This is a genomic window from Streptomyces sp. NPDC050264, assembly GCF_040655895.1.
GTDB lineage: Bacteria > Actinomycetota > Actinomycetes > Streptomycetales > Streptomycetaceae > Streptomyces.
Genome location: NZ_JBFAKV010000002.1, coordinates 36,268 through 93,406, shown reverse-complemented (window position 1 = coordinate 93,406; position 57,139 = coordinate 36,268). Strand labels below are relative to the sequence as shown.

General features: G+C 70.7%; 46 protein-coding genes and 3 pseudogenes (1 of these 49 cut by a window edge). 12 read left to right on the top strand and 37 right to left on the bottom strand.

Translation table 11 applies throughout. The features are described 5' to 3' along the window. The 5 genes and pseudogenes from AB0J02_RS03280 to AB0J02_RS03260 form a co-directional block, all read right to left on the bottom strand. On the bottom strand, positions 1 to 376 hold the 5' end (the start) of the coding sequence (locus AB0J02_RS03280) for an ABC transporter permease (RefSeq protein ID WP_363191835.1). The gene continues 578 nt to the left of window position 1, outside the view; 376 of the gene's 954 nt are visible here — the first part of the coding sequence; the start codon lies at positions 374 to 376; the stop codon falls past the left edge of the window. Between the two features lie 68 nt (positions 377 to 444). After that, positions 445 to 2,013 (bottom strand): ABC transporter substrate-binding protein, encoded by a 1,569-nt coding sequence (locus AB0J02_RS03275; RefSeq protein WP_363191834.1) that lies wholly within the window; start codon positions 2,011 to 2,013, stop codon positions 445 to 447. A 341-nt stretch (positions 2,014 to 2,354) separates the two neighbouring features. Further along, positions 2,355 to 2,759 carry a cold shock domain-containing protein gene (locus tag AB0J02_RS03270; protein WP_363191833.1) on the bottom strand — a complete coding sequence of 135 codons (405 nt, stop codon included), beginning with the start codon at positions 2,757 to 2,759 and terminating at the stop codon, positions 2,355 to 2,357. A 74-nt stretch (positions 2,760 to 2,833) separates the two neighbouring features. Beyond that, a complete protein-coding gene (locus AB0J02_RS03265) occupies positions 2,834 to 3,496 on the bottom strand; it encodes a DUF4232 domain-containing protein (protein ID WP_363191832.1) in 663 nt (220 codons plus the stop codon). Between the two features lie 9 nt (positions 3,497 to 3,505). Then, positions 3,506 to 3,736 (bottom strand): annotated as a pseudogene (locus tag AB0J02_RS03260) (helix-turn-helix transcriptional regulator); the annotation flags it as partial. Between AB0J02_RS03260 and AB0J02_RS03255 the strand changes: the two are divergent. Together AB0J02_RS03255 and AB0J02_RS03250 are read left to right on the top strand one after the other, a co-directional pair. Continuing rightward, positions 3,656 to 4,396: a class I SAM-dependent methyltransferase gene (locus AB0J02_RS03255; RefSeq protein WP_363191831.1), complete on the top strand. Its 741-nt coding sequence runs from the start codon at positions 3,656 to 3,658 to the stop codon at positions 4,394 to 4,396. The pseudogene AB0J02_RS03260 and the gene AB0J02_RS03255 sit on opposite strands and share 81 nt — an antisense overlap. Before the next feature lie 128 nt (positions 4,397 to 4,524). Further along, positions 4,525 to 5,205 (top strand): hypothetical protein, encoded by a 681-nt coding sequence (locus AB0J02_RS03250; protein WP_363191830.1) that lies wholly within the window; start codon positions 4,525 to 4,527, stop codon positions 5,203 to 5,205. A 27-nt stretch (positions 5,206 to 5,232) separates the two neighbouring features. Here AB0J02_RS03250 and AB0J02_RS03245 read toward each other — a convergent pair whose 3' ends face one another. The 6 genes from AB0J02_RS03245 to AB0J02_RS03220 form a co-directional block, all read right to left on the bottom strand. Next, positions 5,233 to 7,587: a glycoside hydrolase N-terminal domain-containing protein gene (locus tag AB0J02_RS03245; protein ID WP_363191829.1), complete on the bottom strand. Its 2,355-nt coding sequence runs from the start codon at positions 7,585 to 7,587 to the stop codon at positions 5,233 to 5,235. A gap of 90 nt (positions 7,588 to 7,677) precedes the next feature. Continuing rightward, a complete protein-coding gene (locus AB0J02_RS03240; RefSeq protein ID WP_363191828.1) occupies positions 7,678 to 9,009 on the bottom strand; it encodes a glycoside hydrolase family 27 protein in 1,332 nt (443 codons plus the stop codon). A 27-nt stretch (positions 9,010 to 9,036) separates the two neighbouring features. Next, positions 9,037 to 9,876, bottom strand: a complete 840-nt coding sequence (locus AB0J02_RS03235) for a carbohydrate ABC transporter permease (protein ID WP_363191827.1) — start codon at positions 9,874 to 9,876, stop codon at positions 9,037 to 9,039. Between the two features lie 38 nt (positions 9,877 to 9,914). Then, positions 9,915 to 10,892: a sugar ABC transporter permease gene (locus AB0J02_RS03230; protein ID WP_363191825.1), complete on the bottom strand. Its 978-nt coding sequence runs from the start codon at positions 10,890 to 10,892 to the stop codon at positions 9,915 to 9,917. A gap of 5 nt (positions 10,893 to 10,897) precedes the next feature. Beyond that, positions 10,898 to 12,166, bottom strand: coding sequence for a sugar ABC transporter substrate-binding protein (locus AB0J02_RS03225; RefSeq protein WP_363191824.1), 1,269 nt, complete (start codon positions 12,164 to 12,166; stop codon positions 10,898 to 10,900). A 58-nt stretch (positions 12,167 to 12,224) separates the two neighbouring features. After that, positions 12,225 to 13,379, bottom strand: coding sequence for an ROK family transcriptional regulator (locus AB0J02_RS03220; protein WP_363191823.1), 1,155 nt, complete (start codon positions 13,377 to 13,379; stop codon positions 12,225 to 12,227). A 73-nt stretch (positions 13,380 to 13,452) separates the two neighbouring features. On the opposite strand from AB0J02_RS03220, the gene AB0J02_RS03215 reads away from it, so the two are divergent. Continuing rightward, positions 13,453 to 15,534 (top strand): alpha-galactosidase, encoded by a 2,082-nt coding sequence (locus tag AB0J02_RS03215; protein ID WP_363191822.1) that lies wholly within the window; start codon positions 13,453 to 13,455, stop codon positions 15,532 to 15,534. Between the two features lie 24 nt (positions 15,535 to 15,558). On the opposite strand, the gene AB0J02_RS03210 is transcribed toward AB0J02_RS03215, so the two are convergent. Together AB0J02_RS03210 and AB0J02_RS03205 are read right to left on the bottom strand one after the other, a co-directional pair. Beyond that, positions 15,559 to 16,287, bottom strand: coding sequence for an aspartate/glutamate racemase family protein (locus tag AB0J02_RS03210; protein ID WP_363191821.1), 729 nt, complete (start codon positions 16,285 to 16,287; stop codon positions 15,559 to 15,561). Positions 16,288 to 16,368: 81 nt separating this feature from the next. Continuing rightward, entirely contained in the window at positions 16,369 to 17,859 is a 1,491-nt protein-coding gene (locus tag AB0J02_RS03205) for an NCS1 family nucleobase:cation symporter-1 (protein WP_363191820.1), read from the bottom strand. A 414-nt stretch (positions 17,860 to 18,273) separates the two neighbouring features. On the opposite strand from AB0J02_RS03205, the gene AB0J02_RS03200 reads away from it, so the two are divergent. Continuing rightward, on the top strand, positions 18,274 to 18,744 hold the full coding sequence (locus tag AB0J02_RS03200) for an ester cyclase (RefSeq protein ID WP_363191819.1): 471 nt from the start codon (positions 18,274 to 18,276) through the stop codon (positions 18,742 to 18,744). A gap of 43 nt (positions 18,745 to 18,787) precedes the next feature. Here AB0J02_RS03200 and AB0J02_RS03195 read toward each other — a convergent pair whose 3' ends face one another. The 11 genes from AB0J02_RS03195 to ggt all read right to left on the bottom strand — a co-directional run bounded on the left by AB0J02_RS03195 (position 18,788) and on the right by ggt (position 32,780). Then, positions 18,788 to 20,302 carry an NCS1 family nucleobase:cation symporter-1 gene (locus AB0J02_RS03195; RefSeq protein ID WP_363191818.1) on the bottom strand — a complete coding sequence of 505 codons (1,515 nt, stop codon included), beginning with the start codon at positions 20,300 to 20,302 and terminating at the stop codon, positions 18,788 to 18,790. A gap of 118 nt (positions 20,303 to 20,420) precedes the next feature. After that, complete coding sequence (locus AB0J02_RS03190) at positions 20,421 to 21,443, bottom strand: TIGR03842 family LLM class F420-dependent oxidoreductase (RefSeq protein ID WP_363191817.1); 1,023 nt, start codon at positions 21,441 to 21,443, stop codon at positions 20,421 to 20,423. Positions 21,444 to 21,471: 28 nt separating this feature from the next. Further along, positions 21,472 to 22,878 carry a dihydropyrimidinase gene (gene hydA, locus AB0J02_RS03185; RefSeq protein ID WP_363191816.1) on the bottom strand — a complete coding sequence of 469 codons (1,407 nt, stop codon included), beginning with the start codon at positions 22,876 to 22,878 and terminating at the stop codon, positions 21,472 to 21,474. Between the two features lie 25 nt (positions 22,879 to 22,903). Further along, positions 22,904 to 23,746, bottom strand: a complete 843-nt coding sequence (locus AB0J02_RS03180) for a nitrilase-related carbon-nitrogen hydrolase (protein WP_363191815.1) — start codon at positions 23,744 to 23,746, stop codon at positions 22,904 to 22,906. 111 nt (positions 23,747 to 23,857) lie between these two features. Next, positions 23,858 to 25,414 carry a PucR family transcriptional regulator ligand-binding domain-containing protein gene (locus AB0J02_RS03175; RefSeq protein WP_363191814.1) on the bottom strand — a complete coding sequence of 519 codons (1,557 nt, stop codon included), beginning with the start codon at positions 25,412 to 25,414 and terminating at the stop codon, positions 23,858 to 23,860. A gap of 146 nt (positions 25,415 to 25,560) precedes the next feature. Next, the gene (locus AB0J02_RS03170) at positions 25,561 to 26,853 is read right to left on the bottom strand and encodes an aspartate aminotransferase family protein (RefSeq protein WP_363191813.1); all 1,293 of its coding nucleotides are present in this window, start codon (positions 26,851 to 26,853) and stop codon (positions 25,561 to 25,563) included. A gap of 46 nt (positions 26,854 to 26,899) precedes the next feature. Next, positions 26,900 to 27,742, bottom strand: a complete 843-nt coding sequence (locus AB0J02_RS03165) for a nitrilase-related carbon-nitrogen hydrolase (protein ID WP_363191812.1) — start codon at positions 27,740 to 27,742, stop codon at positions 26,900 to 26,902. A gap of 146 nt (positions 27,743 to 27,888) precedes the next feature. After that, a complete protein-coding gene (locus AB0J02_RS03160; protein WP_363192188.1) occupies positions 27,889 to 29,154 on the bottom strand; it encodes a hypothetical protein in 1,266 nt (421 codons plus the stop codon). Between the two features lie 136 nt (positions 29,155 to 29,290). Further along, complete coding sequence (locus tag AB0J02_RS03155) at positions 29,291 to 29,542, bottom strand: helix-turn-helix transcriptional regulator (RefSeq protein WP_363191811.1); 252 nt, start codon at positions 29,540 to 29,542, stop codon at positions 29,291 to 29,293. A gap of 81 nt (positions 29,543 to 29,623) precedes the next feature. Then, complete coding sequence (locus tag AB0J02_RS03150) at positions 29,624 to 30,568, bottom strand: FKBP-type peptidyl-prolyl cis-trans isomerase (protein ID WP_363191810.1); 945 nt, start codon at positions 30,566 to 30,568, stop codon at positions 29,624 to 29,626. Between the two features lie 379 nt (positions 30,569 to 30,947). Beyond that, a complete protein-coding gene (gene ggt, locus AB0J02_RS03145; protein WP_363191809.1) occupies positions 30,948 to 32,780 on the bottom strand; it encodes a gamma-glutamyltransferase in 1,833 nt (610 codons plus the stop codon). A gap of 103 nt (positions 32,781 to 32,883) precedes the next feature. Between ggt and AB0J02_RS03140 the strand changes: the two genes are divergently transcribed. Continuing rightward, positions 32,884 to 33,642 (top strand): hypothetical protein, encoded by a 759-nt coding sequence (locus AB0J02_RS03140; protein ID WP_363191808.1) that lies wholly within the window; start codon positions 32,884 to 32,886, stop codon positions 33,640 to 33,642. 178 nt (positions 33,643 to 33,820) lie between these two features. On the opposite strand, the gene AB0J02_RS03135 is transcribed toward AB0J02_RS03140, so the two are convergent. From AB0J02_RS03135 to AB0J02_RS03115, 5 genes are all read right to left on the bottom strand, one after another. Then, on the bottom strand, positions 33,821 to 34,702 hold the full coding sequence (locus tag AB0J02_RS03135) for an amino acid ABC transporter permease (RefSeq protein WP_363191807.1): 882 nt from the start codon (positions 34,700 to 34,702) through the stop codon (positions 33,821 to 33,823). After that, complete coding sequence (locus AB0J02_RS03130; protein ID WP_363191806.1) at positions 34,699 to 35,343, bottom strand: amino acid ABC transporter permease; 645 nt, start codon at positions 35,341 to 35,343, stop codon at positions 34,699 to 34,701. The genes AB0J02_RS03135 and AB0J02_RS03130 overlap by 4 nt, the downstream gene beginning before the upstream one ends. An 11-nt stretch (positions 35,344 to 35,354) precedes the next feature. Beyond that, on the bottom strand, positions 35,355 to 36,266 hold the full coding sequence (locus AB0J02_RS03125; protein WP_363191805.1) for a glutamate ABC transporter substrate-binding protein: 912 nt from the start codon (positions 36,264 to 36,266) through the stop codon (positions 35,355 to 35,357). A gap of 17 nt (positions 36,267 to 36,283) precedes the next feature. After that, a complete protein-coding gene (locus AB0J02_RS03120; protein WP_363191804.1) occupies positions 36,284 to 37,027 on the bottom strand; it encodes an amino acid ABC transporter ATP-binding protein in 744 nt (247 codons plus the stop codon). A 129-nt stretch (positions 37,028 to 37,156) separates the two neighbouring features. Next, entirely contained in the window at positions 37,157 to 37,594 is a 438-nt protein-coding gene (locus AB0J02_RS03115; protein WP_363191803.1) for a DUF6278 family protein, read from the bottom strand. A gap of 167 nt (positions 37,595 to 37,761) precedes the next feature. On the opposite strand from AB0J02_RS03115, the gene AB0J02_RS03110 reads away from it, so the two are divergent. Beyond that, a complete protein-coding gene (locus tag AB0J02_RS03110; RefSeq protein WP_363191802.1) occupies positions 37,762 to 39,537 on the top strand; it encodes an SGNH/GDSL hydrolase family protein in 1,776 nt (591 codons plus the stop codon). Between the two features lie 106 nt (positions 39,538 to 39,643). On the opposite strand, the gene AB0J02_RS03105 is transcribed toward AB0J02_RS03110, so the two are convergent. Then, positions 39,644 to 40,423, bottom strand: coding sequence for an exodeoxyribonuclease III (locus tag AB0J02_RS03105; RefSeq protein ID WP_363191801.1), 780 nt, complete (start codon positions 40,421 to 40,423; stop codon positions 39,644 to 39,646). A 103-nt stretch (positions 40,424 to 40,526) separates the two neighbouring features. Here AB0J02_RS03105 and AB0J02_RS03100 point away from each other — a divergent pair, with 103 nt between their 5' ends. Further along, positions 40,527 to 41,102 carry an isochorismatase family protein gene (locus AB0J02_RS03100; protein WP_363191800.1) on the top strand — a complete coding sequence of 192 codons (576 nt, stop codon included), beginning with the start codon at positions 40,527 to 40,529 and terminating at the stop codon, positions 41,100 to 41,102. A gap of 13 nt (positions 41,103 to 41,115) precedes the next feature. On the opposite strand, the gene AB0J02_RS03095 is transcribed toward AB0J02_RS03100, so the two are convergent. Both AB0J02_RS03095 and pcaC read right to left on the bottom strand, forming a co-directional pair. Further along, positions 41,116 to 41,760 (bottom strand): MBL fold metallo-hydrolase, encoded by a 645-nt coding sequence (locus tag AB0J02_RS03095; RefSeq protein WP_363191799.1) that lies wholly within the window; start codon positions 41,758 to 41,760, stop codon positions 41,116 to 41,118. A 72-nt stretch (positions 41,761 to 41,832) separates the two neighbouring features. Next, positions 41,833 to 43,125 carry a 4-carboxymuconolactone decarboxylase gene (pcaC, locus tag AB0J02_RS03090; protein ID WP_363191798.1) on the bottom strand — a complete coding sequence of 431 codons (1,293 nt, stop codon included), beginning with the start codon at positions 43,123 to 43,125 and terminating at the stop codon, positions 41,833 to 41,835. 677 nt (positions 43,126 to 43,802) lie between these two features. Here pcaC and AB0J02_RS03085 point away from each other — a divergent pair. Then, entirely contained in the window at positions 43,803 to 45,281 is a 1,479-nt protein-coding gene (locus tag AB0J02_RS03085; RefSeq protein ID WP_363191797.1) for an APC family permease, read from the top strand. Between the two features lie 211 nt (positions 45,282 to 45,492). Here the strand turns inward: AB0J02_RS03085 and AB0J02_RS03080 are convergent, their stop codons facing one another. After that, entirely contained in the window at positions 45,493 to 46,353 is an 861-nt protein-coding gene (locus tag AB0J02_RS03080; protein WP_363191796.1) for a hypothetical protein, read from the bottom strand. 241 nt (positions 46,354 to 46,594) lie between these two features. Between AB0J02_RS03080 and AB0J02_RS03075 the strand changes: the two genes are divergently transcribed. Together AB0J02_RS03075 and AB0J02_RS03070 are read left to right on the top strand one after the other, a co-directional pair. Then, entirely contained in the window at positions 46,595 to 47,830 is a 1,236-nt protein-coding gene (locus tag AB0J02_RS03075) for an acyl-CoA dehydrogenase family protein (RefSeq protein ID WP_363191795.1), read from the top strand. Between the two features lie 39 nt (positions 47,831 to 47,869). Then, positions 47,870 to 49,099: a CoA transferase gene (locus AB0J02_RS03070; protein WP_363191794.1), complete on the top strand. Its 1,230-nt coding sequence runs from the start codon at positions 47,870 to 47,872 to the stop codon at positions 49,097 to 49,099. 64 nt (positions 49,100 to 49,163) lie between these two features. On the opposite strand, the gene AB0J02_RS03065 is transcribed toward AB0J02_RS03070, so the two are convergent. Continuing rightward, a complete protein-coding gene (locus AB0J02_RS03065; protein ID WP_363191793.1) occupies positions 49,164 to 50,486 on the bottom strand; it encodes an aldehyde dehydrogenase family protein in 1,323 nt (440 codons plus the stop codon). Between the two features lie 676 nt (positions 50,487 to 51,162). Between AB0J02_RS03065 and AB0J02_RS03060 the strand changes: the two genes are divergently transcribed. Further along, the gene (locus AB0J02_RS03060) at positions 51,163 to 52,791 is read left to right on the top strand and encodes a sulfite oxidase (protein WP_363191792.1); all 1,629 of its coding nucleotides are present in this window, start codon (positions 51,163 to 51,165) and stop codon (positions 52,789 to 52,791) included. Positions 52,792 to 52,814: 23 nt separating this feature from the next. On the opposite strand, the pseudogene AB0J02_RS03055 reads toward AB0J02_RS03060, so the two are convergent. Continuing rightward, positions 52,815 to 53,033: pseudogene (locus tag AB0J02_RS03055) on the bottom strand (fasciclin domain-containing protein); the annotation flags it as partial. A gap of 200 nt (positions 53,034 to 53,233) precedes the next feature. Here AB0J02_RS03055 and AB0J02_RS03050 point away from each other — a divergent pair. After that, complete coding sequence (locus tag AB0J02_RS03050) at positions 53,234 to 53,884, top strand: fasciclin domain-containing protein (protein WP_363191791.1); 651 nt, start codon at positions 53,234 to 53,236, stop codon at positions 53,882 to 53,884. A 78-nt stretch (positions 53,885 to 53,962) separates the two neighbouring features. On the opposite strand, the gene AB0J02_RS03045 is transcribed toward AB0J02_RS03050, so the two are convergent. After that, the gene (locus AB0J02_RS03045; protein WP_363191790.1) at positions 53,963 to 55,264 is read right to left on the bottom strand and encodes a sulfite oxidase; all 1,302 of its coding nucleotides are present in this window, start codon (positions 55,262 to 55,264) and stop codon (positions 53,963 to 53,965) included. A 69-nt stretch (positions 55,265 to 55,333) separates the two neighbouring features. Further along, positions 55,334 to 57,139, bottom strand: a pseudogene (locus AB0J02_RS03040) (hypothetical protein); the annotation flags it as partial.

The following is a 57,139-nucleotide window of genomic DNA, read 5'->3' as shown; positions in this document are numbered from 1 at the left end:
TGCCGCGCCGTACGGCCGCGACGATGCCGGCGCCGATACCGAGGACGATCGCCAACAGCAGGGAGAGCGCGGCGAGTTCGAGGGTGACGGGCAGTGCCTGGCCGATGGCGTCGGCGACCGGGAGACCGGTCCGCGAGGACGTGCCGAGGTCGCCCTGGAGGGCGTGGCCGATGAACCGCGCGTACTGGATCACGATGTTGTCGTCGAGGCCGTACTCTGCGCGGATCGCGGCGAGCGCCTCCGGGCTGCGCTCCTCGCCGGCGAGGGCGAGCGCCGGGTCGCCGGGCAGGGCGCGGATGCCCGCGAAGACGACGATCGAGACGAGGAAGAGGGTGATGACGGACTGCCGCAGCCGGGTCAGTACGTACGTGGCCATGGGGTGCCCGGCGAGCAACCCGGCTTTTTTCCTTGCCGGTTGAACGGTGGGAGCGCTCTGGGCGGTCGTCACTTGGCGTACCCCGCATTCTTCACGCGCACGAGGCCGTCGCCGTAGACGCGCACGCCCGCGACGTCCTTCCCGGCGACGACGTAGTTCTTCTGGCGGTAGAGGTAGATCAGCGCGTGCGCGTCGTTCGCGCGGCGGGTCAACTCGTCGTAGATCTTGGTGCGTTCGGCGGGATCGGCCTCGGTGCGGCCGCGCTCGATGAGGGCGTCGATCTTCTTGTCCGAGAGGCCGTAGGCGTTCATCGCGCCCCGGGTCTGCAGGAAGCTGGCGATGTTGCCGTCCGGGTCGAGGCGTCCGGACCAGCCGCTGTTGAAGGCCGTGTAGTGCCCGTCGTCGGTCTCTTCGAGCATGGTGGCGTACTCGGTGGGGCGCAGCGTGACGGCGAATCCGGCGTCCTTGGCCATGGCCTGGATGACCTGGCCGATGCGGCTCCACTCGGGGGTGGTGGAGATCTTCAGCTCGACGGGCACCGGGCTCTTGACGCCCGCCTGCTTCAGCAGCTTCCTGGCGCCGGCGACATCGCGCTCGGGGCACTCGGACGCCTTGATGCCGGGGGCGAGGGCGGACTCCGGCGAGATGGGGCCGCAGGCCGGCTCGTACATGCCCTGGAAGACGACCTTGTTGATGAGGTCGCGGTCGATGGAGAGCTCGAAGGCCTCGCGGACGCGGACGTCGCGCGCCATCGGGGTGTCGACGCGGCCGGGCTTCGCACCGAGGCCCTTGACGTTGCCGACGTTGATGCCGATGCCCTGGTAGCCGAGCGAGGGCGAGTTGAACAGCTGGAGCTTGTTGTCGGTGAGGGCGCTCCTCACGTCGACCGGGGCCATCTGGTCGCCCACCTGGACGTCGCCGGAGCGCAGGTTGGCGAGGCGGACGCTGCCGTCGGGGATCGGCTTGTAGATCACCTTGTCGAGGTGGACGGAGTCCGCGTCGTAGTAGTGGGCGTCCTTGGTGACGACGATGCGGTCACCGCCGACGCGCTCGGCGAACTTGAACGGCCCGACGCAGGAAGGGTGGTTGGTGAAGTTCTTGCCGTACTTCTTCAGCGCGGTCGGGGACATCACCATGCCGGAGCGGTCGGCGAGCACCGCGGTCAGCGGGACGTACGCCTGCTTGAGGGTGAGCCGCACGGTGTACGGGCCGGTGGCCTCGGCGCTCTTCAGCGGGGCGAGTTCGGTGGCGCGGGCCGATCCCGCGAGGTCGCGGTGGCGCAGCAGGGACGTGACGACCGCGGCCGCGTCGAGCTTCGTGCCGTCGCTGAACTTCGCGTCCTTGCGGACGCCGAAGGAGACGGTGCGGCCGTCGGCGGAGACCTTCGGCAGCGCGGTCGCGAGCTGCGGGACGACCTTGCCCCGCTCGTCGACGTCGTAGAGCTTCTCGCACATGCCGGCGAAGACGGTGCGGCCCACGAGGGTCTGGGCGAGGGTCGGGTCGAGCTTGTCGGGGTCCGCGTTGAGGGCGACCGTGAGGGTGCCGCCGTCGCGTACGGGCCGGTCGTCGGTCATCCGCTCCCCGCCGACCTCGGTGGCCGAGGACTGCAGGGAGCCGCAGCCCGCCGTTGTGGACATCACCAGGGCAACTGCCGCGAGGGCAACCGCTGTTCGGCGCACGAGGGCATACCTCCGCCAGGAAGTGGTTCCGCAGGTGCCTGTGTGGAGCGGCAGGAAACCTGTGGGCGATCAAGGAATACCGCAGAACGTATTTCGCATACAGTCCGCAGGACAAGGGGGTTGTCCGGATGTCGGACCGGAAACGATGAAGATTGAATAACTGGACGCGACATAGAGGGATGTGCGGGGCAGATCGACCCGGCGTCCGCTCGGAGAACGTCCGGCGAACGGCCGGGGCCCGGACCGAGTGCGTCGACTCGGCCCGGGCCCCGGGGGTGTTCAGGTGCTGGTCAGGCGGTTCAGCTGTCCACCCAGCCGTGCTTACGGGCGCTCTGCACCAGCTCGCGGCGGACCGCGAGGATCTGCTCCCCGGTCAGGGAGGGCGCGGCCCGCAGCAGCAGTTCGGTGACCTCGTTGGTGAACTCGTCGACGCGCAGCACGTCGCACAGCACGTCGTCGCCCTCGGCCGCGATCCGGCCGGGCGTCGTCGGCGCGGCGGTGCCCTCGGCGAGCTGCACGGCCGACGCCTTGGGGCCGCGGTCGCCCTCCTCGATGTCGAACTCGACCTTCAGTCCCGTGCGCAGGTACGACTCGGGGATGAGGAGGTCGTTCACATGCAGGAAGACGTCCTCACCGCCGTCGTCCGGCGCGATGAACCCGTATCCGCGCGTCCCGTCGAAGCGCACCACACGACCAGCGACCACACCGTCCCCCAACCACCTCGGCGGACCAGGCGTCCGCGCCCTCAGCAACTTGAGCGGATCCTAGCCGCCATGATTCAGCTCTTGCGCCAGGCCGTGGTGCCGAGTCTGCCGGTGCTGCCGAGGTCGAGCGGCTGATCGAGGGCCAGGGTCGGCGTGCCGCGGCCGAGGCCGGGGTCGATGGTGACGCGCTCGACGGTGACCGGCGGATGCGTGGTGTCGTCGTAGGTGTTGCGCCACACCAGCAGAGTGACCGCGGCCTCGCCGGGGCGCAGGGAGACGCGGCGGGCGCCGTCGTCGCGGATACCGGTGGTGATGTCGTCCGCGCCCTCCAGAACGCGCACCCGCTCGACGGGACTCCGGTCCTCCTCGATGAGCCTCAACCTCGGGTAGCCGTACAGCTCGAACGTGGCTCTGCCGCAGTTGGTGAGGGTGAGGTCGACGACCCGCAGGCCCATGGCGGCGTCGCCGCGCCCCTCCTGGATGCGCATGCCCGAGTCGGGGCAGGGCCCGGTGGGCTCGGCCGGGCGGCTGCTCGTAGGGACGTCGACGCTCCCGTACGGCGCCGGGGTGCCGGTCTCCAGCGAGTCCGCGTGGACGCGCCAGTGGTCCGGGTCCGCCGCGCCCTTCGCCGCCGGCCCCCCGGTGCCCGAGGTCTGCGTGCCGCACGCCGCGACGAGCAGTGCCGTCACCACGAGCCCCGCGGCGCGCCGGAGCGACGCCCTCCCCCTGATCGTCATGGCGTGATCCTACGTACCTTCGCCCGCGGCGCTCGGCGTCCGTGCGGCGACGAGGCCCGACTCGTAGGCGAACACCACGAGTTGGGCCCGGTCGCGGGCGCCGAGTTTGGTCATGGCGCGGCTGATGCGGGTCTTGGCGGTGAAGGGGCTGATCACCATGTGCGCGGCGATCTCCTCGTTGGTCAGGCCGCGCGCGGCCAGCGCGGTGACCTCGCGCTCGCGCGGGGTGAGGCACTCCAGGCGGCGCCGGGGCACGCCGCCGGTGTCGACATCTCGGCGCCGCTGATCGCGCGGGCACGCGCGCGTACCGCCGACGAGGGGGTGCGGGGCGCGGCGTACGAGCTGGGGGACGCGCAGACGCATCCGTATCCGCCGGGCGGCTACGACCTCGCGCTCAGTCGCGGCGGGGTGATGTTCTTCGAGGACCAGGTGGCGGCGTTCGCGAACGTGGCGCGGGCGCTGCGCAGGGGCGGGCGGCTCGTCTTCGTCTGCCCGCGCCGTCCGGGCCCGGAGACGGAGGAGGGAGCGGCGCTCGCCCTGTTCGCCCGGCATCTGGCCGAGGGCACGCAGGACCTGGCGCCCGCCGCGCCGGACCTCGGCGCGCGGGCCGCGGGCGCCGCCATGGCCTCGCTGTCCGAGCCGTACCGGATCCACGCGGTGCTGCACCGCACGTTCACGCACATCGCCGTCAACCCGGTGAACGTGTACACCCGCTGGGGCGATTCTCCCGCCGACGCCGTCGACTTCCTCCTCTCCCGCGCCCCGGACCGGCGCGTATCCACCACGACGCGGGCCGTTCTGGAGGACTCGCTCCGCCCGTATGCCGGCGCGAGCGGAGTGCGGACGCGCACCGGAGTGTGGCTGGTCACCGCCGTGCGCCGGGACGGCACCGGAAGGTGATGAGGAGGTGTGCCACCCGTGCGTGATACCCGTGCGTGATGTCGGGGTGACAGAAGTGGCGGTATCGCCGCACAGCAACTCATGTGAAACTGGCGTCCCCCACCCCACTGACGTAAGGGACGTACGCCGTGCGTTCTCTCCCGCTCCCGGTCACCCTGGCCGCCCGGCTGCTGCCGGTCACCGTGCTCGCCTGCGTGGGCTGGGCCTGGTCGACGGGGCCGATGTCCGACTCCGCCGACAAGGCGCACGAGACGCCGGCACCACAGGCGTCGGCGTCGGACGGCCCCAGCGAGAGCGTGGCGGCGAAGACGTACGCCGAACCGCCCTCGCCCTGCGGCACGGTCGCGGGCAAAACGGTCACTTCGCTCGTGCCGGGCGCGAAGACGGCGGGCAAGGAGCTCGCGGCGACCGACGAGTCGGTGCGCCGCGGCTGCTCCTGGAGCGCGCTCAAGGGGTACGACTACCGCTGGCTCGACGTCTCCTTCGAGGTGAAGGAGTCCGACGCCCTCGCGAAGCAGGCGTACACGGCGGGGAGCGACGCGGACAGCACGGCTCAGGACATCGGCGACCAGGCGCGGCTGGCCACGAACCTCGCCACCAAGGACAAGCAGCAGACCCGCGAGGCAGTCGTCACGGTCCGCGTGGCGAACACGCTGGTGACCGTCACCTACAACGGCAGCGACTTCGAGTCCAAGGGCGCCCCGTCCGCCGACACCGTGAGCAAGGGCGCGCTGCAGGCGGCGCGCGACGCCGTCGCCGCGCTCGACGCGACGGCGGACAAGGGCAAGGGCTCCGCGGACGGGGCCTGACCCTGCGCCGGGCCCCGTCCTCCCGCGTCACCGGCCGCGCAGCGTCACCGCCTCCCCGGGCTTCAGCACGACGTCCCTGGCCCTGCCCCCGATGACGACCGTGGTCCTGCGTCCGCCGACGCTGCGGATCGTCGCCGTACGCACACGTCCCCGCTCCCAGGACATGTCGACCGTGAACCCGCCGCGCGCACCCGCTCCGGTGACGGAGCCGGAGGCGGCCCAGGCCTCGGGAAGCGCGGGCAGCAGCTCGATGCGGCCCGGACGGGAGTGGACCAGCATCTCCAGCATCGCCGTCGGGGTACCGAGGTTGGCGTCGATCTGGAAGATGGCCCGGGTGTCCGAGACCCGGTACATGTCGAAGAAGTTCATCGCGGTACCGGTGTCACCGCCCGACCAGGGAGCCAGATTGGTGAGCACCAACTGGTAGGCCTTGTCGGCGTCCTTGAGCCGGGCCCAGCACGCCGCCCGCCAGGCGCAGGCCCAGCCGTAGCTCTCCATGCCGCGCGAGGCGAGCAACTCCGTCGCGCCCGCGAGGAGTTCGGGTTCACCCGCGTCCGGGCGGATGCGGTCGCCGGGGAACAGGTTGACGAGCGGTGACAGATGGCGGTGGGTCGTCTCGCCGAGGTCGTCCTCGCTCATCCACTCCTCCAGGCGGCCGGACTTCGGGCTGACCTCCGGAAGGTAGAGGCGTGCGCGCAACTCCGCCACGACCGCGGCGTGTTCGGCGTCACGCCCCAGCGTGCGGCACGCCTCCTCGTAGTGGCCGAAGAGGGACCACAGGAGTTCCTGGGCGTACGTGATGCCGCGGGCGTCCTGCGGGCCCTGCTCGGGCGACCAGTCGTGGTCGTCGATCAGGACCTCGCGTCCGTCGACCGTCGTGGTGACCAGCCGCGCCTGCCAGAATTCGCAGGCGCCCTTGAGGAGCGGCATGATCCGGGACAGGTACTCGGTGTCCTGCGTGAACTCGTAGTGCTCGTAGAGGGATTCACAGAGCCAGGCGTTGCCGACCGGGTGCCACCACCAGCCGAGTCCGCCGTAGGGGTTGGTGGAGAAGGCGACCGTCCAGCCCGCGACCTCGCCGGTGGTGTTGCGGTAGCGGTTGCGGGGGTCGTTGAACTGTTTCCGTGTGACGTCGCTCCAGGCGGGGAGCTGGGCGAGGCAGTAGTCGGCGAGGGCGGGGAAGGTGTCGCCGAGGCCTGCCCGGTCGGCCAGCCAGTAGTTCATCTGGATGTTGATGTCGGTGTGGTAGTCGCCCATCCAGTCCGGGGTGTTGCCCTCCAGCCACAGCCCCTGGAGCCCCATGGGGAGGCCGTCACGCGATCCGCAGATCGTCAGGTACCGGCCGAACTGCAGGTAGCTGGCCTCCAGTTCGGGATCGGGTGCCGACCCTTCGGCCGCGCGCGCTCGCAGGCGCGACCACGTGTCGAGTTTGCGCTGTCCGCCGCCGGAGCGGCCGAGGTCGAGGGTCAGCCGGTCGTAGCGGGAGCGGTAGTCGGCGACGTGCGTGTCCCGCAGCCGCACGGCCGGGGTGCGGGCGGCGGCGAGGGCCTTGTCCTGGGCGAGCGCGAGCGGGTCGGCGTCCGGGGCGCGGTAGCCGGTGGCGTGGTCCGGCGCGTAGTCCGTGCCGCCGCTGATGACGAGGGTGACCTCGGTGCAGTCGGTGAAGGTGACGCGGGTGCCGGTGGCGGCGATCGTGCCGTCCCCGGCGGCGGTGACCGCGGCGGCGTACCGCAGCGTGTTGCCGAGGGCCGCGGAGAAGGAGGCGAGCCTGCGGTCCTTGTCCACGCCGGTCGTCTCGCCGTGGGTGCCGGAGAGGATGACGGCGCCGGTGAGGGAGCCGCCGCCGCTCTGGCGGAGGCGGACGACGATGGTGTCGTCGGGGCCGCTGGAGAACATCTCGCGGACGTAGCGGACCCTGTCCTTGGTGTACGCCGTGGTGACAAGACCGTTGCTCAGGTCGAGGGTGCGGCGGTAGTCGGTGACGGCGGAGCGTTCGTGTCCCGGCAGGCTGACCATGACCCGGGCCAGCAGGGTGAAGCTGCCGAAGTCGTCGCGCCCGTACGGGAACTGGCCGTCGCCGTCGAGGGTGGTGTTGGCGCCGCCGGTCCACAGGGTGGCGTCGGTGACGTGCAGGAGTTCCCGGGCCGGGTCGGCGCCGACGAGGGCGCCGAGCCGGCCGTTGCCGAGCGGCAGCCCCTGCTCGATGAGGAGGTCCTCGTCGGCGGGCTCCGGGTACCACAGGGTCGTCGCCTCGTCGGCGGGAACGAGGGGTGAGGTGACGGGGCGGTGGGGCGCGGCGTGGGCCGTGAAGGCGGGCAGCGCGTTCATCGCGAGGGCGGTGCCGAGTCCGAGGACCAGGCGCCGGGACGGTCCGTTGCTCATGTGCGACTCCTTATCTCCTGATAGGTACGCGGCGCGGGGCTAGGCGCCCTTCTGATCTCCGCGACGCCGCGGAGATCCGTCAGAAGGGCCCTAGGAGAGCTTGATGAAGCGGGAGCCGTGGGCGGGTACGTCTGTCGCGGTCCAGGAGCGGGTGGCCGAGCCGATGTCCTTGCGGGCGACGACGTCCCGCAGCCGCTGCTTGCCGTGCACGCCGGCGGTCCTGAGGTCGACGGTGATGTCCGTGGCGCTCGCGCCGAGGTTGTAGACCGCGAGGTACGTGGCGCCGCCGACGCGCTTCGTCCACACCTGCGCGGAGCCGGAGCGGAGCTGCTTCGGCAGGACCGCCGCCTGGTCGAGGGCGATGACCTCGGGGTTGGTGAGGATCGCCCTGGCCTTGTCGTCGAGGAACCAGATGTCGCCGCCGACGTAGAGCGGGGACGACGCCATCGACCAGAACGTCATGACGGTCTGCCGCTCGGTGTCGCTGATGCCGTCCTGGAGTCCGCTGCCGGTGTTGTTGTTGATCGGCATCGAGTCGAGGTCGGCGAGGTAGTGGGGGGCGGACAGCTTGGGCAGCCACTGCGGCAGGTCGGCGAAGCGGTCGTCGACGGAGCTGGTCCAGGTGCTGGTGGTCTCGCAGTAGCACTCGATGTCGGTGTCGACGCGGACGCCGTTCGCGTAGGGCCGCAGGCCGTCACCGGCCTCCAGGTCGACGGGCCAGGCGCTGGCGGAGAGCCACATGCTGCGGCCGCTGTGGTCGATCGCGGTGGACCAGGCCTTGATGTCGGCGACGTTGTCCTTCGTCACGCCGTCGATCTTGATGAAGTCGATGCCCCAGGAGGCGTACCGGGCGACGATGGAGTCGATGTAGTCCTGGGCGCAGGGGTTGCTGTAGTCGATCTTCCAGCTGCCGCCCCACTTGTTGGTCGGGGTCAGCGGCTGCACGGCGATGTCCTGGGCGTGGCAGTCGGTGCCGAGGATCGGGGCGTTCTTGTCGTAGACCTCCTTCTCCAGGCCCGCGGCGCCGTACAGGCCGAGCTTGAGGTCCTTGCCGTGGACGTAGTCGGAGAGCGCGGGCATGCCGCTGGGGAAGCGCTCCTTGTCGGCGTCGGGGATGCCGTTGGCGTCGGTGTGGAAGTTCCAGTCGTAGTCGAAGTTCCAGCCGGCGTCGATGTTGAGGTTCTTGTATCCGGCCGAGGAGAGCTTGCCGCTGAGGGAGTCGGCGGCGTTCTTGATGTTGCCCTCGTTCAGCCAGTGGGTGCCGTAGCCGCTGCGCGTGGACGACTCCACGCTCCAGCTGCTCCAGCCCATGAAGGGTCTGACGTACGGGGTTCTCGCCTCGGCGGTGCCCGACGGCAGGGCGAGGGCGAGGGGCAGCGCGCAGGCGGCGGTGAGGACCGCGCGCCGGGTCGTTCCGATCACTGGAAGTACCTCCGGGGGGAAGGGAGTTCAGGACTTGAGACCGGACATCGCGATGCCCTGGACGATGTGGCGCTGGGCGACCAGGAACATGACGACGAGGGGGAGGATCGCCACGGCCGTGCCCGCGAACAGCTCGGGCAGGTTGACGGTCTGGGAGGTGAGGAAGCTGGAGAGGGCGATCTGCACGGTCCAGCTGCCGGGGTCCTGGCCGATCATCAGCGGCCACAGGAAGGAGTTCCACGCGTCGATGAAGGAGAGCGCCCCGAGGGAGGCGATCATCGTGACGGAGTTGGGCAGGATGATGCGCCCGTAGACGCCGAGGTAACTGAGGCCGTCGATGCGGCCCGCCTCCTCGATCTCGGCGGGGAAGGACACGTAGAAACTGCGGAAGAGCACGACGGCGAACGCGTTGAAGAGGCCCGGGGCGATCAGCCCCCACATCGTGTTGACGCCGCCCATCGAGCCGACCACGACGAATGTCGGCAGGAACGTGACGGCCTGCGGGATCATCAGCGTGCCGACGATGAGCGAGAGCACGACGGCCCGTCCGGGCACGGCGATACGGCCGAGCGCGTATCCGGCCATCGAGGCGAGCAGTGTCGAGACGGGGGCCGAAATGACCGCGATCAGCAGGGAGTTGGCGATCGAGCGGCCGAAGGGGCGCTCCGGGTTGTCGAACAGGGAGGCGAAGTTGGACCAGTCCAGGGACGCGGGCAGCCAGTGCCAGTCGGTGGCCGTGACCTCCGGCGTCGTCATGAAGGCGTTGCGCAGGAGCACGTAGAACGGGATCAGGAAGACCACGGACAGCAGGCACAGCACCAGGTACGTGGCGACGGAGCCGAGGACGCTCCCTCGGTAACGGTTCATGGGTTCAGTCCGTTCATTCCTAGTCATTCCCAGACCGTTCAGTCCTTGTCGCGGGCGAACCCGAGGATCCGGCCCTGGAGGAGCGTGACCAGCACGATCAGGAGGGTGAGCAGGAAGGCTCCGGCGGAGCCGACGCCGTAGTCCTGGTCCTGGAGGGCGACGCCGTACAGGTGCATGAGGGGCGTGCGCACGGGTTCGCTGCCGAGGGAGGCGCCGGTGGAGAAGATCGCGTAGAACTCGTCGAATGCCTGGAGCGCGGCGATGAGCATCAGCAGCAGGATCGCCACGGAGGTGCTGCGCAGCATGGGGAAGGTGATGCTGCGGAAGGTGCGCCAGGCGCCGGCGCCGTCGAGGGACGCCGCTTCGTACAGGTGCGGCGGGATGGACTGCAGACCCGCGATGAACAGGATCATGTAGAGGCCGACCTGGAGCCACAGCCGCAGCGTGACGAGCACGATCCAGTACAGGGGCGGGCTCTGCGTCTGGATCCACGGTGTGGGGTCGGCGCCGAAGAGCGCGCCGAGGGTGTTGGCGAGGCCGGACGGCACCCCGCTGAACAGGGCCATCTTCCAGATCATCGCGGCGGCGACGTAGCTGACGGCCGCCGGCAGCAGGAACGCGGTGCGGAAGAAGGCCCGGCCGCGCCGTACCCGGTTGACGAGGACGGCGAGGCCGAGGGACCCGGCGAAGGTGAGCGGCACGATGAGTGCCGTGAACAGCACGATCATGGTGAGCGAGTCGCGGAACCGCTCGTCGCTCAGCAGCTCCCGGTAGTTGTCCAGGCCGACCCACTTCCCGAGGGAGATGGTGCGGCGCGCCTCGCTGAAGCTGAGCAGGAAGCTCCAGCCGATGGCGACGTAACGGAACAGGCCGAGGCCGAGGAGCATCGGCGCGGTGAGGACGACGAAGGCGATGCCCTTCGACTGCCGCTCGGTCAGCCGCCGGCGGCGCGGCGCCGGGGTGGGCGCCGGCCGGGCGGCACTCTTGCGCGCGGGCGCGGTGCCGGTGGCGGTCATGACCCTCAGCCCATCTGCTTGTCGAGGTCGGACTGGGCCTTGGCCTGGGACTTCTTCAGGGTCTGCTCGGCGCCCGAGCCCTTCGCGATGTCGGCGGCCGCGGCGATGAACTCGGCCTGCATGGCCTGGGTCCACTCGGCCGGGAAGGAGATGCCGCTCTTGTTCGCGATGGCGACGGCGTCCTTGGCGGCTCCCTTGCTCAACTCCGGTGTCCTGGCGGCGACTTCGGCCTGCGGCGGGACGTGGAAGCCGTACTTGACGGCCCAGTCGATCTGGATGTCGGCCTGCTTGACCCAGAGCCACTGGAGGTACTTCTTGGCCTCGGCGACGTGCTTGCTCTTCGAGTGGATCGCCTGGGTCCAGCCGCCGAGCCGGGCGACGGCCTTGCCGGAGGAGTCGTACGCGGGCCAGGACACGACCCCGAAGTCGTCGCCGAGCGCCTTCTCGACGGCGGGCAGCGCCCACAGGCCGCACCACTGCATCGCGGCGGCGCCCTGGTTGAACGCGCCGGGGTCGTACCAGTCGGTGGTGAAGCCGAGCAGCACCGACTTGTCGGAGTGCAGGTCGCGCAGGCCGCCGATGGACTTGGCGGCGTCGGCGTAGACGACCTTCTTGCCGTCGATGAGGTCGACGCCCTGGGACCAGGCGAGCAGGTAGGGGCTGTCGCCGATGCCGTCGTTGCCCAGGAAGAGGCCCTTGACGTTGCCCGAGGTCAACGCGCGTGCGGCGTCCGCGAGTTCGGCGAAGGTGGTGGGCGGGGTGACGCCGGCCTTCTTCAGCAGCGACTTGCGGTAGTACAGGACCATGATGTCGTCGATGGTCTTGATGCCGTAGAGCTTGCCGTCGACGGTGAGGTAGTCGAGGTCCGCCTTGTTGAAGCCGTCCTTGGCGGCGCCGTACACGTCGTCGAGGGGTTCGAGCTGTCCTTTGCGGGCCATCTCGGCGCGGAAGTCGCCGAGTTCGAAGATGTCGGGGGCGTCGGCGCCGAGCAGTGCGGCGTTGAGCTTGGTCTCGTACTGGGAAACGTCGGCGCCCCACACCACGTTGACCGCGATCTCCGGATTGGCCTTGGTGAACTCCTCGGCGTATCGCTTCACCGCCGCCTGGGTGCCCTCCTCCCCGTACTGGTGGTACCACTGCGTGAGCGTGACCTTGGCACCCTTGGCGGAGGCGGTCTCCTGCGGGTTGCTGGAGCAGGCGACGGCGGCGCCCGCGACGAACAGCAGGGACGTGCCGAGAAATCCCCGGCGGGACAGAGCGGAACTGGCAGTCATGGCGGGGTCCTTCCGGGGACGGATACGTGCAAGGGCTTTGACATCGGGGGTGGTCGGGTCAGGCGGCGAAGAGTGACTGGATGCTGACGGCGGCGGCCCCCCGAGCCCACTCCTCCCAGGGCAGCGGGCGCACGACGAGCGGGCAGCGGGCCGCGGCCCCGAAGGCCTGGGTGGTGAAGGCGGCGCGGATCTGCTCCTCGAAGAGGTCGTACGCGGCCACGCCCTCGCCGGAGACCACGACCCGCTCGGGCCCGACCAGGTTGACCATGGCGGCGAGGCCGAGGCCGATGGCCGCGCCCGCCTCGTCGAACACGGCCCGTACGGCGGCGTCCCCGCCGTGCGCGCGGTCGATGGCCCCGGCCATGTCGAGGCCGGGATCGCCGGCCGCCCGCCGGGCCCGGGTGACGATGGCCTCCTCGGAGGCGATCGCCTCGACGCAGCCGCGGGCCCCGCAGTGGCAGGCGGGGCCGTCCCCGGCGGCGACCGGGATGTGGCCGATCTCGCCGGCCACCCCGTAACCCCCGGCTACCAGACGGCCGTTGACGACGAGCGCGCAGCCGATGCCGACACCGACCGTGGCGAGGGCGAAGGAGTCGGCGCCCACGCCCTCGCCGAACCACTGCTCGGCGACGGTGAGGGCCTTCACATCGTTCTCGACCGTCACCGACAATCCCGTTGCGGCGCCCACCAGTTCGGCCAGCGGGACGTCGTGCCAGCCGAGGAACGGCGAGTAGCGCACGATGCCGCCCGGCCGGTCCACGTCTCCGGAGACGGAGACCCCGAGGTGATGCGTCCGCTCGGTGTACGCGGGGGTCAGCTCCGCGACGAGCGCGGCGATGTCACGTACGACCCGGGCGGCGGACCGGTCCGACACCGGCATCCGGTGGGCGGCGCGCACCTGCGCCCTCAAGTCGGTGACGACGCCGATGAGTTCGTCGGCCGTGACCTTGACGCCCACGAAGAACTCCCGGTCGGCGCGGACCGCGAGGGGGTGTGCGGGGCGTCCCGCGCCTTCGACGGTCCGCGGTCCCTGCGGGAGTTCCTCCAGGTATCCGGCTTCGATCATCGGCTTGACCGCCTTGGTGACGGCGGCGGAGGAGAGACCGGTGATCCGGGCTATCTCGGGGCGGACGACCGGGCCACGCGTGAGCACTGTCGTGAACACCGTGTTGGCCGCCGGAGACGCGAGCAGCTTCGCTCGGTTCAGCAACATGGGGGAAACGTAGGGGCAATAATTTCCTTCGTCAATATTTAAATTCGAGGAGTTCGCATCTAGGCTCCGGCTCATGTCTCAGGTGTCCTTCGACTCTCAGGTGTCCTACGACGAGCCCAGTCGCACGTTCCTGCTCACCACCCCCGCCACCTCGTACGCGCTGCGGATCGGCGCGGACGACAGTCCACGGCATGTGCACTGGGGGGCGCCCCTCACGCTCGGCCAGGCCGCGGCCCTGCCCACACATGACGGCGTGACGAGCAGCTTCGCCTCAACAAGTGGTGAGGAGCTGGCCGTTGAGGGCGGCGCCCGGTTCGGGGTGCCGTCGCTGCTCGTGCGGTACGCCGACGGGGCCCGCGGCGTCGAGTGGGTGCACGAGGGCCACGAGATCGAGGGCGGCCGGCTGCGCGTACGGCTGCGTGACCGCCACTACCCGCTCGGCTGCACGCTGCACTACGCGGTCCACGCGGACAACGACATCATCGAACGCTCCCTGACGTTGCGGCACTTGGGCAGCGATACGGGTGATGACCCCATCGAGATCCTGCGCTGCGACGCCGCGAGCTGGTCCGTGCCCGCCGTGTCCGGCGCCCGGCTGAGCCACACGGTCGGCGAATGGTCCGGCGAGACCCGGCTGCGGCGCGTCGAAGCCCCCTACGCCGAGACCGTGTTCACCAGTCGGCGAGGCGTCTCGGGGCACTTCGCGAATCCCTGGCTGATGGTCGACGCGGGTGACGCGGACGAGGACCGCGGCGACGTGTGGAGCATGGTCCTCGCCTGGTCAGGGAGTTGGCGGATCACGGCGCAGCGCGACCACACGGGTGGCCCGTTCACGGTCACGGGGGGCGCCGGGCACGACGGTCTGACCTGGCGGCTGCGGACCGGCGAGAGCCATGAAACCCCGGTGTTCGCGGGCCAGTTCAGCCGGGGCGGTTTCGGCGCGACGAGCCGTGGCTGGCACCGGTACGTCGCCGCGCACGTGCTGCCGGTCCCCGACGAGGCGCGGCCCGTGGTCTACAACAGCTGGGAGGCGACCGGCTGGGACGTCACCCTGGAGGGCCAGCGGGCCCTGGCCGAGCGTGCCGCGGGGCTCGGCGTCGAGCTGTTCGTGGTGGACGACGGCTGGTTCGGGCAGCGCACCAGCGACCGGGCCGGTCTTGGCGACTGGCAGCCGAACCCGGAGCGGTTCCCGCACGGGCTCGGTCCGTTGGCCGATGAGGTGCGGCGGCTCGGGATGCGTTTCGGGCTGTGGGTGGAGCCGGAGATGACCAATCCGGACAGCGACCTGTACCGGGCGCGCCCCGACTGGGTCCTGCACATGCCGAACCGCCGCCGCACCGAGCTGCGCCACCAGCTCGTCCTGAACTTCGCCCGTACCGATGTCACCGAGTGGGCGTACGGGTGGCTCGACCGGCTCGTGGCGGCGTACGCGATCGACTTCCTCAAATGGGACATGAACAGGGCTTTCACAGAAGCGGGTTGGCCGGGGCACCCCGACGCCGAACGGCTGTGGACCGACCACACGCGTGGCGTCCACGGGGTCCTCGACCGGCTGCGCCGCGCGCACCCGGGGCTGCGCGTGGAGGGCTGCGCGGGCGGCGGCGGCCGCGCCGATCTCGGCATGCTGGCGCGTACCGACCAGACCTGGATCTCCGACAACACGGACGCCGACGACCGCGTCGCCATCCAGCACGGCTACAGCCAGATCTATCCGGCCCGCACCATGTCCGCCTGGGTCACCGACAGCCCCAATCCGCACACCGGCCGCAGCACGCCGCTCCGCTACCGCTTCCATGTCGCGATGGCGGGCGCGCTCGGCATCGGCGGTGACCTCTCGCGCTGGACCGCACCCCAACTCGCCGAGGCCCGCGACCTGGTGGAGCTGTACAAGGAGATCCGCCCGGTCGTGCAGTTCGGCGAGCAGTACCGGCTCACGGACGCGGTGCAGTACCGGGCGGGCGACCGGGTCGTCGTCCTCGCCCGGGGCCGCGACCGCACCCTGCGCCTGGCCGGCCTCTCCCCTTCGGCGGTCTACGTCGACGACGCCACCGGCGCCGAGCACGACGCGGCGACGCTGCTGACGCACGGCCTGCCGCTGCGCCTGCCCAAGGGGGACCGGCCCAGCACGGTGGTGCGGCTCACGCGGAAGCGGTAACCGCTCGCGCCGTTCCCGCGGCCCTCAACTGCCGATGAAAGGAGGCCAGTTCCGGATCTTCTTCTCCCGCGGCGGCGCGTACGTCCGCACCTTGGACGTCGTGAGCCCGAGCCGTACGAGCGATTCGGCGACGGTCACGGCGGCCGCGACGCCGTCGACGACCGGGACGCCGGTGCGCTCCTTGACGCGCTCGGCGAGCCCGGCCATGCCGCCGCAGCCCAGACAGATCACCTCGGCCCGGTCGTGCTCCACGGCGCGCGCGGCCTCCTCGACGATCGCCTCGACCGCGGCGTCCGGGTCGCGTTCGAGGTCGAGGACGGCCAGGCCGCTGGCCCGCACGGAGGCGCACCGGTCGGTGAGCCCGGCGAGCTTGAGCCGGTCCTCGATGAGGGGGACGGCCCGGTCCAGGGTGGTGACGACGGAGTAGCGGTGCCCCAGGTACTGGGCGGTGGAGGCGGCGGCCTCCGTGATGTCGACGACGGGCACATCGAGGATCTCCTGCAGGCCCTCGCGCCCGTGCTCCCCGTACCCGGCCTGGATGACGGCGTCGAACGGCTCCGGGTAGGCGCGCACCGTCTCCATGACGGCGATCGCGGCGAGGTAGCTCTCGTAGTTGCCCTCGACGGACTCGGCGCCGAACGCCGGGGTGAGCGCCACGATCTCGGTGCCGGGCGCGGCGACGGCCCGCGCCTGGGCGCCGATGGCCTCGGTCATCGTCCCGGTGGTGTTGACGTTGCAGACGAGTATGCGCATAGCGGTGCCGGTACTGCTTTCTGTGCGGAGCCGCGAGCTTCAACTGCAGGCGCGGCCATGGGTGTTGCGGTGATGAGCGGCTCAGGCGGCGTCGACCGCGATCGCCTCGCCGTCCACGTCGCGGGCGGCCCGGCTGCGGTCGGCGAGAACCACGTAGAGCAGGGCGGCGAGGCCCGCCCCGATGAACCAGGAGAAGCCGGAGACCGACTTGAAGACGGGCACGAGGGCGACGACGACGGCCACGCCGGCGGCGGGTCCGAAGGCACCGATGGCCCGCAGGTGGAAACCGGAGCGGTAGTGGTAGTCGCCGTCGGCGGCGTCGGTGTACAGGGCGGGGACGTTGACGCGGGCCTTGCGCACCAGCCAGTAGTCGGCCATCACGACACCGAAGGCGGGCCCGAGCAGGGCGCCGAGTCCGCCGAGGAAGTAGTTGACAACGGTCGGGCTGTTGTAGAGGTTCCACGGCAGGATGACGAGGCCGATGACGGCGCTGACCAGCCCTGCACGCCGGAAGTCGAGCTTGCGCGGGAAGAGGTTGACCAGGGCGTAGATGGGGGCGACGAAGTTCGCTAGGAGGTTCACGGCGATGGTCAGGGTGATGAAGGCGAGCGAGGCGAGGACCATCAGCGGGGTGCTGGGGATGGTGGCGACGATGTCCTCGGGCCCGGTGACGACGTGCCCGTCGAGCTTGAACTGGCCGCCGGACAGCACCACGACGATCCCGGCGAAGAAGAGCATGTTGAGCGGGATGCCCACGAGGTTGCCGACGACGATCGCGCGGCGGCTCTTCGCGGAACGCGTGAAGTCGCAGAAGTTCAGGACGAACGTGCCGTAGATGACGACCCACAGGGCGGCGCTCTCGAAGACCTGGCGCCAGGCGTCGAGTCCGGTGGGCGCGTTGCCGGTGGAGACCGCGATGGACAGGTCCGTCTTGGTGAGGATCCAGGCGGCCAGGCCGCACATGGTGATCAGGATGGCGGGCGCGGCGAACGCCATGTACTTGCGGATCAGCTCCATGCCGTAGCTGACGATCACGACCTGGATCGCCCACAGCGCGAGGAAGGTGATCCAGCCGAGCGTCGACAGGCCCAGGATCGAGTTGTGGTCGAGGGAGGCGGCGCCGGGCGCGAGTTTCTTGACGACGGCCCGCAGCACGGAGGCCGCCAGGTAGGTCTGGATGCCGAACCAGGCGATCGCGACGGCGCCGCGCACCGCCGCCGGGAGCTGCGCGCCCCGGGTTCCGAAGGAGATCCGGCTCATCACCGGGAACGGGACGCCCGTCTTGTGGCCCATGTAGCCGGAGAGCGTGAGCAGCCCGAAGAGCAGCGCGGAGGCGATGGCGAAGGCGATGAGGATCTGCCAGACGCTCATCCCGAGCGCGAAAAGACCCATGGCGAAGGCGTAGTTGCCCAGGCTGTGGACGTCGTTGCCCCACAGCGTGAACACGTTGTACGCGCCCCAGCGGCGCCCCTCCTTACGAGTGGGGGCGAGATCCGGACTGTAGAGGCCGGGGCTGGTCCCGGCCGGCCCCGCGGCCGCGGTTGTGGAGGTCTGTTCGTGCACGGCGACCATGACGCGCTCCTAAGTTTCCACAATGAGGAATCTGTTTTCCTCTTCGCGGAGCGACGGTACGGATGTACCGAATCGACGGTCAATAGGCGTTCGCGAAGATTGTGAGGATTGATCCTGCGCAACTCGCCCACAGAATCGGGCATTTGACACAGGTCCCCACGAGACGGCTCCACGCTCCGACGTCTTTGGTATACCAATACGGCGTCGGAGGGCATCCGTCAATGGAACGCGTCACTCCGTGTGGGATCCACGCCGGTCCGGCCGTGGGCGACGGCGAGGGGCGGACCGGTCGCCGTGGGCGGGCGAGCCGCGGGAGTGCCGCGCACGCCGCGATGTCACACATCGCCGCCCCGGGCCGTCGTAGGGGGATACAACCGCCGGACACGGCGGCCGGGCGACCCGATGAGGTACCGCATGTCCACGGCATCCACGGCACAGACAGCGCAGGCAGCACAGACCGCGGCCAACAAGGCCGCGTTCCGCCGGCTGCACGACGCGGCGAACACCGGCGACGCGGACGCCGTCATGAAGGCGATAGACGACGTCGTCGCCCCCGATCTCCTGTTCCACGCTCCCGTACCGATGGGCGCCGCGGGAGCCCAGGCGCTCAAGAAGGTGTACGCCGTGCTGCTTCAGGCGTTCCCCGACCTCCGCGTCCGGGTCGAGGACATGATCGCCGAGGGCGACAGGCTCGTCATCAGGAACACGGTCACCGGGACCCACCTCGGCGACTTCCGGGGTCTTCCGCCCACCGGGAAATCCGTCACGTACAGCGAGATGTTCGTCTTCCGCTTCACGGACGGCCGCGTCGCCGAGATCTGGGGCGTCGTCGACTCGCTCACACAGTTGCGTCAGCTCGGCGCGGTTCCGGGAAACCCGGCGTGAGCAGCGGGGCGGGGCCGGACCGGGCCGGCCCCGCCCCGCTCTGTCACGTCCGTCGCCGGCCGGCCATCAGCGCCAGGTACACGCCGAGCGCCCCACCGAGCCCCACGGCCCACCCGTAGTCCGCCAGCGGCTTCAGGAACGGGATCATGCCGTCCGTCGGGAACGGCCCCGCCTTGTTCCCCTTCGCGTCGAGCGTCGAGTACGACCCGCCCACGGCGAGCACGCCCCCGACCACGAACGCGGCGACGGCCCGCCGGTTCCAGCCGTTCGTGTACCAGTACCGGCCGCCCGCCACATACAGGTCGGCCAGGTGCAGCACGGTCCGCCGGATGATCCAGTAGTCGGCGATGAGGATGCCCGCGACCGTGCCGAGCAACCCGCCCACCACACCGAGCCACGTGAAGATGTACAGCTCGGGCGTCGACGTCAGTTTCCACGGCATGACCAGCACACCGACGATGCCCGTGATGACCGCGCCCGTACGGAAGTTGATGATTTTCGGGGCGAGGTTCGCGAGGTCGTACGCGGGTGAGACCACGTTCGCCGCGACGTTCACCGAGATCGTCGCCACGAACACGGTGATGAGCGCGAAGAGCAGCCCGAAGACGTTGTCCGTCTTGCCCGCCAGGGCGACCGGGTCCCAGATCGCCACCCCGTAGACCTGCTCCGAACCGGCCGTCACCAGCACCGACATCAGCGCGAACAAGGTCATGGTCGTCGGCAGGCCGAGCGTCTGGCCCCAGATCTGCGCCCGCTGCCCCTTGCCGAACCGCGTGAAGTCCGGGATGTTCAGCGACAGGGTCGACCAGAATCCGATCATGCCCATCAGCCCCGGGAAGAAGACCTTCCAGAAGTCGGCGCCCCAGCCGACCTTCGACGGCTCGTGCAGCAGCGGACCGAAGCCGCCCGCCTTGTTCGCGATCCAGATCAGCAGCACCACCGCGCCGACGAGCACGAACGGCGCCGCCCAGTTCTCGAACCGGCGCAGGGTGTCCATCCCCCGGTAGATGATGGCGAGTTCGAGCACCCAGAACACGGCGAAGCACAGCCACAGGGTCCACGGGTAGCCGCCGATCTTCCCGGCGTCGGCCCAGCCACCGAAGATCTTCCCCAGGAGTACGAAGATGCCCTGGCCGCCGATCCACGTCTGGATGCCGAACCAGCAGCAGGCCACGGCCGCGCGCACCATCGCGGGCAGGTTCGCCCCGCGTATCCCGAACGAGGCGCGGGCCAGGACCGGGAAGGGTATGCCGTACTTGGGTCCGGCGTGCCCCGTGAGCAGCATCGGCAGCAGCACGATCACGTTCGCCAGGCCGATGGTCAGCACCGCCTGCTTCCAGTCCATGCCGAGCGCGACCAGGCCCGAGGCCAGTGTCCAGGACGGGATGCAGTGGGCCATGCCGATCCACAGGGCCACGAAGTTGTATGTGGTCCAGCGGCGTTCGGCGAGCGGGACGGGGCGCAGGTCGTCGTTGGCGTAGCGGCTGCTCGCCGGGTAGTCGTCGGGCGTCAACTCGACCGCGGTCGAGGTGGGTTGTGGTGGGGCAGTGTCGGTCATGGGCAGTCCGTTCTACGGGGGAGGACGGGGTGAGGCGGCCTTGCGGGTGCCGTTGACTGCCGCGCCTGTAAAGACGGGTGGCGCCGTTGCGGGGGGTGCTGAATCGGCGGTCATGCGGTTATGCGCTCAGGGTGGGGATGATGTGCCGGCCGTACGTGTCGATGACCTTCTCCTTCGCGTCGTGCATGGCGTACACCGCGAACTGGTCGACACCCAACTCCCTTAGGGCGCGCAGCTTTTCGACGTGGGACTCCGCCGGGCCGATCAGACAGAACCGGTCCACGATCTCGTCCGGCACGAAGGCGGTGTCCGGGTTGCCCGAGCGGCCGTGGTGTGCGTAGTCGTACCCCTCGCGCGCCTTGATGTACTCCGTGAGTTCGTCGGGGACCATGCCGGAGTGCGCGCCGTACTTGGACACCAGGTCCGCGACGTGGTTGCCGACCATGCCGCCGAACCAGCGGCACTGTTCGCGCGCGTGCGCGAGCGCCGCCGGGGAGTCGTCCTCCGTCACGTACGCGGGCGCGGCGACACAGATCTTGACGTCGGCCGGGTCGCGGCCCGCCGCCACCGCCGCGTCCCGCACCGCCTTCACCATCCACTCCGTCAGGAACGGATCGGCCAGTTGGAGGATGAAGCCGTCGGCCTCCTCGCCGGTCATCTTCAGGGCTTTCGGCCCGTACGCGGCCATCCAGACCGGGACCGAGGCGCCCTCGCGCACCCAGGGGAACCGGACGACCGCACCGCCTCCGAGGTCCGCCTCCTCGCCCCGGCCGAGCGTCCGGATCACCCGCATCGCACCGCTGATCCGGGCGAGGGTGTTGGGGGTGCGTCCGGCGACCCGCATCGCGGAGTCGCCGCGCCCGATGCCGCACACGGTGCGGTTGCCGTACATGTCGTTGAGCGTCGCGAAGGTGGACGCGGTCACCTCCCACGTCCGTGTCCCCGGGTTGGTCACCATCGGCCCGACGACAAGGCGGTCCGTCTCGGCGAGGATGCGGCTGTAGATGACGAACGGCTCCTGCCACAGCACGCACGAGTCGAACGTCCACCCGTGCGTGAACCCGGCCCCCTCCGCGCGCTTCATCAACTCCACGACCCCCGAGGCCGGCGGGTCGGTCTGCAGAACGAGTCCGAAATCCATGATGGGGCCCCTTAGTTCCGTACGTTGCTCAGTCGAGGTACTGACAGGTGCCGCGCGGGGTGTACGTACCGTGACCGGCGCGGCCGGTGAACTCCCGTTCGGTGATGACGGGTTCGCCGCGCGACAGGACCGTCTCCACCCGGCCGGTGAGCCGCTTGCCCTCGTACGCCGAGTAGTCGACGTTCATGTGGTGGGTCGCGGCGCTGACGGTCTGCTCGGCGGCCGGATCGTAGATGACGATGTCGGCGTCCGCGCCCGGCGCGATGGTGCCCTTCTTCGGATACATGCCGAACATCCGGGCCGGTGTCGCGCACGCGATCTCGATCCAGCGGCGGCGCGTGATGTGCCCGTCGACGACCGCCTGGTGGAGGAGGTCCATCCGGTTCTCCACGCCCGGCATGCCGTTCGGGATCTTCGAGAAGTCGCCCCGCCCCAGCTCCTTCTGGCCGGTGAAGCAGAACGGGCAGTGGTCGGTGGAGACCACCTGGAGGTCGTTGGTGCGCAGGCCGCGCCAGAGCGCCGCCTGGTGGTCCTTCGGCCGCAGCGGCGTCGAGCACACGTACTTCGCGCCCTCGAAGTCGGGCTCGGCGAGATTGTCCGTGGACAGGAACAGGTACTGCGGGCACGTCTCGCCGAAGACCGGCAGTCCCTCGTCGCGGGCCCGCGCCAGCTCGGCGAGCGCCTCCTGAGCGGAGACGTGCACGACGTACAGCGGCGCCCCGGCGACCTGCGCCAGCTTGATCGCGCGGTGCGTGGCCTCCGCTTCGAGCAGCGCCTTCCTGACCTCACCGTGGTAGCGCGGGTCCGTCTCGCCGCGGGCGAGGGCCTGCTGCACGAGCACGTCGATCGCGATGCCGTTCTCGGCGTGCATCATGATCAGGCCGCCGTTGTCGGCGGCCCGCTGCATGGCGCGCAGGATCTGCCCGTCGTCGGAGTAGAAGACGCCCGGGTAGGCCATGAACTGCTTGAAGGAGGTCACGCCCTCCCCGACCAGCAGGTCCATCTCCTTGAGCGTCTCGTCGTGCACGTCGGAGACGATCATGTGGAAGCCGTAGTCGACGGCGCACTGACCGTCGGCCTTGGCGTGCCAGGCGTCGAGGCCCTCGCGCAGCGTGTGCCCGACGCTCTGGATGGCGAAGTCGACGATCGTCGTGGTGCCGCCCCAGGCCGCCGCGCGGGTGCCGGTCTCGAAGGTGTCGGCGGCGAACGTGCCGCCGAACGGCATCTCCATGTGGGTGTGCCCGTCGACGCCGCCCGGGATGACGTACTTCTGGCTCGCGTCGAGGGTGCGCGCGTCCGTCCAGGACGCGGCGGTGTCGCTGCCACTGGCCGCGAGGGCCACGACCCGCCCGTCCTCGATGAGGACGTCGGCGTGCATCTCGTCGGCGGCGGTGACGACGAGACCCCCGCGGATGACGGTACGGACGGCGCTCATGCTCTCCTCCAGGTACGTGACGGAACTACGGGCGGGTCAGCGGCTCGTACGCCTGCGGGGCGCGGTCGCGGTAGAACTGCCAGCGGTCGCGCACCTCGCGCAGCTTGGCCATGTCGAGGTCGCGCACGACGAGTTCGGGCGCCTTGTCGTCGGCGACCTCGCCCACGAAGCGGCCCTCGGGGTCGACGAAGTACGACGTTCCGTAGAAGTCGTTGTCGCCGTACTCCTCCACTCCGACGCGGTTGATGGCGCCGACGAAGTACTCGTTGGCGACGGCCGCGGCCGGCTGTTCCAGCTGCCACAGGTAGCGGGACAGGCCCCGGCTGGTGGCGGAGGGGTTGAAGACGATCTGCGCACCTTCGAGACCGAGCGCGCGCCAGCCCTCCGGGAAGTGCCGGTCGTAGCAGATGTAGACACCGATCTTCCCGACGGCGGTGTCGAAGACGGGCCAGCCGGAGTTGCCGGGCCGGAAGTAGAACTTCTCCCAGAATCCCTGGACTTGGGGGATGTGGGTCTTGCGGTACTTGCCGAGGTAGGTGCCGTCGGCGTCGATCACGGCGGCCGTGTTGTAGAGGACGCCGGGCTGCTCCTCCTCGTACATGGGCAGGACGAGGACGATGCCGTGCTCGCGGGCGAGGTCCTGGAAGCGGCGCACGATGGGGCCGTCCGGGACCGCCTCGGCGTACTCGTAGAACTTCGGGTCCTGGACCTGGCAGAAGTACGGTCCGTAGAACAGCTCCTGGAAGCAGAGGACTTGGGCGCCCTGCGCGGCGGCGTCACGAACGGCCTGTTCGTGCACCTTGATCATGGATTCCTTGTCGCCGGTCCATGCGGTCTGGAAGATCGCGGCGCGGATCACGGGGCTCATCGGGACCTCCGGCTGAGGGGGGTGCGCGGTGTTCCCACGACGATAGGAATCCCGGCGACCGTGGCCGAGTCGCACCGTGTCACGTCCCGCGCCGGACGGCGTTGCACCGTGTCACGTCCCGCGCTGGGCGTCGTGCGCGAGCAGCGCGATGTGCACGGAAGCGGCCTGCTCGAAGTCGTCGAGTGCGACGCCGAGCAGCGTCTCGATGGTCTCGAGGCGGCGGTAGAGGGCGGGCCGGCTCATGTGGTGCAGGTGAGCGGTGCGGGACTTGTTGCGGCCGGTGGCGAGGTAGCTGCGCAGAACGGGCAGCAGCGCCTCGCCGTCGTCGGCGCACAGCAGACCGTCCAGCTCCCGCTCCGCGAACGACTGGACGCGCGGGTCATCGCGCAGCAGCCGCACCAGACCGCGCAGCCGTACGTCGCCGAGGCGGACCACGGCCGGCAGCCCCGGCGGCGCCCCGGCGACGGCCTCGGCGACGTGCAGTGCCTCCCGCAGCCCCTCGGGTACGTCCTCCCAGCCGGTGCGGGCGGGCCCGGCGGCGACGACGGCCGAGGCTCCCGTCTCCGCGCGCAGCCGGGACGCGAAGTGGGCGGCGAGCGAATCGGCGGCCTGGTCGCGGGCGAGGCTGAGCAGCACGGCGGTGGCACCCTCGGCGAGCTCGGCGACAAGCCCTGACAGCCCCAACAGGCGCAGGACGCGCTCGACTTGCGCGGGGTCGACATCACGTACGACCAGCGGGACGAAGGTGCGGCGGTTCACCGGGAGGCCCGCGGCCCGGGCCCGGGGCAGCAGCTGCCGCGCGGGGACGACACCGGACACGAGGTCGGCGAGCAGGCACTGCGCGGACTGCTCCTCCCAGCTGGCGGCGGAGCCGGACAGCATGCGGTGCAGGACGAGCGCCTCTGCCGCACGGTCGGCGAGCAGCCGCCCGGACGCGCCGTCGCCGCGGTACCCGCACAGCACGACGGAACCCCAGCGCTCGCCCCGCCCGCCGAGACCGGCCCTGACCCAGCCCTCGCCGTCGATCTCGCCCGGTTGGCGGGCGATCCGGTCCCAGTCCCGCAGCACGTCGTCGACGGCGGGCCGCTCCCCCGCGGTGGCGAGGACGCGGTGGGCGAGGTTCGTGACGACGACCGGGCAGGCGCTGTGCGCGGCGATCTCGTCGAGCAGGGCCTGGAGCGGGGCCCCGGCCGTGATGAGGCCGGTGAGCGCCGTGCGGATGCCCTCGGAAAGACTGACGGCGGCGAACTTCCGCCGGACCAGCCGGGACTGCACCTCTTCGGTCAACTCGGCGAAGGGGAAGGGGCGGTGGAGCACGACCATCGGCAGCCCGTACCGCTCCGCGGCGCGCCGCATGTCCTCCGGGGGCGCCGGGAAGGCCCGCCCGAGGCCGAGCACGAGGGCCGACGCCTCGGCCCGGTGCAGGGACTCGATGTACTCGGTCTGGCCGCGGACGTCGCCCGCGAGCAGCACGCCGGTGGTGAGGATCATCTCGCCGCCGGTGAGCATGACGCCCACGTCCGCCGCCTCAGCGACGTGGACCCAGCGGACCGGGCGGTCGAGGTGGTCGGCTGCCGCGACCACTTCCGGTTCGCCCGCCGCGATTCTGTCCAGGGCGAGTATCTGGCGGATGGACAGGGCGTGTTCGAGGGGGCCGGACGTAGTCATGGGCCTCCTTCTCTCGTTCGCGGGCACGCGCCGTGGACGCGCATCCCGTCAGCCGTGTGCGGCTGCGTCGTAGCTGGTCGCGCTCACGCGGCGGAGCCGCATACCGATACGGTCCCGCGCCCCTCTCGGGGCGCGTCTGCCCGCCCTCAGGAACAGTCCCGCAGCGCCCGCTCCAGGACGATGGCGCCCTCCTCCGCCTCCGCCACCGTCAACGACAGCGGCGGCGCGATACGCAGCACGCTCGTGTTGTGGCCGCCGCCCTTGCCGATGAGGAGGCCGCCCGCGCGGCAGGCCTCCAGGACCGCCGCGGCGGCTTCGGGTGCCGCCTCGCCCGTGCCGGGTTTCGCCAGCTCCACGCCGATCATGAGGCCCCGGCCGCGCACTTCCCGTACGCCGGGGGTGTGCACGGCGATGGCCCGCAGGCGCTCGATGAGCAGGCCGCCGACCCGGCGCGCATTGCCCTGGAGGTCGTGTTCGAGGAGGTAGGAGAGGTTGGCGAGGCCCGCGGCCATCGTGATGGGGGAACCGCCGAACGTCGAGATGGAGTTGGCGTCCAGACAGTTCATGACGTCGGCCCGCGCCACCACGCCGCCGATCGACATGCCGTTGCCGATGCCCTTGGCGAAGGTCAGGATGTCGGGCGGCCCCGACTGCCCGTGCGCCTGCCAGCCCCAGAAGTGGTCGCCGGTGCGGCCCCAGCCGGTCTGCACCTCGTCCGAGATCCACAGGATGCCGTGCTCCTGGAGGACCTCGCGGAAGCGCGCGTAGAGGCCGTCGGGCGGCGAGGTGAACCCGCCGACGCCCTGGACCGGTTCGGCGATGAGCGCCGCCACGTCGCCGCGCGTCTGGCCGAGCATGTCGCGCAGGTCCGCGACGCAGGCGTCGGCGAACTCGGCGTCGGAGAGGTGGGCGTACGGTCCCCGGCTCCGTACGCCTCCGTGCACGTACAGCGTCTGCAGCGGGGACAGGGTCGTCGGCGACCAGCCGCGGTTGCCGGTGATGCCGACGGTCGAGAACGAGCGGCCGTGGTAGCTGTTGCGCAGCGCCAGGACCTGGTTCGAGCGGCGGTACGCGGTGGCGAGCAGCAGCGCCGCGTCGTTGGCCTCGGTGCCGGACGTGGTGAAGAAGACCCGGGCGTCCGGGATGCCCGACAACTGGGCTACGCGCTCGGCGAGTTCGACCATCGGGCGATTCAGGTAGAGGGTCGAGGAGTGGATGATGCGGCCCGCCTGTTCGCTCACCGCCTTGGTGACCTCGGGCAGCGCGTGCGCGGTCATCGTCGTGAGGATGCCGCCGAAGAAGTCGAGGTACTTGTTCCCGTCGGCGTCCCAGACGTGGCGGCCCTCGCCGTGGGTGAGTTCGATCGGGTCCGCGTAGTACAGCGCCAGCCAGTCCGGCAGTGCGGCACGGTGGCGGGCGTGCAGGTCGGGGTGGGTCATGGCGGCGGTGTCCCTTCGTCGGTCGGTTCGGCTCGGGCGGGGCACGTCACGGCCGGACGAGTCCCTGGTAGGCGTCGGGGCGGCGGTCGCGGTAGAACGCCCACTGCTGTCGCACCTCGTCGATGAGGCCGAAGTCCAGGTCGCGGACGAGGAGTTCCTCCGCCTTGTCGCTCGCGGCTTCCCCGACCAGCTGACCGCGCGGGTCCGCGAAGTACGACGTCCCGTAGAAGTCGTTGTCGCCGTATTCCTCCACGCCGACGCGGTTGATGGCGGCGACGAAGTACGCGTTGGCGACGGCCGCCGCGGGCTGTTCCAGCTGCCACAGGTAGGCGGAGAGGCCGCGGCTGGTGGCGGACGGGTTGTAGACGAGCTGCGCCCCGTTCAGCCCCAACTGGCGCCAGCCTTCGGGGAAGTGCCGGTCGTAGCAGATGTACACGCCGATCCTGCCGACAGCCGTCTCGAAGACCGGCCAGCCCAGGTTCCCCGGCTTGAAGTAGTACTTCTCCCAGAACCCCTTCACCTGCGGGATGTGGTGCTTGCGGTACTTGCCGAGGTACGAGCCGTCGGCGTCGATCACAGCCGCGGTGTTGAAGTAGAAGCCGGACTGCTCGACCTCGAAGACGGGCACCACGATCACCATGCCGGTCTCGCGGGCGAGTTCCCGCATCCGGGTCACGGTCGGGCCGTCCGGGACGGGCTCGGCCCAGCGGTAGTGCTCGGCCTCCTGGACCTGGCAGAAGTAGGGGGCGTTGAAGACTTCCTGGAAGCCGATCACGCGGGCGCCCTGCCGGGCCGCCTCGCGGGCGTGCTCCTCATGCTTGGCGATCATGGTTTCGGTCTCGCCCGTCCAGGTGGCCTGGACGAGTGCGGCGCGTACGACGGGGGCCATGTGCCGCTCCTTTGCCTGATCCTCTACGCCCGTAGACCGGGTCGTAGAGGGACGAACGTAAGCCCACCCGTAAGGCTTGCCAAGACCATCGTCGCCAACCCGCTGGATCGGTTCTGTTTCGCACCCGTGCGAGTGACCCGGCCCGGTCAGGCCGTGAGGCCCGCGACCCGCAGCGCGTGCACCACGTCCCCATGGCGCTCGGCCGAGACGGCACGCGCCGCGGCCACGATCAGCGGGACGAGCCGCCCTGGATCGCTGTGCGCACTGCGGGCCGCCTCCTCCGGCGTGCGGCCGCGCACGTACGCGTCCAGCAGCGACCGGGCACCGCGGTGCCGCCCCGCGGCGTCGAGCCGGCGCACCGCGTCGCCGATCTCGGCGGGCGGGCGGCCCACGCCGTGGCGCAGCAGCTGTTGTCCGTCGGCGTCGCGGCCCGCCGCGGCCAGCGCCTCGGCGGCGTCGACGAGGCGGTCCGGGGGCAGCGAGGCCGCCTCCCACAGCAGTGTGCCCCAGTCCGCGCCGAGGCCGGCCCGGTGCAGCCGCGCGGCCAGCAGCGGGAGGCGGGCGGGGGGCCACTGCGCGGCCTCGGCGAGGACGGTGTGCGCCTCACCGCTCCGGCCCTGCGCGCGCAGCCGGACCAGGGTGTCGACCGCCGCGGCCACCTCGCGGTCGGCGGTGGGGTCGGGCGGGACCGGGGGCGCGGCCGTCTCCACCTCCTCCGCGGAGCCTGCGAAGCGGGCACCCCGGGGCGCGCCAACTCCCTTACCTGTTAAGGGCGTTGCGGGAATGACGTCCGAGGCGACGGGCTCCTCCTGGATCATCCCCGCGAAGCGGGCGCTGCCTCGGGGACGGCGTTTGCGTTCGGTGACGGGCTCGCGCGGAGCCGCGGGTGGCCGCCGGTCCGCGGGGGCCGGCTGTGCCCCCAGGCGGATCTGCCTCTCCCGGAGTTCGGTGATACGGGCCGACGCCCGCTCGTGGTCGTCCCGCGCCCACGCCAGGTCCAGGCGGATCGACTCCGCCTCCTCCCGCGTGGCGGCCGTCCCCAGCCGCTGCCCCAGCTCTCCCAGACGCGCGGCCGCGTACCGCCGCTCACCGGCCATCACGTCGAGGCGGTCGGCGAGCGCGGCTGCGCCACCGGGGCCGGAGTCGTGGGCCCGGACGGAGGCGCGGTGCAGGGCGCGGGCCCGGACACCCTCCTGTGCGGCCCCCTCCGCGCCCCGCACCGCGGCGAGGTCCTGGAGCAGCGATTCGACGACGTCCCAGGGCGGCACCTCACGCCCGTCCAGACAAGCCCCCATGCCCTCGGGGTCGCGCTGCCAGAACACGGCGCACCAGCCCGCGTCCTGGTCGAGCCGGGCGACGAGCCCTTGCAGATACTCCGCGAACTCCCCTGCGCCGTCAGGGATTTGATTCAGGTCCGTCACGCGCCCCGCCGTTCGTCCGCACCCTGGAGCCCTCCGCTCCGGGAGGACACCCGGCAGGTAACACCCCTCGTGTTACGGAAGCGCTACGGGCACTTTTCCGCGAGGGCACGTGCGCGCGCACGCACGCTCAGGCGGGCACCGGGGTACAGAGCACGACCAGCTCGTCCATGGACAGGCCCAGCTCCCGCGCGACGGCGGCCACGGTGAAGAACGTCGGCGTCGGCGCCCGGCCCGTCTCGATCTTGCGCAGGGTCTCCACCGAGACGCCCGCGGCCGCGGCGACCTCGGTCATGCTGCGCCCGCACCGCGCCTCGCGCAGCAATCGGCCGAGACGCTCGCCACGTTCGTGCTCCTGCGGAGTCAAAGGGGTTCGGACCATGTCCCCAGCGTACCGGAGAACCTATTTCAGTACCGGATACAAATACCGGTATAGTTATTCGCATGAGGGGATCGTGGACCGTCAGCGGTCCTGGCGGTCCAGTACGTCGAGCACCCAGAAGATCGGATACTCGGACGGAGCGGTGATCCCGCCCCGCGTCGCCGTGAACCCCTTGCGGTACTGCGCGGGCACCGCGATCCGCAGCCGGCTGCCGACGCGCGTGCCTTTGAGCGCCTCGTAGAGCCCCGGCGGCAGCGCCTCCTTGCCGAGCAGCATGCCGCTGGGCCCTGTGGTCGCGTACGTGCTGCGCAGCGGCTTGGCCCGCCCCCAGACCCAGGTTCCGTACTGGGCGACCGCCACGTCCCCGTCGCCCAGCACCGGCCCCCCGCCCTCGACCAGCACGCGGACGTCGAGCTTCTTCGGCTCGCCACGCCCCCAGCCCCTTACGACAGGCCGCTCTCCGCTTCCTGCTCCTGTGAACGACACCGACGGCGCGACCCGTCCGCCGTCGGGCGCCTTCCTCTCCGGCACCCGCTGGTCGACGCCGTATCCGCCGACCAGGTCGAGGACGAGCACCGTGCGGTCCGTCGGGCCGGCCGGAGCGGGCGCCCTGCCGTGCGGACCGAAGCCGCTCGCCGCCGGGGTGATCATCAGGACGCGACTGCCGCCCCTGCGGCCGACGAGGGCCCGGCTCCAGCCGCGGGCGACGCCCTCACCGTCGAAGGAGACGGTCGCCGGCTGGAGCTGCCCCCAGGAGGACATGAGCCTCTTGCCGTCCCAGGTCTTCATCTCCACGTCGGTGACCGCGACCTGGCCCTTCTTCACCTCGGGTCCCGTGCCCTCGCGCAGCACCTTCGTACGGCCCTGCTCGGGGGCCGGCCGGTCCGGGATGGTGATGCTGGGGCGGATACCGAAAGCACCGGTCACCTCGGGGATGTTCTCGGGCTCCGACGCCGTGCACGCGCCGACGGCGAGGGTCACGACAGCGAGCGCGGCGGCGGCACGCAGGGACGGGGCGAGGGGCACGGAAGCCTCCTGGTGCGGCGGGAACTCGTGGGGCTGGTGGGATGAGCTGGCGGAGGAGCTGCCAGCGAGCGTCGCCGCCGCACGGCCGCCACCGGCGCATCCGCGCCCCGACACACCGGACGCCGTACACCCCATGGGCGTACGGCGTCACCTCAGTCGCGGCCCGGGACCGGGCGACCGCCGCGCCCGTGCCCGGCCCGCGGAACGCCCGCCGGAGGATAAGCCGGACGGCGCCCCTGGCCCCAACTCGTAGGCGATGATGGCCAATTGCACGCTGTCACGGGCGTCCCGCGCACCTCGTACTCGCGCCGGGCTACGCCCTCGACGGAACGCGGTGCGCGGGCCGCGACGACGCAGAGCGCGATGAGCCCAGCGTCACCTACCGGCCCGGCTCGACCACCATCGCCGAGCCGCCGCCGCGCCGCACCGGCTCGGCGGCCGCGAGCCACTTGCCGCCCGGCAGCCGCTGTACGCCGGTCGCGGCGCCGATCTCCGGGTTGGCCTTGAAGGAGTGCCCGATGGCCTCCAGCTTCGCTCGGAGCGCGCTGTCGTAGAGGCCGGGTTCGAGCTCCGTCTGCGCGGCGTTGCGCTGGCTGGCGCGGGGCGCCGCGATGGCGTCGACGAGCGGCAGGCCGCGGTCGAGGAACCCGGTCAGCGTCTGCAGCACGGTGGTGATGATGGTGGCGCCGCCCGGTGAACCGACCGCCACGACCGGCTTGCCGGCCTTGTCGAGCACGATGGTCGGGGAGATGGAGGACCGCGGACGCTTGCCGGGGCCCGGCAGGTTCGGGTCGTGCACGTCGGGGCCGGCGGGCGCGAAGGAGAAGTCGGTCAGCTCGTTGTTGAGCAGGAAGCCGCGGCCCGGGACGGTGATGCCGCTGCCGCCCGTCTGCTCGATGGTGAGGGTGTAGGAGACGACGTTGCCCCACTTGTCGGCGGCCGTGAGATGCGTGGTGTTCTCGCCCTCGTACGTCGTCGGGGCGGCCTTGTCGCCGGTCTTGCCGCATGCCCCCGGGTGGATCGGGTCCCCGGGCGCGAGCGGACTGGTGAGCACCGCGTCGTCCTTGATGAGGCAGCCCCGCGCGTCGGCGAACTTCTGCGACAAGAGCTGCTTCGTGGGGACGTCCTCGAAGGCGGGGTCGCCGACCCAGCGGCCCCGGTCGGCGAACGCGATGCGGCTCGCCTCGATGAACCGGTGCAGGTACCGCACGTCGGACGCCTTCGACAGGTTCGTCTTCTCAAGGATGTTGAGGGCCTCGCCGACGGTGGTGCCGCCGGACGAGGACGGCGCCATGGAGTAGACGCCCAGGCCGCGGTACGAAGTCTTCGACGGCGCTTGGTACTTGGCGGCGTACTCCTTCAGATCCTTCGCCGTCAGCTTCCCGGGCCGCGCGACATATCCCGAACCCGCGGCGGTCGGCGGCTTGTTGACGGTCTTCACGACGTCGGCGCCGATGTCACCGCGGTAGATCGCCCCGACGCCCTTGCGGGCCAGTTCCTGGTAGGTGCGCGCCAGGTCGGGGTTCTTGAACGTCGAGCCGACGACAGGGAGTTGCCCGCCCGGCAGGAACAGCTTCGCGGTCTCGGGGAAGTTCCGGAAGCGGGCCTCGTTCGAGGCGGTCTGCGAGCGGAACGTGTCGTCGACCGTGAACCCGGAGCGCGCCAGCTTCTCCGCAGGCCGCAGCACCGTGGAGAGCCGCTCGCTGCCCCACGCGTCGAGGGCGGACTGCCAGGTGGCGGGGGTACCGGGAGTGCCGACGCTCAGCCCGCTGGTGACCGCGTCGTTGAAGGCGAGCGGTTTGCCGTTCTCCAGGAACAGGTCGGATCCGGCCGTCAGCGGCGCCGTCTCGCGCCCGTCGATGGTGTGCACCTTGCGGGACTTGGCGTCGTAATAGACGAAGTAACCGCCCCCGCCGACACCGGACGAGTACGGCTCGGTCACGCCGAGGGCGGCCGCGGTGGCGACGGCGGCGTCCACCGCGTTGCCTCCCTTGCGCAGCACCTCGATGCCCGCGGCCGAGGCGTCCGCGTCGACGCTCGCCACGGCCCCGCCGTACCCGACGGCGACCGGAACCTTCTTCACGGAGCCACCCGAGCCACCCGAGCCGCCGGGGCTGCCGGAAGCGGACGAAGGGGGCGCGGCCGCCCCGACCGCCACCATGCTCACCGCAACCGCGCAGAGCGACAGATTCCGCCCAACTGAACGCCTCATCAGTACCTCCGGTCAACAGCCGTCAGCGCAGCGTAACTTGACTTCGCAGAGCCGTCAGGACCCTCTCGAACACCGGTGCGTCGGTTGGCTAGAGTGCGCCCCCATGACTGAAGACGTGCGCAACATCGTCCTCGGCCTGATCGCAGCGGGCATCAGCGCCGCGCTGGGCTGGCTCGCCCGCACCTACCTCTGGAAGCGCAGGCTCCGCCGCAAGCAGGCCTTCTTCGGGCTGCCCGACAACTCCGAGTCGCTGCTGGTGGTGAACCGCGACGCGGGCGGCCCCGAGCTGACGGTGAAGCGCCACGACGTCTTCGCGCTCCTCGAACTCTCCGCGCTCATCAAGGACTGCGGCGCCCACGCCCAGGTCGTCGCCCACGACACGGCCCGGCAGGGCTTCGGCGAGCGCACGGAGTTCTGCGTCGGGGGCCCCGCCTCGAACCGCCGGATGGCGGCCCACATGGTGAGCCTGCTGCCCGGCATCCGCGTCAACACCGACCCCGAACCGGGCCCGGACCGCGGCGCCTTCCAGATCGGCTCCGAGCGCTACCGGCTGCAGCCCGGGGTCGCCGAGTACGTGGTCCTCGCGCGGCTGACCGCGGGCCAGGCCAAGGAGGCGAGACCGGTGTTCCTCTTCTGCGGCCAGCTCCCCATCACCAACCAGGCCGCCACCCGCTATCTCGCCCGGCACCACGAGCGGCTCGCCCGCAAGCACGGCAACAGCTCGTTCGTGCTGCTCCTGAAGGTCGTCAACTCGGGGGCCTACGGCCCTGACGTGGTCAAACTGGTATCCGATGTCACCCGCGCCGCCCAGACACCGCTCCCCGCCCCGGCGGCTCCGCGCACCTCGCACCGCGCGACATAGCCTCGCCGGCCGAGAGAGGCCCGGAAACCAAGGGGAGCGGTACCCCTGTCGCGTACGAGTGCGACAAGGGCCCGCTCGGCCTCGGCAAGCAGGCGCGTCCCGTTCCGCGCGCAGCTGACCTTCTCCGCGGGCTGCGAAGTGATCTCCGGCTGCTGGGCGGGGACTGCCCATGCTCCGCCTACTGCGCGCCTGGCAGCAGCGTCCCTGGTTCGGCCGCGGCGACATCCGCGGCGTCCGTCTTGGGGTTGCGCCGCTGGCGCCTTGACACCCATTGGGCGAACCACGACAGCACCATGCACATCCCGATGTAGATCGGCGAGATCACCATCACCACGGGGATGAAGGGCAAATCGTAGTCGAGGTTCGACGCGATCAGCTTCCCGGCATGGAGAAACTCCTCATAGGTGATCAAATAGCCGAGCGAGGTGTCCTTCAGGGCGACCACCAGCTGGCTGATGATGGCGGGCAGCATGGCCCGCACCGCCTGCGGTACGAGGACGTGCGTCATGACCTGCGTCTTGCGCATGCCGAGCGCGTAGGCCGCCTCGCGCTGCCCGCGCTCCACGGAGTTGATGCCTGAGCGGAACACCTCGGCGAGCACGGAGCCGTTGTAGAGCGTCAGACCCGCGACGAGCGCGGACAGGGGCTCCATCTTCAGGGCCACGTAGATGAAGAAGATCATCACGAGGACCGGCATGGCGCGGAAGAACTCGACGAAGAGCGTCGTGAGCCATCGCACCGGCTTGTGGTCGGAGAGGCGCCCTACCGCGAGGAGCGTGCCGAGCGCGAGCGAGAGCACGGCCGCGATGGCGAAGGCCTTGAGCGTGTTGCCGAGCCCGCGCAGCAGCAGTTCCTGGATGCCCTTGTACTCGAAGGGCATCCACTTCGTGTACGTGAACTGGTCGGTGTCGAACAGGAGGTAGAGGACCCAGCCGAGGAGTGCGAGCACGAGCAGCGTGGAGATCAGCCCGTAGAGCCGGTGGCGGCGCTCGGTTCTGGGGCCCCGGAAGTCGTAGAGCGCGGAGGCGCTGTGGTCGAAAGCTTTCATGGGGCGGCTCATCGGGCGACTCCCCAGCGCTTCTCGAGGACGTTGAAGACCGCGCTGATGGCGAGCGTGATGATGAGGTAGCCGAGCGCGATCCAGACGAACGTCCAGATGATGTTGTATCCGAGTTCGCTGAGGGTCTTGTACGTGCCGAGCAGTTCGACGACGCTGAACGCGCCGGCGATCGCCGAGTTCTTGGCGAGGGCGATGAGCGTGGAGCCGACCGGCGGGATCACGGACCGGAAGGCCTGCGGCAGGATCACGGTGGTCAGGGTCTGACCGAACGTCATGCCGAGGCTGCGGGCCGCCTCGCCCTGCCCCCTGGGTACGGTGTTGATGCCGGAGCGCAGCGCTTCGCAGATGAACGCCGAGGTGTAGCAGCCGAGCGCGAGCACCGCGAACACGGTGAAGGGCAGCACGAGCCCGAAGCGCGGCAGGCCGAGCAGGACCGCGAAGAACAGCAGGGTCAGCGGGGTGTTGCGCAGGACAGTGACCCAGGCGGTGCCGAGGGCGCGGAAGGAGCCGACGGGCGCGACGCGGAAGGACGCCATGACGAAGCCGAGCACGAGGGCCAGGACCGAGGCGTACACGGTGAGTTCGACCGTGCCGAGGAAGCCCTTCCAGTACGCCGAGAAGTTGTCGGTCAGGACGTTCATGGGACGCCTCCTCAGTTCGCCGGGTAGCGGTCGACGGCCGGCGGCTTCGGGGCGGGCACGCCGGACAGGCCGAGCGTGGCCTCGTACGCCCGCTTCCAGTCCCCGTTCTTCTGCCGGGCCTCCAGGGCGTCGTTCATGGCGGCCCGGAGCGCGTTGTCGCTCCTCGGGACGCCGATGCCGTACGGCTCCTCGGAGAACGGCTTGCCCGCCGTCCTCAGTTCGTCGGGGGCCTTGGCGGCGAAGCCGAGCAGGATCGCGTCGTCGGTGGTGACGGCGTCGACCTGGAAGGTCAGCAGGTTGTCGACGCAGATCGAGTACGTGTCGTACGCGACGAGTTCGGCCTTCGGGTAGTCGGCCTGGATGCGCTGGTAGGGGGTCGAACCGGCGGCCGAGCAGACGCGCTTGCCGGCGAGGTCGCCGGGCCCGTGGATGTCGTCCTCGTCGGTGCGTACGAGCAGGGACTGACCGGCCATGTAGTAGGGCCCGGCGAAGCCGACGAGCTTCTTGCGGTTGTCGTTGATGGTGTAGGTGCCGACGTAGTAGTCGATCTGGCCGTTCTGCAGGGCGGTCTCGCGGTTGGCGGAGGCGATCGTCCGGAAGGAGATCTTCTTCGGGTCGAGGCCGAGCGAGGCCGAGATCATCTTGGCGACCTCGATGTCGAAACCGGAGTAGACGCCGTTGGCCGGGTTCTTCTCCCCCAGGTAGGGCTGGTCCTCCTTGGCGCCGACGACGAAGTGGCCGCGCTTCCTCGCCTTGTTCCACGTCGAGGAGTCGGGCAGCGAGAACCCCTGTGCCACCTGGTACTTGGGGAGTTCGTCGCCCGACGGTCCCTTGGTGGGCGGGCTGCCCTCCTTGCCGCAGGCGGTGGCGGCGAGCGCCGACACCAGCAAGGCGGCAAGGAGCTGTAGCGGCTTGCGCATCATGCGTGCTGCACCCCCCGTCAGTGCTTGAGGATCTTGGAGAGGAAGTCCCGGGCGCGCTCGCTCTCCGGGTGGGTGAAGAAGTCCTCGGGGGCGCGGTCCTCGACGATCCGGCCGTCCGCCATGAAGACGACACGGTCCGCGGCGGTGCGGGCGAAGCCCATCTCGTGGGTGACCACGACCATCGTCATGCCCTCGTGGGCCAGTTGCTGCATGACTTCCAGGACCTCGTTGATCATCTCGGGGTCGAGGGCCGAGGTCGGCTCGTCGAAGAGCAGGGCCTTGGGGTCCATGGCGAGGGCGCGGGCGATGGCCACGCGCTGCTGCTGGCCGCCGGACATCTGCGCGGGGAACTTGTCCGCGTGCGCGGCGAGTCCGACCCGGTCGAGGAGTTCGCGGGAGCGCTTGTCGGCCTCGTCCTTCTTGCGTTTCCTGACCTTCACCTGGGCCAGCGAGACGTTCTGCAGGACTGTCTTGTGCGCGAAGAGGTTGAAGGACTGGAAGACCATGCCCACTTCGGCGCGCAGCCGGGCGAGCGCCTTGCCCTCCTCGGGCAGCGGCCGGCCGTCGAGCCGGATGGCTCCTGACTGGATGGTCTCAAGACGGTTGATCGTCCGGCAGAGCGTCGACTTGCCCGACCCCGAGGGGCCGATGACCACCACCACCTCCCCCTTGCCGACGGTGAGGTCGATGTCCTGGAGGACATGCAGCTCCCCGTAGTACTTGTTCACGTCACGCAGCTCGATCAACGGATCGACGGCCATGGCAGTACCTGCCCACTCTCAGCTGTGTCGGTCCGCGCAAACTATCCACGCCGTAATGGGACTTAACCGACGACACGCACTTATGGGCATTAACCGTATTTGCGGCTCAACTGCGTTCCCCGAAAAGCCCTATGACTCGGCAGCCTCCGCGTAGAACCGGGACAACTCCGGCGCGCCGCTCGCCGCCCACTCCTGACCGGCCTCCACCACGTCGATCTCACGGCCCGAGGCAAGACGCACCACCGGCTGCCCGTTGGGCCAGATCACCCACATGGCGCCGGGCACCCGGTGCACCAGAACGGTGCCGAGGTACAGGCCCGCGTCGTTGCCGAGCCAGTGCAGCGTCTCCTCGTCCTCCCGCCAGCGCGGCACGAGTTGGTCGAGCGCCTCCAACGACCTTACGGAGTCGTCGAGTTCGACCCCGGACTGCTCGGCCTGGGCACGCAACAGCTCGCACTCGGAGAGAAGTTCGGCCACGCCCTCGGCGTCGGCACCGTCCGGTGAGAAGACGGCCACGGCCGTCGCACCGTGCTTCTTACGCCAATTGTCCACGAAAGGGATCTTCATACCGACCAGCCTCGCATCCGGCCCCGCCCGCGCACCACAGGCGCGCGGGCCTACGTTCCCGGCGAGTTCACGCCTCTTTCGGCCGCACCTCATTGACGCGTTCCCACCCCCTCCTTACCTTCATGGCGCACCTGACACACCAGCCCGCACCACGGAGGGAGCCGGCCGTGCGCCGACGCACCTGGACAGCCGCCGTCCTACTGGCCCTCTGCGCGGGGCTCGCCCCCGCCACGACGGCCCAGGCGGCCGCCCCGCACAGACCCGGGCCGCTCCCCCTGGAGCGGCTCTTCGACAACCGGGCGGTCAGCGACGACCGTGCGCCCGACGTGGCCGATTTCGACGGCGCGGGCGGCTCGCTCTCCGCGCAGGATCTGACCGCCGCGGGCTGGACTGCCGGGCGCGGTATCGGAGTTGACCGGGCCCGGCTGACCTGGCCGAGGTCGGCGGGGTCCGGGCCCGACAACGTACGGGCGGACGGTCAGCGGGTCCGCGTCACCGGCCGGGGCGACGCGCTGGCGTTCCTCGTCGCCGGCACGGGCGGGGACGCGCGGGGCTCGGGTGTCGTGCGCTACGCGGACGGGACCCGGTCCGCGTACACGCTCACCGCCCCCGACTGGCGTACCGGACCGCTCGCCACGAAGTCGGTCGCACTGCCGCACCGCAACACTCCGGGCGGTCAACTCACCGAGAAGACACGGCTGTACGTGGTGACCGTGCCCGTGCGGGCGGGGCACCGGATCGCGTCCGTCGAGCTGCCGCGGGCCACGGGCAGCGCCGACCTGCACGTGTTCGCGCTGTCGGTGCGCGCGGCGACGACGGGGTGGACCGGAACGTGGGCGGCCTCCCCCGCCGGCTATACGACGGTGGGGCCGTGGGCCGATCGCACGGTGCGGCTCGTCGTGCACACGAGCGTGGGCGGGCCGCGCGTACGGATCCGGCTGGACAACACGTTCGCGTCGACCCCGGTACGGATCGGGAGCGCGTCGGTGGCGGTGCAGGGGTCCGGGGCGAGCGCGCGCGGGAAGCCGGTGCCGCTGACGTTCCGGGGCAAGCTGGGCACCCAACTCCCGGCGGGAGCCCAGGCGTTCAGCGACCCGGTGAACTTCCGCGTGCCCGCCGACACCAACCTCCTGGTGAGCTTCCATCTGCCGGAGCCGGTGGCCGCGGCGCCCGTGCACAGCCAGGCCATCCAGGGCTCGTACGTGAGCGGTCCCGGGGACCACGCGGTGGAGGCGGCGGGCTCGGCGTACACGTCGACGATCTCGTACTGGCCGCTGCTCACCGGGATCGACGTCGGCGGCGGTCCCGGGTCGGTGGTGCTGCTCGGCGACTCCATCACCGACGGTGTGAAGTCGACGCAGGACGCGAACCGGCGCTGGCCGAACGTCCTCGCCGCACGCCTCCTCGCCCAGTCGGACGTACCGCGGTACGGCGTGCTCAACGAGGGCATCTCGGCGAACCGGGTCGTCGCCGACCGGTACCCCGGGGACGGGATCTCCACGGACACGGGCGGGGTCAGCGCCCTGCACCGGCTCGACCGGGACGTCTTCGCGCAGACCTCGGCCCGGACCGTCGTGGTGTTCCAGGGCGTCAACGACGTGCGCTGGGGCGCGAGCGCCTCGCAGATCGAGGCGGGGTTGCGGGAGATCGTGGAGCGGGCACACGCACGGGGACTGAAGGTGGTCGGGGCGACGATCACTCCGTGCGAGGGCGAGTCCTTGTGCACGGCCGCCGCCGACGCGGAGCGGGTTGCCGTCAACTCGTATGTGCGCGGGGCCGGTTCAGGGTTCGACGGGGTGCTTGATTTCGATGCGGTGGTGCGGGATCCGGCGCGACCCTCTCGGATGCGGGCCGACTTCGACAGCGGGGATCACTTGCATCCCGGGGATGCGGGGCTGGCGGCCCTGGCCGACTCTGTCGACCTGAGGATCCTCGCGCCGTAGCTCCGATCGCCGGTGGAGACGTGCGGCGCCGTCGTGGCTGGTCGCGCTCCCCGCGCCCCTGAGATGAGCACTGCGTGCGCCATCTCGGGGGCGCGCCGCGTTCGCGCTACACGTCGAGATCCACCACCACGGGTGCGTGATCGGACGCACCCTTCCCCTTGCGCTCCTCGCGGTCGACGTACGCGTCCTTGACCGCTCCGGCGAACGGCGCGTTCCCGTAGACCAGGTCGATGCGCATGCCGCGGTTCTTGGGGAAGCCGAGCTGGCGGTAGTCCCAGTACGTGAACGGGCGGTCGTACTTGAGGGGGCGCGGGACGACGTCCGTCAGGCCCGTCTCGCGCAGCGCGGCGAGCGCGGCCCGCTCCCCCGGGGTGACGTGCGTGGCGCCCTCGAAGAGGCTGATGTCCCAGACGTCGTCGTCGGCCGGTGCCACGTTGTAATCGCCCATGACCGCGAAGGGGCGGGAGCCGGCCGCGTCGCCCGCGACGGCCGCCGTCAGGGCCTCGAACCACTGGAGCTTGTACGCGTAGTGCGGGTGGTCCACCTCACGGCCGTTCGGCACGTACACCGACCACACGCGGACCGGGCCGCAGGTCGCCGAGACGGCGCGGGGCTCCTCCGTGCCGTCGTAGCCGGGGTCGCCGGGCAGGCCCCTGACGACGTCCTCCAGGCCTACCCGGGAGAGCAGCGCCACCCCGTTCCACCTGCCGTTCGCGTTCACCGCCGACTCGTAGCCCAGCTCCCGCAGCTCGTCCGCGGGGAACTGCTCCGCCGAGCACTTGGTCTCCTGGATGCACAGCACGTCCGTACCGCTGCTCTCCAGCCAGGCAAGGAGGCGCGGGAGCCGCGCGGTGATCGAGTTCACGTTCCAGGTGGCAATACGCATGCCTCACAACTTACCGGGCGGGTACGACATCGGGCCCTCGCGGCACCCGGACATAGACAGGCAACCTTGCAAGTTTTCCTGTCAGACAGGTAACCTGTTCACCATGAGCATCAGCACCCCCCTCGACGAGCGCCCCGCCCTCGTCCTCATCGACCTGCAGAACGGCATCCTCGGCCTCCCCACCGTGCACCCCTCCGACGAGGTGCTGAAGAACGGCGCCCGGCTCGCCGACGCCTTCCGCGCCAAGGGCCTGCCCGTCGTGCGCGTCCGCGTGACCTGGTCGCCCGACGGCGGCGACCTGCCGGTGAACCGCGCCGTGGAGCCCGGCCTGACCCAGGCGCCGCCGGCCGAGTTCGCCGAGTTCCCGGCCGAGCTCGGCCCGCTGGGCGACGACATCGTGATCACCAAGCGGCACTGGGGCGCGTTCACCGGGACCGAACTGGACCTGCAGCTGCGCCGGCGCGGCGTCACGCAGATCGTGCTCGGCGGCATCTCGACATCGATCGGCGTCGAGTCGACCGCCCGCTCGGCGTTCGAGCTCAGCTACCACCAGGTGATCGTCTCGGACGCGACGACCGACACGGACGCCGCGTCCCACGAGCACGCCTTCGGCAAGATCTTCCCGCGGATCGCGGAGCTCGGCACGACGGACGAGGTGCTCGAACTCCTGAACCGCTAGGGTCTGTCGGCTGTTACAACTGCGCCGAGGCCCCCGGCGCCAGCCGCAGGTGCTCCGCGCCGCCGAGCCCGCCGATCTGCCGGTCGTAGATCGGGCGGGCCAGGTCGGTCAGGAGCGCGTCGTGAATGTCGTAGGCGCGGCGCGGCTTGACCTCGCGTACGTAGTCGATGACTTCGGAGATCTTGCTCCACGGCGCCATCACCGGCAGCATCAGCGTCTCGACCGGCTGGTCGGGGACGGTGAGCGCGTCGCCGGGGTGGAAGACCGTGCCGCCCTCGGCCCCCTTCACGAGATAGCCGACGTTCGTGATGCGCGGGATGTCCGGGTGGATGACGGCGTGCAGTTCGCCGTGGACCTGGACGTCGAATCCGGCCGCGGTGAACGTGTCACCGTGGCCGACCGTGTGGACGCGGCCCGGGAACGCCGCGGCGAGCTGCTCCGCAACCGATTTCAGAGTCCAGATCTGTGCGCCGGGATTGCTCTCCAGCCCGGCGCGCAGCCGTTCCTCGTCGAAGTGGTCGGGGTGCTCGTGCGTCACCAGGATCGCGTCGGCGCCGAGCGTGGCGTCCTCCTCGGAGAACCCGCCCGGGTCGATGACGAGGGTCTGTCCGTCCTTCTCCAGACGGACGCAGGAGTGGGACTTCTTCGTGAGCTTCATGGGTCCCATCCTGCTGCGGTGCGGCACGGTCCGGGTAGTCGGAGACCGGTGCTCCGGCTACCCGGCTGAAGATCACTCCTGCGGTGTCGTCTCCGCGCGGATGACCTGCTGGGCCACCTTGAACGCGGAGTTGGCCGCGGGGACGCCGCAGTAGATCGCTGTCTGGAGCAGGATCTCCTTGATCTCGTCCGCCGTGAGGCCGTTGCGCAGGGCCGCACGGGTGTGGAAGGCCAGCTCGTCGAGGTGGCCGCCCGCGACCATGGCCGTGAGCGTCACGCCCGAGCGCATCCGGCGGTCCAGGCCGGGGCGGCTCCAGATCTCGCCCCAGGCGTAGCGCGTGATGAACGCCTGGAAGTCGCCGGAGAAGTCGTCGGCCGTGGCCAGGGCCTGGTCCACGTGCGCGTCGCCCAGGACCTCGCGGCGCACCTTCAGGCCCGCGTCGTGCGGGTCGGGGCGGACGGCCGCCTCGGGCTGCAGCGCGGCCGCGGCGATCTCGGCGACGGGGGCCACCGGTGGGGGCGGCGGGGCGAGGACGGGCTTGACCGGCGCGGCCGGAATGGCGTGCTGGCCGGTCTCGTACGCGGGCAGCCAGGCCGAGGAGAAGTGGCGTACGAGGAGGTCGGTGACGGCCGCCGGCTGCTCGACCGGGGCCAGGTGGGAGGCGCCGGGAACCACCGCGAGGCGGGCGTCCGGAATGCCGGCGACGAGGGTGCGGGCCTGCGCGGGGCCGGTGACCTGGTCCTCCGAGCCGACCAGAACGAGGGTCGGGACGCCGATGGCGCCCAGTTCCGTACGGATGTCGAAGGCGGCCAGCGCCTCGCAGGCCGCTATGTAGCAGCCGGGGTCCGTCGTACGGACCATCTGGACCGCCCAGTCCGTGATCGCCGGCTGCGCGGCGGCGAACCCTGACGTGAACCAGCGCTCGGGCGAGGTGCGCGCGATGGGGTCGAGGCCGTTGCTGCGCACGATGACACCGCGCTGGCGGAACTCGTCGGCCGTTCCGAAGCGCGGCGAGGCCGCGATCAGGGCGAGGGACGCGACGCGCTGCGGGTGGCGCAGGGCCAGTTCGGCGCCGATCGCGCCGCCGAGCGAGCAGCCCGCGTACCCGAAGCGCTGCACGCCCACTTCGTCGAGCGTGGCGAGCAGCCGGTCCGCGAGCTCCGCGACGGAACCGACCGGGTGGGCGGGGGCGCCGCCGTGCCCGGGAAGGTCGTAGCGGAACACCCGCCACTGCCGGACCAGGTCGGGTATCTGCCGGTCCCACATGTGCCAGGTGGTACCGAGAGACGGACCCAGGATCAGGACAGGGGCGTCCTCTGGCCCGTCAAAGCGGTATTGGAGGGTCTGCGTCATCGTCTCACTCACGTGTCACACACTCTCATCTCTCACAATCCGTCACGACCGACCGGTCTGTTGGCCGCTCCGCTCTCGTTCCCGTCGACAGGTACGGCGCTGCCGGAACCCCGTGGACCAAGGTAGCCATTCCCAACGGCGCGCTCGTATCGGTCCGGACAGTCCGTCCGGGCTCTGCCTGCGTCGAACACAGGTCCACCCCGGTTCCCACACCTCAAAACCACATACTTGGTCACGGCTTACAGCCGTCCAGGATCGCAGCCCCGCCTGTGGAGACGGACCGCCGGGGGGACGCGATGCCGGCGTTCCTCCCGGTTCCGTGGACCTGCCCTTCGGGATCCCCGCCCCGCACCGGCCACCCGCCCCAGGACGACGCCACCGTCCTGTGCCTGGACTGGCACGGCCCCCGCGTTTCGGCCGGGCCGTACGTGCCGTCGTCAACCCGGGCGAACGCCGCTCGATCCGGCACTAGCCCGACCGAGTCGTCTTTCCGGCCGCCCTCCCCCGGTCGGCGCGTCCGCGTGACCGGTGTGAGCGATCGGACGATGTGGTGGCTGGTGATGTGCCGGCCGGACGCGTCGGCGGACAGATACGCGAGCGAGGGAATCCACGATGCCGGAACTGTTCGTCGACGGGGAGTGGACCGGCGCCCAGGGCGCGCGGCCGCTGGTAACGGAAGGACGGAGCCGGTGACCGTTCCCGCAACGCCGGACGGCACCGCCGAATCGGGCCCCGGGGAGACGAAGTCCGAGTTCCGCAAGGAGATGGGGCCCTGGGCGAACTTCGCCCTCGGCTTCACCTACCTCTCGCCCGTGGTGAGCACCTACACTCTCTTCGGCACGGCTCTCGCCGACGGCGGCCCGCCGATGATCTGGGCCTTCGTCATGGCGGGCTGCGGGCAGTTCCTCGTCGCGCTGGTCTTCGGCGAGGTCGTCGCGCAGTACCCGGTCGCGGGCGGGGTCTACCCGTGGGCCCGGCGGCTCTGGGGCAAGCGCTGGGCCTGGATGACCGGGTGGGTCTACGTGTGGGCGCTGCTCGTCACCATCACCAGCGTCGCGTACGGCGCCGGGCCCTACATCGCGATGCTGCTCGGATTCCGCCCCACCGTGCACACCACCGTGCTGTGCACGATCGCGCTGATCGCCATCGCCGTGCTCATCAACTACGCCGGTACGAAGGCCCTTTCGTGGGCGGCGCTGATCGGTTTCGGCGCGGAGCTGATCGGTGCCCTCGTCGTCGGCATCATCTTGCTGGTCACGCACCGCTTCCACGGCCTCGGCGTCCTCTTCGACGACTTCGGCGCCTCCGGCGACGGCTCCTACCTGCCCGTCTTCCTGGGTGCGGCCATCATCGGCTTCTACCAGTACTACGGCTTCGAAGCCTGCGGTGACGTCGCCGAGGAGGTGGAGCACCCCGGCAAGGTGATCCCCAAGGCGATGCGCCGCACCATCTACGTCGGCGGGGCGGCGGCCACCTTCACCTGCCTGACGCTGCTACTGGCCGTGGTCGACTACCGGGCCGTGATCTCGGGGCAGGACAGCGACCCGGTCGTCAAGATCCTCTTCGATGCCCTCGGCGAGGCGGGCGCACGCATCGTGATGGCCGTCGTCCTCATCTCCTTCCTGTCCTGCACGATCAGCCTGCAGGCCGCGGCGGGCCGGCTGATCTACTCCTACGCCCGCGACGAGATGATCATCGGGCACCGTCTGCTGCGGAAGTTCTCGCCGTCCCGCGCGGTGCCCCAGTACGCGCTGCTGGTCGCCGCGGTCATCCCGGCGCTGATCGCGGTCGGCTCGCTGATCTCGGCAGACGCCCTGACCAACATCGTGTCCTTCGCGATCCTCGGCATCTACGCGGCCTTCCAGATGGTCGTCCTGGCCGCGCTGCGGGCCCGCGTCAAGGGCTGGAAGCCGAGCGGCGAGTACCGGCTGGGCCGGTGGGGCCTGTTGGTCAACATCGGGGCACTGGCGTACGGAATCTTCGCCATCGTCAACATCGCCTGGCCCCGCACCCCCGAGGCCCCCTGGTACGACAACTGGATCGTGCTGCTCAGCGGCGGTGTCGTGGTGGGCGTGGGGCTCGTGTACATGTTCACCACGCACCACTACGGACGCAGTGACGCGCCGTCGGACAGTGCGGTACCCGACCAGGCCGCGTCTGCCAAGTGATCAGCCGTCGTAGGTCACTTTTGCTCACCTTTACCGCTCAGGCTGTTCGTGTCCGGCCCCGAGTGCGATCCCTCCCGGGGCCACCGCACCGCCGCTGCCCAGCCGCTCAGTGAGCACGTACCGCTCGGCAACGATCTGCTGCCCCGACTCGGCCCGGCCAGAGGGAAGTTGGGGCCGCCGATGACACGGAGCGGGGCGGGGCGGGCCGTGGTCAGCCGCGGGCGAAGACGCCCGGAGGGAACGCTCCCGCGGACAGGGCGCGGCCGGTCAGACGGCCGCCGATCTCCGTGAGGCGCTCGACCCCGGCCTCGCCGAGATGCGCGTAGGGCGCGACGGCGAGCCGGTCGGTCGTCTCCTCCACCGCGCGGCGCAGGTCGACGCCGCGCGGTGTGAGGCCGCCCTCGGTGTCGAGCAGGCCCCGGTCGCGCAGCCGTTCCTGTGCCGCGTCCCACTCCTGCTTGCTCCAGCCGCGGCTGGAGCAGGCGAATTCCGCGGTGAAGCCCTTGCCGGTCGCGGTGTGGGTGACCAGTGCCTCGAGGCCGTCGAGTCCCGCGGTGGACAGGGCCGCCAGGTGGCCGTCGCCGCGGTGCTCGCGCAGCAGGGTGATGGCGTGCCACAGCGCGAGGTGGGGCCGCTCCGGCGTGGGCAGAGCCGCGTGCGCCGCGTACAGGGGGCGCCCCGCCGCTCCGCACGCCTCGGCGGCCGTGGCGGCCAGCCCGGCCGCCTCCGCGACTTCGGCGTCCTCGGCGATGTCCTCGCCCAGGAGGCGTCGCAGGGAGCCGTCGGCCGCGGCCAGCCGGGCGTCCAGCACCGCGTCCGGTGCGGCCAGTTCCCACGCGCGCGGCAGGTGACGGGCCACGAGGCTCGGGCTGAAGTTGTAGAACGTGGCGGCGACCACGCCCGCTCCGACGGCCCCCATCGCCGCCGCGCGCCCCGCGAAGTAGGCCATCCGGCCCGCCTCGAGACCGACCGCGGTGAACTCCTTCTCCGCCTCGGGAGCGAAGTAGAGCTGGGAGTGCAACGGGTTGAGGGAGTCGTGGCAGCGCTTGCCGATACGGGGCAGTGAGGTCATCTCCGCACCCTAACCGCACGCCTTTCACGGGCAGCGGCCAGGCGAAAGACGGTCCGCTGTGATGCGGCACTCACCCGGTTTGATCACGCGAAGAACGGCAACCCGAAAGATGCATATTACAAGTAATTGGAGATCGAAAAGTCCCCCGCCATCGCCTGCCGGCCGAGCGCGCCGCCGCCTCCGGCCGCAAGGTGAACCTCGATGCCCCGAGCGCCACCACCGACCGAGAAGAGGACGCCCGATGACCCCGCAGAACGCTCCCGCAGACGGCAGCGCGCACCCCGTACGCATCCACGCGGCGGACCCGGGCGCCGTGGAGGCCGACTTCTACGGCATCAAGGACCTGCTCGAACCGGGTGACCGCGAGCGCCTGGACACCGTCCGCCGCTGGATGCTGGAGAACGTCCGCCCTGTCGTCAACGACCAGTGGGCGAAGGCCGAGTTCCCGCACCACCTGATCGCGGGGCTGCGTGAGCTGGACATCGCCGGGCTGCAGTTCGACGGCTTCGGCTGTCCGGGCCGGGGCGCGCTGGTCGCGGGCATGACCAGCATGGAGATCGCCCGCGTCGACCCCTCCTTCGCCACCTTCTTCGGCGTCCACAGCGGGCTGGGCATCGCCACGATCATGCTGTGCGGCTCCGAGGAGCAGAAGCAGCGCTGGATCCCCGGCCTGCGCCAGTGGAAGAAGATCGCCGCCTTCGCCCTCACCGAACCCGATGTGGGCTCCGGAGCCTCCCGCGGCCTGACGACCACCGCCCGCCGCGAGGGCGACACCTGGGTCCTGAACGGCCGCAAGAAGTGGATCGGCAACGCCACCTTCGCGGACCTCGTCGTCGTGTGGGCCAAGGACGAGGCCGACGACCAGGTCAAGGGCTTCGTCGTACCCAAGGACGCGGCCGGCCTCACGCCCGAGAAGATCGAGGGAAAGGTGTCGCTGCGCATGGTGCAGAACGCCGAGATCGGCCTCGACCATGTCCGCGTCCCCGAAGCCGACCGCCTCCAGGAGGCGCACTCCTTCAAGGACACCGCACGGGTGCTGCGCACCACCCGCCTGGGAGTGTCCTGGAACGCGCTGGGCTGTGCGATGGGCGCGTACGAGGCCGCCCGGCAGTACGCGCTGGACCGCGAACAGTTCGGCAGGCCCATCGGCGCCTTCCAGCTCGTCCAGGACAAGCTCGCCCAGATGCTCGCCAACATCACCGCCTGCCAGACGCTCAACGTGCGTGCCGCGCAGCTCCAGGACGAAGGCCGGCTCTCCGACCAACAGGCCTCCCTGGCCAAGATGTTCAGCACCACCCGCACCCGCGAGACGGTGTCCTTCGCCCGCGAACTCCTCGGCGGCAACGGCATCCTCCTCGACCATGACGTCGCCCGGTTCTGGGCGGACGCCGAGGCCCTCTACTCCTACGAGGGCACCCGCGAGATGAACTCGCTGATCGTCGGCCGCGCCGCAACCGGGATCAGCGCCTTCGTCTGAGCACCGGCCGTGCCCCCTCCCAGGAAAGGACCGCTCCACATGACCGACACCACACCCCCCGAGCAGACCACCGGCCGCACCGACGGCGTGACGACGCCGGGCCCCCTGGACGGCATCCGCGTCGTCGACCTGGCCAGCGTCGTCATGGGCCCCTACGCGGCACGGATCCTCGGTGACCTGGGCGCCGAGGTCGTCAAGATCGAACCCCCGGCGGGCGACGTGATGCGCCAGCTCCACAAGCGCCGCGAGAACGGCCTGGGCGCCCTGATGCTCAACCTCAACCGCAACAAGCGCTCGGCAGCCCTGGACCTGAAGAGCCGGTCGGGCCACCAGGCCGCGCTCGACATCATCGCCGACGCCGACGTGCTCATCACCAACATGCGGCCGCGCGCGCTCAAGAAGCTCGGCCTGACCTACGACGATCTGGCCGCGGCCAACCCCCGCCTGGTGTACTGCCGGGCAGCCGGCTTCCGCACCGACAGCCGCTACGCCGACCGGGCCGCCTACGACGAGGTCATCCAGTCCACCTCCGGCATGGTCGACCTGATGCGCCGGGCCACCGGCAAACCCTCGTACGTGCCCACCGTCCTCGCCGACAAGATCTGCGGCCTGGCCATCGTGCAGGGCGTCATGGCGGCCCTGCTCGCCCGCGTGCGCACCGGCCGGGGTCAGCAGGTCGAAGTCCCCATGGCCGACACCATGTTCGCCTTCACCCTGCTGGAACACATCGGAGGACGTGCCTTCGAGCCGCCGCACGGCGACGTCGGCTTTCCCCGCTCCCTCGCACCGGGCCACGAAGCGCTGCCCACCAAGGACGGCTACGCCTGCATCCTGCCGTACTCCGTCGCCAACGTGCGCGACTTCTTCACGGAGGTCGGCCGCACCGACCTCAACGACGACCCGCGCTTCGCCGACCGCGCCGGCATGAGCGAGCACATCGGCGAACTCTACGAACTCATCGCCCGCCACACCCCCGAGCGCACCACTCAGGAATGGGAGAGTTTCTGCGCGGACGCCAGCATCCCCTTCGCGCCCGTCCTCGACCTGGATCACGCAGGCGAGCACGAGTACTGGGCCGAGGGCGGCATGCTCGCCGTCACCGAGCACCCCACCGAGGGGCTCTACCGGCTCATCGGCAGCCCGCTGGCCTTCTCCGACACTCCTACTTCCCTGCGCCGCCACTGCCCCGAACTGGGCCAGCACACCGACGAGGTGCTGACGGAACTCGGCTACACCGAGGAACAGCTCGCCGCCGTGCGCCCGGCCTGATCCGGACCGCCCCGCCCGGCATGCGGGGCCCCGGCCGGGGCCCCGCAATGTTCCCCGGTGCGGCTCAGCCGAGCGGCTTGTCCAGTACCGCCTTGCGGTGGCTGAACGTCTCCAGCGAGTAGCGGCCGTGGTACCGGCCCATGCCGCTCTCGCCCACGCCTCCGAACGGCAGGTCGGACACGGTGAGATGGGCCACCGGCAGCCCGATGCCGACGCCGCCCGATGAGGTCTCCGCGATCAGCCGGTCGCGGGTCGCCCCGGACTCCGTGAACGCGTAGAGCGCCAACGGCTTGTCGCGGTCGTTGATGAACGCGATGGCCTCGTCGAGGCCGTCGACCTCCACGATCGGCAGGATCGGCCCGAAGATCTCCTCGGCCATGACCGGCGAGTCCGGCGCGACGTCGGCGAGCACGGTGGGGGCGAGGTACCGGCTGGCACGGTCGTGCTCACCGCCGACGACCACGCGGCCGGAGTCGAGAAGGCCCGTCAGCCGGTCGAAGTGCCGGTCGTTGACGATCCTGCCGTAGGCGGACGTGCGGGCCGGATCGGCGCCGAAGGTCTCTTGTACGGCCTTCGCCAGCGCACCCTCCAGTCCGCGCGCGGTCCCCGGGTCGGTCAGGACGTAGTCCGGGGCGACGCAGGTCTGCCCCGCGTTGAGGAACTTCGTGGACACCAGCCGGGCGGCCACCGTCGCGAGGTCCGCGTCCCGGTCGACGAACGCCGGCGACTTTCCGCCGAGCTCCAGGGTGACGGGGGTCAGGTTCTCGGCGGCGGCGCGCATCACGATGCGGCCCACGGTGCCGTTGCCGGTGTAGAAGATGTGGTCGAAGTGCTGCTCCAGCAGGGCGGTGGTCTCCGGTACGGCGCCCTCCACCACGGCCAGCGCATCACTGTCGACGAAGCGAGGCAGCAGGTCGGCGATGACGCGGGAGGTGGCAGGAGCCAGCTCGCTCGGCTTGGCGACGACGCAGTTGCCCGCGGCGAGCGCACCGGCCACCGGGGCGAGCAGCAGCTGCGCCGGGTAGTTCCACGGCGCGATGACGAGCACGACGCCCAGCGGGTCCTGCACGGTCCAGGCCGTGGTTCCCGCGCCGAGCCGCTCGGGAACCTCGACGGGCTCGGGCCGCAGCCAGTCGGCCAGCCGCTCCAGGGTGTGGTCGATCTCGCGCACGGTGAAGTCGATCTCGGTGCGGAACGCTTCGGCCTCGCCCTTGCCCAGGTCCGCCTGGAGCGCGGCGGCGAGGTCCTGGCCGTGCTCGGTCAGCATGGCCCGCAGGCCGCGCAGCTGCTCGGTGCGCCAGGCGAGCGGCTTGGTGCGCCCGGTGCGGAAGGTGGCGCGCAACCGGGTGACGACGTCGGCGGGGTGTTCAACGGTGGACTGCACCATGGCTCCTGTACGGGGTGGGGGGAGTGCGCATATGTGTATAAGCCAACAATCGGATGTGGCGTGTTCTTCCCGTATGCAAGGCCCGGATTCCGCCCAGCCGCGTCCGGTCCCTCCACCGTAAGACGCGGATCATTGCCACGCCCGGTGTGCTGACCTGCGGCCACGCCCGGCGACCGGTCACACAGCGGGGTCGTCCGTCGTCGGTCCGGCCGCGCGGGGACGATGCTGGGGAACGTCCTGGATGGCGGCCAGCACCGCTTCCCGCAGCCCTTTCGGCGGACGCTCGGCCACGAAACCCGCTTCGTCCCAGGAACGGTCGCCCGTGGCTGCCGGGTTTCTCTCAGCGCGCCCACGGGGCCACCGGTTCCTTGCCGCGCGCAGCACATCGTGTGGTTTCAGCACATCTCCCCCAACACTTCGGCGAGGACCTCTCCGGCCAGGCTTCCTGGAGGTAATCCGGTGTCCTGGGCCGCCAGGCTTGGTCACCGCACGATCTCTCACCCGATCGCCCCGCATCCGTTCGTCCGGTGTGCCGCCGAACAGAGGAACCGGCGCGAGGCACCCGCGGTGTCGGAGGGGGCGCCGGGAGCGGGATGGGTACTTCTGCGAGGCGGCAGTCATGCCCCGATGGCGTGAACGACCAATCCGAGCAGGCCACGGGGACGGATTCCCGAACATGGACGACGCAACGCAACAGCCGCTCCGCGGCATCACCCGCCTGTCGCTGGGCGCACTGAGCGGCCTGCTCGCCGGATACGCGGCGATCGCCGTCGCCGAACTGGTCGCCGCCGCCGTACGGCCCGAGTCGGGGCCGGTCGTCGCGGTCGGCGGCGCGGCGATCGACCGCACCCCGCCCGCCGTCAAGGACTGGGCGATCCGCCACTTCGGCACGAACGACAAACTCGTGCTCCAGCTCGGCATCCTCGCCGTGCTGACCCTGCTGGCCCTCGCTCTGGGCATGCTGGCCACCAGGTGGCGGCTGATCGGCTCACTGGGCGTCCTGGCCTTCGGCGTGGTGGGGGCACTGGCGGCCACCAGCAGGCCCGACTCGACCAGCCCGGCCGATGCCCTGCCGTCCGTCATCGGCACGCTCGTCGGCGCCGGCCTGCTGTACTGGCTGATCGGACGTCTCGGGCATCCCGCACGGCCGACCGCCGGCCGGGAGCCCGCCACCGACGCGGGGGCGACACCCGCGTCGCTCCCGGGTGCATCCGGCTGGGATCGGCGCGGCTTCATTCTGGCCGCCACCGCGGCTGCCGCCGCCTCCACCGGGGCGGGTCTGGCCGGTCGCGCGCTCAGCGGCTCGCAAGAGCAGAACGCGGTCGCCTCGCGCAAGGACGTGGTGATCCCCGCGCCGTCCTCGAAGGCCGCGCCGGTGCCCCGCGGGGCCGCGCTGCGGATCGGCGGCATCAGCCCGTTCATGACCCCGAACAGCGACTTCTACCGCGTCGACACCGCCCTGACCGTGCCGAAGGTCGACGCCACCACCTGGAAGCTCCGCATCCACGGCAAGGGCGTCGCCCGCGAACTCACCCTTTCCTTCGCCGACTTGCTGAAAATGCCCCTCGTCGAACGCAACATCACCCTCACCTGCGTCTCCAACGAGGTCGGCGGCCCCTACGTCGGCAACGCCCGCTGGATCGGCGTCCGCCTGGCCGACCTGCTCGAACAGTGCGGGGTCACACCCCCGTCCAAGGGCGGCCCCGCCGACCAGCTCGTGGCCCGCTCCGTCGACGGCATGACCATCGGGAGCCCGGTGGAGGACGTGATGGACGGGCGCGACGCCCTACTCGCCCTCGGCATGAACGGGCAGCCACTGCCGTTCGAGCACGGCTTCCCGGTCCGCATGGTGGTACCCGGCCTCTACGGCTACGTCTCCGCCTGCAAATGGATCCAGGACATCGAACTGACCACCTTCGACGCCTACGACTCCTACTGGGTCAAGCGGGACTGGGCACAGCACGCCCCCATCAAGACCGAGTCGCGGATCGACACACCCAAGCCGTTCGCCCGCCCGAAGACCGGCACCGTCATGGTCGCCGGGGTCGCCTGGGCCCAGCACCGCGGCATCGACAAGGTCGAGGTCCGCGTCGACGACGGGCCCTGGGAAGAGGCCCGGCTCGCCGCCGAGGACACCCGCGACACCTGGCGCCAGTGGTCCTACCCCTGGCAGGCCACCAAAGGCGGCCACACCCTGACCGTCCGGGCCACCGACCGCACCGGGGAGACCCAGACCGTCAAGCGCACCCCGACCATCCCCGACGGCGCCTCCGGCCGGCACTCCGTCGTCGTCACCGTCGACTGACCGGGGTTGCCTGAGGCGCGAGGTCAGCTCTTGGGCATGAGGACGGTGTCGATGATGTGGACGTTGGCGTTGGCGGTCCTGTCGTTGCCGCAGACCACGTCGGCACTGTTGTTGACCTTGCGCTTCTCGCCGGAGCCGGAGGTGGTGAGCATGCTGCCCCCCAGCGTCTTGAAGTTCCCCCCGGCGAGCTTGTCCGGCACGACCCGCTCTCCCACCGCGTGGTAGGTGAGGATCTTCGTGAGCCGCGGTTCAGCGTGTCGACCAAAATGGACCAGCACCTTCTGCTCTTTTTCTGCTTCTGGCCGATCCGGGCCGACGACCGCGTCGGCGGCGCACTCCCGTCACTCATTCGAGGAAGGGACCAATCCGCTCGCGTGCCCGCGCCGGATTACCGGCGCTGGGGGCAGATCGCCTTCACTGACCTGATCGTTGAGGGATTGCCATGCAGACTCGATTCCGTCGTGTTGCCGTTACCGTCGCCGCCGTCGCCATGCTGCCGCTGGCGCTGACCGCCTGCTCCGACAGCGACTCCAAGGACAAGGCGTCCGACAGCGGCTCGGCCGGCTCCTCCAAGGCATCGGACATGGCCAGCCCCTCCGGCGACACGGGCACCATGAGCGAGCCGTTCGGCCCGGGCTGTTCCTCGGTGCCCAAGAGCGGCTCCGGCTCCTTCGACGGCATGGCCAAGGACCCGGTCGCCACCGCCGCGTCCCACAACCCCGCCCTGTCCACCCTCGTCACCGCCGTGAAGAAGGCCGGCCTGGTCGACACCCTCAACAACGCCGAGAACATCACGGTGTTCGCGCCCACCAACGACGCCTTCGCCAAGATCCCGAAGGCGGACCTGGACAAGGTCCTCAACGACAAGGCCCAGCTCACCAAGATCCTCACCTACCACGTCGTGGGTCAGAAGCTGGCCCCCAAGGACCTGGAGAAGGGCTCCTTCGAGACACTGGAGAAGTCCAAGCTCACCACGTCCGGTTCAGGTGAGTCCTACAAGGTCAACGACTCCGCCAACGTGGTCTGCGGCAACGTCAAGACCGCCAACGCCAACGTCTACATCATCGACACCGTCCTCATGCCCAAGAGCTGACACGGTCGGCCGCGCAGGCTCAATGGGGTGAGTCTGCGCGGCCCGTTTCGGCGGAACGGTTCGGGACGGGGAGCCGCGTCAGACGACGGTGACCGCGTGCCGCACCACCGCGTCGAAGAGGTAGCCCTGCGTGTTGTGCACCGTCGTCCGCGGTTGTGTACGGCCCGTCGAGTCCGTGGCTCGCGCCAGGAGCTCCGTAGGGCCCTTGGCCGTCGGGTGCCAGCGTGCGGACCAGCGGACCCAGTCCGCGCGGCGCGGGGTGTCGTGCAGTTGGGCGGGGTGCCAGGTGTGGCCCGCGTCCGTGCTGATATCGACGCGGGCGACGGTGCCGGCGCCCGACCAGGAGCGGCCCGTCAGACGGTGGCCGGTGTGTACGGGAAGGCTTGCGTTCCAGGGGAGTTCGAAGGCGGATTTCAGGGTCTGCCGGGTGAGCGGGGCGCTGCCCCCGGGCGGATAGGCGTCGCCGAACAGGCGGTAGAAGTCCGTGTTCCAGGGCGAGAAGAGAGGCTCCCGCGACACTTCGATGTCGCCCACCCACTTGATCGACGCGATGCCGATCCAGGAGGGGACGACGACGCGGACCGGGGCGCCGTGGTCGGGCGGGAGGGGCTCGCCGTTCATCTCGTAGGCGAGGATCACGTCGTCGAGGGCCTTCGGCACGGGCAGCGGGCGGCGCACATGGCCCAGGTTCGTGCCGTCCGCCGTGACGTACTCCGCGTCGAGGCCGCGCGGCAGGATGTCGACCGCGTCGCGCCGGATGCCCGCCAGGCGCAGGACGTCGGCGAGCCGGGCGCCGCGCCAGCGGGCCGAGCCGATCGCGCCCAGGGTCCACGCGGTGCCCTCGGCGCTCTGGCCCTGCTGGCTGGTGTAGAAGCTGCGGCCGTTGCCCGCGCACTCGACGAACGAGGAGCGGGTCACGGCGGGCAGCCGCTTGAGGTCGGCGAGCGTGAACGTCCTTTCCCGGCCGGCGAGTCCACTGCCCCAGACCCGCAACTCCCATTCGGAGGGCGCCAGTTGTGGTGTCGACGTGTGGTTGCGTACGAAGAAGTGGGAGACGGGGGTGGAGTGGCCGGTGTCCGCGAGGGCCGCGAAGTTCGTCTCCGCGTTCGTGCCGCGCACGGTGAACCGGTCCTCGGGGAGCGGCTTGACGATGCCGGGCGCGGCGGGCGCCGCGGCGCGTGCCGGGGCCGGGAACGCCGTCGACAGGCCCGTCGCCAGGCCCGCGGCCGCGAGGAGTCGCAGCAGGTCACGGCGGGCCACTCCGTCGGCGCGCGCCCGGCCCGCCAGCCATTGGCACAGCCGGCGCCGGTCGTAGGCGGCCTCGTCGACCGCCGTGTCGGGGGTGCCTGCCGTGTCGGGTGCGTCGGTCGGTGTCGTCACGCGGCGAGTGTAGGAAGGAACCGCGACCGCGGCCCAGAGCAACTCCCTTATCGCAACGCGCTGTTCACATCACCCGGCCCCGGCAGGGGGCTCCTTCTGGATGCTGTCGCCGCGGTTGCCGAAGGCCACGTACGTGCCGATCCGTTTGAAGTCGTTGAACACGCCGAACATGGTCTTGTTCGACGGCAGGAGGGACAGGAGCGCTTTGCGCTCCGGGGTGGCCGCCAGGTGGTCGCGGAGCTGATTCTTGTACTCGTTGTAGACCTTCGCCGTGTTGCCGGGCTCCTTCGCCGCGTTCAGGCGGTGGTCGTTGGAGACGGCGATGGAGGCGAGGTCCATGAGGAAGCTGTCGAACAGGTCGGTGATGTCCGTGAGTTCATTGTTGCCCTCGCCCGTCTGTACGCCGTCGTGGATCCCCTCCGCCATCCCCACCACGATGTCGCGGTAGAGCCGGTGGCGCGTGCTGCTGGAGTAGGCGGCCATGATGTGGTCGGCGTCGCCCGCGCCCTTGGTGCTCATTTCGCGATCCGCGCTCAGCCCCGGCACCGCCAGCGGGAAGTCGCGGAACATCTCCTCCTCGTCGCGGATACCGCCCCTGCCGGAGGCCAGGGGGTGCAGTCCGATCTCGTGGGCCAGCATGCCCACGATGTGGCCGATGCCGTACTTCTCGAAGTAGTAGCTGGCCAGGGCGATCTCGACGCCGTTCGCCTTACGGTCGATCACGTCGGCGGGGGTCTCCGTCGTGCGCACGTGCAGGGTGATGCGGCAACGCCGGCCGTTGAGGTACTCCGTGATCGTGGCGTTCTGCTTCAGCACCTCGATGACGCGGAGTGCCTTGTCGCGGTACGTCTCGTCGGAGTGCTCCAGGTTGGTGAACTCGAAGTTCCCCGAGGTGAAGGGGATGAAGACAGGTGCGGCGGGGGCGGGCGTCGCGGGCGGCTCCGACGGCGTGTTCACGTTGGTATCGGCTCCGGACAGCGTGCTCAGCCCCCGTACCTCCTCCTCGGGCGCCGGGCCGCGCGAAAGGAGGGGGACGAAGTCGCCGCCGCGGCGGCGCAGTCGGAGGTGGGTGCTGTCGCTGGTCGGGCCGCGGTAGGTGTGGGCGGTGCCGTTCTCCTCGATCAGGGTGACGGCGGTGTTCATCGCGGCGGCCGCCCATCGGGCCATCGCCTGGTCGGCCGTGGGGCCCCACAGGGCCTTGGCGAGATGGCGGCGCAGGTTGCCGTCGAGGGCCTCCGTGCTGTGCTCCGGGCCGTCTTCCAGTGGCCGCATCGGCGGGGGCGTGAAGAGCGTGGCACGCTCGGCCCGGTCGCCGGGCAGGCCGCTGATGCTCATCAGTCGGGTGGCGGGCTCCCCGGCGTGCACCCGCAGGCGTGAGGCCTCGGCGGGTTCTGTTCCGGGCCGCGCGGCCGCGTGGTGCATGGCGGTGGACAGCGCGCCGAAGAAGCCGTTGCCCCGGCCGGTGGGGGCGCCCTGGGTGTACGTGGTGCCGTCGGGTGCGGTGAGGACGCCGTCGCGGTCGAGCTTGTAGCGCGGGGCCTTGCTGTCGGTGGGCGGCAGCCAGGGCGCGGTGGTGTGGCTGCGGTGCGCGGTCGGCTTCGCGGGCTCGGGGGTCTTCGTGTCGGGGCCCTTTGTGTCGGGGCTGTTCGTGTCGGGGCCCTTTGGGTCGGAAGCCTTCGTGTCAGGGCCCTTCGGGTCGGGGCCCTTCGTGTCAGGGCCCTTCGTGTCAGGGCTCTTCGGGTCGGGGCCCTTCGGGTCGGGGCCCTTCGGGTCGGAAGCCTTCGTGTCAGGGCCCTTCGGGTCGGGGCCCTTCGTGTCAGGGCCCTTCGTGTCAGGGCCCTTCGTGTCAGGGCCCTTCGTGTCAGGGCCCTTCGA

Bases quoted from the DNA above. Each gene is read 5' to 3' on its own strand.
- AB0J02_RS03065 (WP_363191793.1), bottom strand. From the start codon at position 50,486: ATGGTGCAGTCCACCGTTGAACACCCCGCCGACGTCGTCACCCGGTTG.
- AB0J02_RS03105 (WP_363191801.1), bottom strand. From the start codon at position 40,423: ATGCGTATTGCCACCTGGAACGTGAACTCGATCACCGCGCGGCTCCCG.
- AB0J02_RS03100 (WP_363191800.1), top strand. From the start codon at position 40,527: ATGAGCATCAGCACCCCCCTCGACGAGCGCCCCGCCCTCGTCCTCATC.
- AB0J02_RS03135 (WP_363191807.1), bottom strand. From the start codon at position 34,702: ATGAGCCGCCCCATGAAAGCTTTCGACCACAGCGCCTCCGCGCTCTAC.
- AB0J02_RS03165 (WP_363191812.1), bottom strand. From the start codon at position 27,742: ATGGCCCCCGTCGTACGCGCCGCACTCGTCCAGGCCACCTGGACGGGC.
- AB0J02_RS03120 (WP_363191804.1), bottom strand. From the start codon at position 37,027: ATGGCCGTCGATCCGTTGATCGAGCTGCGTGACGTGAACAAGTACTAC.
- AB0J02_RS03175 (WP_363191814.1), bottom strand. From the start codon at position 25,414: ATGACTACGTCCGGCCCCCTCGAACACGCCCTGTCCATCCGCCAGATA.
- AB0J02_RS03205 (WP_363191820.1), bottom strand. From the start codon at position 17,859: ATGGTCGCCGTGCACGAACAGACCTCCACAACCGCGGCCGCGGGGCCG.
- AB0J02_RS03215 (WP_363191822.1), top strand. From the start codon at position 13,453: ATGTCTCAGGTGTCCTTCGACTCTCAGGTGTCCTACGACGAGCCCAGT.
- AB0J02_RS03155 (WP_363191811.1), bottom strand. From the start codon at position 29,542: ATGGTCCGAACCCCTTTGACTCCGCAGGAGCACGAACGTGGCGAGCGT.
- AB0J02_RS03275 (WP_363191834.1), bottom strand. From the start codon at position 2,013: ATGTCCACAACGGCGGGCTGCGGCTCCCTGCAGTCCTCGGCCACCGAG.
- AB0J02_RS03130 (WP_363191806.1), bottom strand. From the start codon at position 35,343: ATGAACGTCCTGACCGACAACTTCTCGGCGTACTGGAAGGGCTTCCTC.
- AB0J02_RS03180 (WP_363191815.1), bottom strand. From the start codon at position 23,746: ATGAGCCCCGTGATCCGCGCCGCGATCTTCCAGACCGCATGGACCGGC.
- AB0J02_RS03245 (WP_363191829.1), bottom strand. From the start codon at position 7,587: ATGAGCAACGGACCGTCCCGGCGCCTGGTCCTCGGACTCGGCACCGCC.
- hydA (WP_363191816.1), bottom strand. From the start codon at position 22,878: ATGAGCGCCGTCCGTACCGTCATCCGCGGGGGTCTCGTCGTCACCGCC.
- AB0J02_RS03115 (WP_363191803.1), bottom strand. From the start codon at position 37,594: ATGAAGATCCCTTTCGTGGACAATTGGCGTAAGAAGCACGGTGCGACG.
- AB0J02_RS03200 (WP_363191819.1), top strand. From the start codon at position 18,274: ATGTCCACGGCATCCACGGCACAGACAGCGCAGGCAGCACAGACCGCG.
- AB0J02_RS03225 (WP_363191824.1), bottom strand. From the start codon at position 12,166: ATGACTGCCAGTTCCGCTCTGTCCCGCCGGGGATTTCTCGGCACGTCC.
- AB0J02_RS03190 (WP_363191817.1), bottom strand. From the start codon at position 21,443: ATGGATTTCGGACTCGTTCTGCAGACCGACCCGCCGGCCTCGGGGGTC.
- AB0J02_RS03265 (WP_363191832.1), bottom strand. From the start codon at position 3,496: ATGACGATCAGGGGGAGGGCGTCGCTCCGGCGCGCCGCGGGGCTCGTG.
- AB0J02_RS03050 (WP_363191791.1), top strand. From the start codon at position 53,234: ATGCAGACTCGATTCCGTCGTGTTGCCGTTACCGTCGCCGCCGTCGCC.
- AB0J02_RS03210 (WP_363191821.1), bottom strand. From the start codon at position 16,287: ATGCGCATACTCGTCTGCAACGTCAACACCACCGGGACGATGACCGAG.
- AB0J02_RS03195 (WP_363191818.1), bottom strand. From the start codon at position 20,302: ATGACCGACACTGCCCCACCACAACCCACCTCGACCGCGGTCGAGTTG.
- AB0J02_RS03095 (WP_363191799.1), bottom strand. From the start codon at position 41,760: ATGAAGCTCACGAAGAAGTCCCACTCCTGCGTCCGTCTGGAGAAGGAC.
- AB0J02_RS03060 (WP_363191792.1), top strand. From the start codon at position 51,163: ATGGACGACGCAACGCAACAGCCGCTCCGCGGCATCACCCGCCTGTCG.
- AB0J02_RS03125 (WP_363191805.1), bottom strand. From the start codon at position 36,266: ATGATGCGCAAGCCGCTACAGCTCCTTGCCGCCTTGCTGGTGTCGGCG.
- AB0J02_RS03075 (WP_363191795.1), top strand. From the start codon at position 46,595: ATGACCCCGCAGAACGCTCCCGCAGACGGCAGCGCGCACCCCGTACGC.
- AB0J02_RS03230 (WP_363191825.1), bottom strand. From the start codon at position 10,892: ATGACCGCCACCGGCACCGCGCCCGCGCGCAAGAGTGCCGCCCGGCCG.
- AB0J02_RS03070 (WP_363191794.1), top strand. From the start codon at position 47,870: ATGACCGACACCACACCCCCCGAGCAGACCACCGGCCGCACCGACGGC.
- AB0J02_RS03140 (WP_363191808.1), top strand. From the start codon at position 32,884: ATGACTGAAGACGTGCGCAACATCGTCCTCGGCCTGATCGCAGCGGGC.
- AB0J02_RS03235 (WP_363191827.1), bottom strand. From the start codon at position 9,876: ATGAACCGTTACCGAGGGAGCGTCCTCGGCTCCGTCGCCACGTACCTG.
- AB0J02_RS03080 (WP_363191796.1), bottom strand. From the start codon at position 46,353: ATGACCTCACTGCCCCGTATCGGCAAGCGCTGCCACGACTCCCTCAAC.
- ggt (WP_363191809.1), bottom strand. From the start codon at position 32,780: ATGAGGCGTTCAGTTGGGCGGAATCTGTCGCTCTGCGCGGTTGCGGTG.
- AB0J02_RS03220 (WP_363191823.1), bottom strand. From the start codon at position 13,379: ATGTTGCTGAACCGAGCGAAGCTGCTCGCGTCTCCGGCGGCCAACACG.
- AB0J02_RS03170 (WP_363191813.1), bottom strand. From the start codon at position 26,853: ATGACCCACCCCGACCTGCACGCCCGCCACCGTGCCGCACTGCCGGAC.